The following is a 55,818-nucleotide window of genomic DNA, read 5'->3' as shown; positions in this document are numbered from 1 at the left end:
GCTGGCTCTGCCGGACGACATTGCCGCGCTCAAAGCGATCATTTTGGGCGACCGCGCTCGGCAGTCCGATACTGCGGCCTATATCGCGCATTTGACGCTGCAGATCGAGAAGCTCAAGCGCGCCCTTTACGGCCCCAAGGCGGAACGCACGGCGCGGCTGCTCGACCAGATGGAGATGGAACTCGAGGAACTCGAGACCACTGCGACCGAGGACGAACTACGCGCCGAACGGGAGGCCGCGAAGGCGAAGGCCACGACTGTCACCGGCTTTACCCGCAAGCGTCCATCGCGCCAGCCCTTCCCCGAGCATCTGCCGCGCGAGCGGGTCGTTCTGCCAGGCCCGACCCAGTGCGCCTGCTGCGGGGGATCGCGCCTCGCCAAGCTCGGGGAGAGTGTGACCGAGACGCTGGAATCCACGCCCCGCCAATACAAAGTGATCCAGCATGTGCGGGAGAAATTCACCTGCCGTGACTGTGAGAAGATCAGTCAGGAACCCGCGCCGTTCCACACCATTCCGCGCGCCTTCGCCGGCCCCAGCCTGCTCGCAATGATCGCCTACGACAAGTTTGGCCAGCACCAGCCGCTGAACCGCCAATCCGAACGGTTCGCGCTGGAAGGCATCTCTCTGAGCGTCTCGACCCTGGCCGATCTGATTGGTGCCACCTGCGTGACGCTGGAACCGGCGTACAACTTCATCGAAACGATGGTGTTCACGGGCGGGCGGGTGCATGGCGATGACACAACCGTACCGGTGATGGCGCGGGGGCAGACCGATACGGCGCGCGTGTGGGTTTATGTGCGTGATGATCAGCCGTTCGGCGGATCGGGTCCGCCCTGCGCGGTGTTCTACTATTCGCGCGATCGCGCCGGCATTCATCCGCAAACCCATCTCGCCGGATACAGCGGTATATTCCAGGCCGATGCTTACGGCGGCTACAACAAGCTCTACGAGCCGAACCGATCGCCCGGACCCATCATCGAGGCAGCTTGCTATGCGCACGCGCGGCGAAAATTCTTCGAGCTGGCCGATATTGCGCGCAACGCCAAACGCAAGGCCCACGGCAAAACGCCGGCCTTCGTCGCGCCGATGGCGCTGGCCGCGGTGCAGCGGATCGACGCGCTGTTCGAGATCGAGCGGGGCATCAACGGCCAGTCGCCGGCCGAACGCCTGGCGGTGCGCCAGCAGCTCAGCGCCCCGCGGGTCGCCGAACTCGAGACATGGATGCGCGCCGAGCGCGCCAAACTCTCGCGCCACAATGATGTGGCCAAGGCGATCGACTATATGCTGAACCGCTGGCCGGCCTTCACCCGGTTCCTGATCGACGGACGGATTTGTCTCAGCAATAATGCCGCAGAACGCGCGCTGCGAACCCTGGCTCTGGGCAGAAAGGCTTGGTTATTCGCCGGTTCCGATCGCGGCGGTCAAAGGGCGGCCATGATGTACAGCCTGATTACGACGGCAAAGATGAACAACGTCGATCCGCAGGCATGGCTCGCCGACATCCTCGCGCGCACCGCCAGTCATCCAGCTGCCAAGATCGACGAATTGATGCCGTGGAACTGGACGTCGCAACCCAGAGTCCTGGCCGCCTGATCGTGCAGACCAATAAAGTCCACCACGTCTTCACGATTGACCGTGTCGCCAGGGACCTCGGCGAGAACGCAGAATGGCTCGCGGAAATCGCCGACGAGATGGAACCCGAAGACGGCCTGATCTGGGTCTACGATCTCAGCGACGATGGCCTCATAGCCTTCACCGACTTTGGCATCGAAAATCTGCGCGAGCTAATCGTGATCCACCGAGATAGAGCCGAATAAACTCGTCCGCGGTTCTGACCGGATGGCTACTTTGAAGACAGGGGGATGCGACTCTATTATGAAATATGGTAAAACTGCATGACGAATCTGTGCGACGCCAAATAGCCTTAAGGGAACATGTCTCTTAGCAGAAACAGACCTTGCTTTTGCGGAAGTGGCCAACGGTACAAATGGTGCCATGGGGATTTGCGTTCGCTCACCAACAATCCAGGAAAGTTCCAAGCGATTCTCACCCGACACGAAGCAGCTGAGACGATCCGTCAGAGCCAGCAAGGTTACGGTAAACCAATTATCTCAGGAGAAAGCAACGGCCACCGGATCGTCGCCGTTGGCAAGGATGTCTATTTCTCGCCCAAATGGAAAACTTTTCCTGACTTCTTGCTGGACTACATCAAGCGTACTCTAGGATCTGACTGGGGCAATGCAGAGCTCACCAAGCCTTTCAACGAGAGACACCCCATACTTCAGTGGTATGATGTCATTTGCCGATACCAGCAAGAAACGATCAAGAAGCCAGGAGAAGTTAGTTCGGCCACGATAACTGGAGCTGTTGCCTGCTACCTTGGTCTTGCCTACAATTTGTATCTCATCAAACACAACGTGGAGCTCCAAGAGCGGCTCGTCCGACGTCTTAAGAACCGCTCACAATTTCAAGGTGCCTATTATGAGTTAATTGTCGCCAACGTCCTCATCAGGTCAGGCTTTGAACTGGTACTGGAAGATGAAACAGACGGGTCGGCAAGGCACTGCGAGTTTGCGGCGGTGTCCAAAAAGACAGGCAAGAGGTACTGGATCGAGGCCAAGATGCGAGCCGTAAAAGACTTGCTCGGCAAAACAGCCGACGACGGCACAGCGAATCCAAATCCGGCTTCCGAATTGGGAAAGCACCTGAACGGAGCTCTTGCCAAGCCTGCATCAGACGACCGGCTCATCTTCATTGACTTGAACACACCTCCGGACGATCCATCAGCTGGCCCTCCCTCCTGGATGGAAGCTGCCGTAAAGCGTCTCGAAATATACGAAGCCAAAGAACTTGCAGCAGGGACTACGGCCTACGTCTTCATAACGAACGTCGCACATCACCGCTGCCTTCACAGCGCTCCCTCGGCTACCGCTTTGCCGTTTGGATTGGGTATTTCCGACTTCAGCAAGCCTGGCTACGTGCGCTTGGTGGACGCTTATCGGCAAAAAAAGCGCCACGCCGATCTTCATGACATCGGCCAAGCCTTCAGCACGTACCCACAACTCCCCTCGACATTCGATGGGAAGATGCCGTCCGAAGCGTTCGGCCAAAACCTGGGTCGGATCATCATTGGTGAGATGTACCACTTTGGAGACGATGACGGCGGTTTCATGGGTACAGTTACAACCGCTGCGGTCAATGAAGCGGAGGGATGCATGTACCTTGGGATTACTGATACAAACGACGTCTCGTCCATTCACCGTCGTCCCATGTCTGCCGACGAACTGGCTGATTACCGCGCCGCCCCCGACGCGTACTTTGGTATGATTGTGTCCACAAGCCGCCCAGTTCAAGGACCCCTAGATGCACTTGAATGGTTCATGGGTACCTACAAAGGGGTAGCTCGTGAAGAGCTTCTAAGACGCCTTACCGGCCACCCGGAGTTTGAGGTTATCAAGAGTCTGCCAGAGGACGAAATACTAGCTTACTATTGCGAAGGTATGGTCGCCGCTATGAAACAAGCCGGCCTAAACCATACGAATCCAGAACACCTGGGAGTTGCAGACAACAGGTGAATACGCGGGGATGAAGTCTCCCAGTCAAGTTGGACTAGCGAATGACAGCTTCTAGGTAAGATCATGGTAGCCAAAAAATGACTTCGTTACTCAAGAGGCGATTTAAGTTTTCCGAAGGTGGATATTTGCATGGTAGTCACCCTGGTGGACCTTCGGTGCGCGACCTGGCAGCAAGCTCCTTTTCACCTACGCCGGACGCCACCAGAGACTTAGTCTATGGATGAGGAACTCGCCGCACGGTTGCTTGCGGCTGTATCGCAGGGGCGGCTCATGCAATGGCTGGCCGACCCCGAGCTACCCCAGGAGGAATGGGACCGGGCCATAAAAGGCTTGGCAGAACTGCACGGCAGCCGCCGTATCAACGTCTTCGAGCATATCCGCCAGCCCTCCGGCCAGGACGGATGGCGTATCGATTTCGGTCAATGGTCGCGCATTTATCAGGTCCTCATCCCCCTGCTGGACGATGAGATAGGGCGAGTCGTGCCTGCGATAGCCGCCCTAAGCAAGGGATCTCTGGGACCATTCGCCCAAGAGGCGTTCCTCGGCTGGTGCATGCGCGACAGACGGAGAATCGATGGAATATTGGCGCTTGAACCCATTCCTGAGACGCCGGATTTCAGTCTCATTGCGGCTGTCGTGGCGGGCGTTCGGACAGATTCAGCTGCCTATTTGGACATCGCTATCGCGTACGTACAGGGTGCGTATCGAATGCGTACCCCAGGCATCCAGGCAATCGCTTCAGTACCGGTCGAAAGCGAAGACGCGGTGAAACGCGCCGTGTCGGCCCTCAAAAATGTCCTCGGAGACGGAAGTGTCCCGATCCGTGATCGGGTGCATGCCTTAAACATCGCTCTGGAATTAGCGAAGCGCTGCGGGGAATACCTCGACGAAATTGTGGGTAGCATGACCGAAACAGCCGCGGTGTCTGGGCAACCTGAGTTGCTCACCGCGTGCTGCAATTTTATTACCCTCGCAGGTAACAACGTGCGAAGTGCTCTCTTGCCTCATTTGTTGAAGGCCCTGCAAAGCTTGGATATCGAAGAATCCGGGGCATGCTCAGCGGCTGACACTGCACTCTACAGTTTGCTCACGCACGGCCGACAGGACGAGGCTCTGGCCAGCCTCGAAACCCTGCTTCAAATGAGCAACGTCGAGGATTCATTGGAGCTCCTGGGTTCGACCGCTCACTACCTTTCTCAAGGGGCAGCCAATTCTAAGGATGACGGAAAGCTGCTGCAGACCGTGATTTGCAAATGGCTTCTGACCGGGAATGAGAGATTATGTGCGGGCGCACGCAGCTTGCTAAATTTGACTGGAAATCAGAGATTCGTATTTGACTTTGATCCCGGCAACCTGAACTGGTCGGCGAAACGCACACTTTATTTGGCGCGGAAGGCCATTGGCTGGCTCATGCCCCACGGAACTGCGCCCGCTTCCTTCCTGGTCTGCTTGCTCCACCACTCAAACGCGGATGCCGGCAGAGAACTGGGCGAATTGCTATTTGATCCGCTCCTGATCAATTATCCTCTTGCGACACGGGAATACCTGGAAGCGGTACAACCGAGCCTCCCCGACGCGGCAAAGTCCCAAATGGGTACCGTACTTGCTCGCGAGACTTCCTACAGAGAGGGAATCAACGAGGTAGGGTTTGTTCCGGAGTTGCAGCCGACCGAGCGGCAAAGATGGATTGAACATGAGAAACAGGCGGAGGCGTTTGCAGAAGGACGTAAATGGGCCGAGGGCAAATCCGCGTTGCGGCAGTTATTTAAGCGCCAAACGCTACTCTTTGGAACACGGGCAATCAGCTATGTCAGCGACTTCAAGGGCGGAACCCGACGACTAGATAACACTCTTGGCACTATGCACTACGAAACCGACAATTTGATGGGATGGGCGTACGACCCGTTTGGTCTCGATTATATCTTAAGGGTCTTCCGGAGGGAGCCAAGACCTGAATGAAACCAATTATTCGTGAATATCTCGCGTCACTCAAAGAACGCGGTGAACTCGATGCCATATTGCCAGATCTCCTTTCGGAACTTGGCTACACGGTCTTTTCCAAACCATCGCGTGGGACGCGGCAGTTCGGCGTTGATGTTGCCGCCATAGGGCCAAACGGTGATGACCGCGTCTATCTATTTTCGATCAAGCGTGGCGATCTGACCCGCGGCGAGTGGAATGGGCCCAGCGACCAAGCACTTCGACCATCGCTCGACGAGATTCTCGACGCGTACATACCGAATCACCTGCCCCCTGAACACCGCGGAAAGCGGGTTGTCATTTGTCCGTGTTTTGGAGGCGAAGTACAGGAAGCCGCTGCCGAAGCATTTAATGGCTATATGAACAATAAGGCGACCGACATGGTCGAGTTTTCCGTCTGGAATGGTGACCGTATCGCAGGCTATCTTGAAGATGGCCTGCTGCGCGAAGGCCTATTATCTCCGGAGATGCGATCAAGCCTTCGCAAGGCTATCGCAATGTCGGACGAACCAGAAGCATCCTTCTCACATTTTGCCCGCCTCGTTGAAGCCGTGACGAAACATGCGACGGGCACATCGGATGCGAAGCGACTCACAGCAGCTCGCCAAATTTCGATCAGTCTTTGGATGCTCTTTGTCTGGGCGCGAGAGCAAGGTAATCTCGAAAGCACTTACCAAGCAAGCGAGCATGTACTCCTCAACATCTGGGACCTTGCGAAGGAACAATTGGTCGCGGGAACGAAGTCCTCGGAGGACATGGGTGTTATTCTCTTCGAATTGGTCGAATTGCATCTCCAGATTTGGGACGAGTTTATCGGCAAAAAAATATTGCCGCACGTTGGAAAATTACATGCGGTCTCCGCAGCAATCCGGACAGCTTCACCGCTAGACGTCAACCTCGTATTGTTCACCGTCATGGGGCGCGTTGCCTTGCATGGCCTCTGGCAGATTTGGATCGATAGCAGCTCTGGTGAACTGCCCACGACATATAGCAAACGCCCCCCTACGCCCCGTATCGACATGCTGGCTGAAAAACTCTGTCTGCTGGTTGTTAATAATCCGTCCCTTTTGGCGCCCGTATCCGAAGGCCAAGCCACTGACCTCGCGTTTGGTTTTATGTTCCTAGCTATTCATGGAAAACATTTGGGAGATCTACAAGTCTGGGTATCTGAAGTCGTAAAGCGGGCTAACTTCGCATATCGCTCGGGCGGGCGGTATCCCAGCGTACTTCACGATTACGCCGAACTAGCCGCCCATCCGCGGCGTGACAAAGAGGGCTACTTTGTGGAGGTGACGCAAGGGAGCGTGTTGTTGCCAACATTGGCGTTTTGGGCAGCTGCGCTTGGTGACACGGACACTCTAGAAGTGCTGGCGCGCCTCAAGGGAGAAGTGCTGCCCCACTGTTCGACACAACTTTGGCTTCCCGATGAGTCCTCGGAAACGAACCTCTGGCGTGGCCAAAATAATCATGGCGCAGCCTTCCTCGACATACCATTGGTACCAGAGGGACAATCGATACTGAACTATATCCTACAAGAATGCGGGCCAACGACACCATTTTGGAAGCTATCAGCAGTTGATCAAGGGTTTTGGCCGCTTGTCCTTGTCGCGTGCCGTCACCACCGGCTTCCAATTCCGCCGCACTTTTTTAGCCGCTTAATTCCGATAGCTCATCCCCAATCTTAAGGAGCGCCAACAGTGCGGTTCTCTGAATACGCTGAATTACGGATAAAAAATCATGATAGCTATGGTGAATAATCTTCCGGCGCCCGGCGCCTCCGTACAATGGCCCTGTGGAAAGCATCTAAAAGCGGACGTTGTCAGACACTTTGGCGTCAGGTCAGTTAGTGCAGCTAATCAACCGATCAAAGCGATACGTTATTTATAGGCATGAATACCGTGCCACCGCATGTTTGTTCCATGAAAGCGGTGGGTTATGTTAGGCATGCCTCCATGCTCGCTGCAAAAATACTAAAATTCTAGAGGATTTCTTGCGTGCCCCGATATCAATACGTTGTTAATGAAGCATATTTCCCAGGAGGAACTCCACTAGAAAATGCAAAGCAAAGGCTGCATATTTTGCGTGATGCCATTGGCCTATTGAACGAGAACAATCTTGGGTCTGCACAGCGGCAAATAGTGGCCGTCGGATTTTACAACACGTTCTACGTTGTCTTCGAATTGATTATGCAAGCGAAGAAAAAATCTTTGGAACGAATAGCGTACGAAAAATGGAAGGGAGACCGACCCGAAGACGTAGAAGAGTTTGATAGCTTATACAGATCTTTCCGAAATCTGATGACTCACCAAGGGGTGTTAATACCGCCATCCTATACTGACTGGGGCCACGACGATTACCAAGATACTCTATTTCCAAGCACGGTATTTCCAAAATTTATGTCACAAACAACAGAACTCGGCGTCGTAGTTAGGGAATACAACATGATTGAGTGGGCGATCCATTGTATGGAGAAAGTCGCAAGAGCCCTCAGCGAAATCGAGGCTATTGTGGAGACCATTAAGCTTCAAAGAAAAAATGAGGGGTGACAATGTTCGCTTCTCTCTATTCCAGCTCTAAAGCAGTCAGACAGCAATCGGCCCGACTCTGCCAGAACCGGAACGTCCAGCACTAGCCCCGGCCGAAAGCGGTCTGACCGCTTTATGGCGAGGATCTAGAAAAGCAGATGCCGCCTGCAGCCAGCCTCTACGGCAGTATTCGACCCGTCCAAGACATTCGGCGAGAGATCTTTGAATGACCTATTTGGGCTATAGCTGAGGTTCGGAACTTCCGGTTTATGGCAGTAGGGCAGCGGGTAGGGCACTGCATTCCCTGCAGGCGGATGGCCGAACAATCTGGCTGATTACGTACATTGGAGATGTCCCAAATGGTGTAGGAGTCTAGGCTGGCCAGACTGCAGAGCCCACCAGTTACGCAGTTCTGGCGCGAGTAGCCTTGGGCATCTGGGTGCCGCTTTCGGGGAGGATCAGGAACAAGCGTGTCACTTGGTCCAGCTCGCGCGAGTGCCGCTAGCCGGGTCCAGTTCAGGTTGCAGGGCGCTCGTAGAACGAAAATCCTGCCGGCAGGGATGCTGATTTCCAGTCCATGGCGATCGCCACGCTGTGCCGAGCACGGGTGATTGCGACATAGAATTTGGCGCGGCTTTGCGCCGCCAGGTTGGAGTCCGGATCGGCGAGCCATTTCTGCATCGGGCCCGTCGGGAGGATGACGACGTGGTCGAAGCCTCTGCCCTTGGATTCCCCAAAGTTCATCACCGGCAATAGCGGATCGACCCCAGTGGCGGTGATCTTGTCGCGGAGCTGCATCGGTCTGACGGTCGCCAGATAATGGGCGTAGTCCGACCTCCTGAGGATGAAGGCGCCCGCGTTGGCCGGCACGGATCCGCGGCATGTCGCACACTCGCAGGTCTGGGTGGCGGTGAACCCAGGGAACAGACGGGACGACACCGCGCAGATGACGGCGCTGTTGCGGTGTGAGCGGTTGAGGCTCGCGTCGTCGACCTCGATCCGAAGCTTTTTTGGAAGCGTTCGCAGGAAGTCGGCGATGCCGCCGTTGGCGTACTTGCTATAGCGCCGTTCATTGTGGGTCAGGTAGGTCACCTGCCGGGGATCGCCGACCATAAACAGGCGGGCGGAGCTTCGCGCCAGCGCCTCAACGATGTCGAGATCGTATCCGGCGAGGTCCTGGACTTCGTCGATGAACACGTGAGGAAACACTCGGCTGAGCCTGTCGATGACATCGCCTCCGCTCTGCTCGTTGCAGCGAACCACCAACTTGGAGAGCTTGTCCGAGAAAACCTGGCCGGCGGGGTTGAAGAAGTGGTTGGCGATGTCGTCTTCAGGCCAAGGCACCCCCACGCCTTGGCTGTTGACGTAGCGAATGGCTGACTGGGCCTGGACCAGCAGCATGCCCCTAATCGGAAAGTCGAACACGGCACCCTGAAAGGGCTTCACGCCATGGGTGATCAGCAGGCTGAACCAGGTCATGATCACCACGTTCGTCGGGACGTGGCCGACGACGTCGAAGAATTTCTGGCGGATCTCCGCCTCGTTGGAGTCCGTGTAGGTGGTAATCAGGACCCGCTGATCCCTGATCTTGAGCGCCTGCTCGACGAGGTAGGTCGTCTTGCCCGAACCGGCCGCGGCGATGACGAGCCTGTTCTCGCCGATCACGGCGCGATGGCTTTGGTGATGTAGTCAGGATAGCTGATCGCCGTCGCGCTGTTGAAGATGGCCAAGGCGCTTTCGGTCTTGTTGGCGCGCATGTGGAGGCGGAGCTCGTCGTCAGTCTTCGCCGCCGCCCCGAGCACGTTATTCAGGGTTGCCAGGCTGTTCGCCTTCAGGATCTTCGGCTCCAGCGAGTTGTAGTTGAAGGGTTTGCCGCTGACCGTCAGCGACCCGTTGTCGACGATGGGGTCGAAGCAGATCCGGACGGACGGTTCGCCGTCAAACGCGGCGTATTTTTTCGCGACGGCGGCGATATCGCCGTCATTGTCGGTCACGACGGCCGCTGGGATTTTCAACGCCAAGGCCAGTTCCAGGAAGCGTAGGAACGCGGTGCCGACCGAGATGACGTCGATGCCGTCCTGAATGGGCAGGCGCCCGCCGTTTGCGTCCATGTAGGCGCGTTGGACCACAAGCTCGTCGGAATCGCCTTCGACTAAAATCACCTTTTTGGCGAGAGCCAGGCGTAAGGTGTCGTATCCTGCCAGCTTCTTGAAGAAGTCGCTGGCCTGCAGCTCAGAGATGCGAACCACCTTTTCATCGCGCAGCACGATCAGATGGTCAAGGCCGAGCTTGTTGGCCACGAAGCTGCTGTGTGTGGAAATGATGATCTGCTTCTGACCGTGTTGGTCGGTGAGGTCGGCGATCAATTCATTCAGCCGCGCATGCGACAGGTGGTTCTCCGGCTCCTCCAACAGGATGACCGTGGCCTCGGTGTTCTTCTTGGTGCTGAGCGCCAGCTTGGTTTTGATCACGCATTGCTCGCCCTTGCCGATGTACTGGAAGGGGATGAGGTCGATGTAGGTCATCAGGCTGCTTTCCCAGGCTGTCTGGGACGACAGGTCGACCGAGATGCTGACCGATTTCTGACTGATCTTCGCGGCCTTGGTGATCCGCTCATTGATCAACTTCAGGTTCTTATCCTCGACAAAGGCTTCCTTGAGCTTCCGATGAGCCTGGGAGATCGACGCCCGCTCGGTCTCCTCCAGCACATCGCGGATGATCCGGGAGACATAAAGGTCGGAACCGTTCTGCAGTCGGGTGCTGGATGAATCAATCAGGGCGGACTTGATCGGGATGTTGCGCGAGGTGATGCCCATGCGCGCGAAAGACCGCATCGTCGCCGTGTAGTATTCGACCGGGATGGAGGTCAGCTCCCCGGTCGTCACCAGCGCCTCATAGGGTCCCTTGTAATTCTCCTCGTCGAACTCGATCCGGTAGACCACGCCGCTAGCCTTGATCCTTTCGGAATTTCCGTCGCCCTCCAGCTCGGCCAGTTCGCTTGAGTTCCCTGAGAAGAACAACTCGATGGTGATCGCCGGCGGCGGAAGCGGCGACCCGGTCTTGAGGCTGTCGACGTATTTCCGTTGAGCTGCGAGGTTGAACAGGTAGCTCGTCAGGTCATTTTTGAGCGGTCGTCCATGCAGCATGCCGGTCAAAGCGAGATGGATCGCTTCCAGAATCGTGGTCTTCCCCGACTCGTTGGCACCGACGATCACGTTCAAAGCGTCGTTGAGCGCGAGAGAAAACGTCTCCTCGTAGCACTTGAAGTTGGTGATTTTTACCTTGGCGATCTTCATGCACGTCCCTCTGTGCTCAGTTCGTGAAACGCTGCACCAGCGACGCGCCGTGGCAATGGCGGCTTCCCACCCACCTAGGCCATCCCAAGCCAGTCGGAAGAGTTCAAGGCTGCTGACGCCAGAACTGAGCACTGTAGTTGTTCAGCTCACGGGTGTGAGGATCGACCATCGCCTGAAATATTTCAGGGATCCTGCCTCCATCACCGCCTTCCCTGAAATAGTCCCTGACCGAACAAAGTGCTATTCTCATGAGGTGCTCCCATGCTTGGTACAGCTTGGTCTGCCGGTCCTGCTCCTGCCTAACTGCGCTCGGCTTTCGTTTCGAAATCGGGAACGTATAGTCGGGGCAAAAATTTACGTCATAGACGAACGTTATGCCACCGAATTTCCACTCCTCATCCACGGTCCGGCGCCAACGGTAGCTCAATCTTAAGCGCAGGTGTTCGGTAAAACGATGAGGCGGTATTATCTGGTCATCGATGTAGAAGAGTTGTCCTTCCTTCTGTTCTGTTTCCACCCGACGCTTCATCATCCCGACAGCGAAAGACAAATCACTGGCAACTCGCCGGAGATAGGCTTCGGTTGCCGCACGCTTTCTTGACAACTTAGCTTGGCCGTGTTTCGCCAACGCTTGTTCAAAGTCGCGGAGTTGTCTAGCAATATATGGCCCACACCTTGCTAAAGGAAGATTGTACAGTTCTCCAAACTCTTCCTTCTGGACTGCTTGCTCGATAAGTCTGTCCAGTTCGTGGTGCTCAATTACCTTGAGGGCATCCTGTTGATCGGAAGGGATATTGATTTCGTTCACGCAGTATCTCCGTGCGGTCGCCTTTTTAGATTCGAATGAGCGCTATGTCGCGCTCAATCTCACTCATTCCCATAGCTTATTGGCGTCGAATTGGATTTGTGCAGCTTTCAGTTCACGAACGAGCTTGTGCATCCACCCATCGGCCGCATCTAGCTCCGTGTAAATGACGCCTGCCAAGTCAGAGGGCATCTCGACATCACCCTTTCGCAGTAAGCACGCTCGGCCACGTCCCAGCTTGCCGACGAAGTAACCCAGTTCAAAAACAACGTTTTGTCGTGCTCTTTCTTGTTCATCGGAAGCCAATTTGACGCGCCCCACATCATCCGGGGTAAGGAGAATAACCGCAAATCCAACATCAGCAGCGTACGTTTCAAATTTCTCTATAATGGTTCGTCCTTGATCGGGCTTCTCATCAAGGATAATCGCTTCAAGCCTTAATTTCTCAAGGAATCTCGCTACTCCCTGCTTGGCACCACCATCATGTCCATGCACGACGAACACTTTGTTTTTTGGCGCTATACGGGGCGGGGAAGCCACAGGAATTTCATTTGTGTCGGCAATTTCCTCCTCTAACCCCCGAACGGCTTGACGCAGCAGCAGCAACGATCGGTGTTTTCCCTCTGTGTAGTATTGTTGAACCTCATGCGGAGAATCCGGCCCGCCGCCAAAAACCATTGGCCCCGCGTCCAAATTTTGGGCAGACAAATAACTGTTATATTCGACGGTATTATGGCCAAAAACGGATGCCAGGGTTTCCTCGATTCCCGTCCCGATGACATTAGCCCTGGTGTCAAACCGCTCCCGCACAGTTCTGGGATCAAATGCCTCAACGTCCGCGATCCGCTTATTGATCCGGTCAACGCCTCGACGCATTTGCTCGACGGTAAGATTTGCTGATTGAGGGGAAGGCGAAGAGGCCGGGCGGCGAGCCATCGAACTGAACTCCGAATCGACAATAAATCAATTTTACCCCCGTCCACGGATAAGATGAAAGGGCAACATTGGATGTCCGCTTCCGGGACGCCGGCTTACGGGCCGGAATGGCCGAGATGGTGAAGGGTTTCGGATGCCGCCCTGGCACGGCTGGTGGCGCGCCGAGGGGGCGGCGTTCGAAAGCCGCCCATGTACGAACCCGCGGTGGCTGGCTGGATTATGGGGATTTGACGTAGCGGGTGGGCCTGGTGGCGGCTCCGGGAGGGAGAATTTTACCGCTGGTCGTCATAGTCATGGCATTGCGCCCGGTCTTCGAGGTTTCATTTGAGCTGAATTGACTGTTGCCTGGAACAGCTTTTGGCACGCCGTGTGTTGCCGGCGTGGCCAATTGGGCCAGTGGCACAGCTCCGGCCATTGCCAGGAACCGAACGACTCTGACTTGGGTGGGGCACTGGCTGTGCTGGGTCACGATGCGATCCTCCGGATTAGCGGCGGCAAATACGGCGGCGCGCGGGGCTGCAGTCTGCGCTGGAAGATTTCGATAATGACCATGCGCCCGCCGCAGTACGGGCAAGGCGCTAATGGTGTTGCCGCGGGCGCAACGGGCGGTTCCTCTGGTTCTGCGGCGATGGGTGCTACGGCAAGCAAATCTCTGGCCCGGGCGATATTGGCCTTGCAGCCGGCGCTGGCGAGCAGGCCGCAATGGCGGATGCGGTGAAAGCCTTTCGGCAGCACATGGGTGAGGAAGCGGCGGATGAATTCGTCGGGCGCCAGCGTCATGACGCGCTGCCGCTCGGCATCATCACGGCGATAGTCTTTGTAGCGAAAGGTGATGCCGGCCTCGTCCATGGCAATCAGGCGGCGGTTCGAGATGGCGACGCGATGGGTGTAGCGCGACAGATAGGCGAGCACGGCCGCGGGCCCTGAGAAAGGCGGCTTGGCATAGACCACCCAACGCTGTTTGCGCAGCGGTGCAATGTGCCGAAGAAAAGCGCGTCGTTCATTCAGCGCTGCCTGCGCACTGAAAAACTGCAGCCGGCCGGCATCGAACAGCGCCAGCAGCCTGGTCAGGAACAGGCGCCGGAACAGCTTGCCCAACACCCGCACGGGCAGCAGAAAGGCCGGACGGGAGGAGACCCAGCGCTGCCCGTCGAGCGAGATACCGCCACCCGGCACGACCATGTGGATATGCGGATGGTGGGTGAGCGCCGAGCCCCAGCTGTGGAGCACGGCGGTGATGCCGATGCGCGCGCCGAGATGCCGCGGGTCAGCGGCGATGGTCAGCATCGTCTCGGCGGCCGTGTGGAACAGCAGTTCATAGAGTTCGGCTTTGTTGTGGAGCGCGAGCCCGGCAATCTCGGCAGGCACGGTGAAGACGACATGGAAATAGCCAACGGGCAGCAGATCTGCCTCACGTGCGGCCAGCCAGTCACGCGCGGCAGCGCCCTGGCACTTGGGGCAGTGCCTATTGCGGCAGCTGTTGTAGGCGATGCGGCGATGACCGCACGCCGTACAGCTTTCAACATGACCACCGAGTGTGGCGGTGCGGCAGGTCTCGATCGCCGACATCACCTTCAATTGGGTGAGGCTGATACGGCCGGCATGGCGGGCGCGATAGGCTGCACCATGACGTTGAAGAATGTCGGCGACCTCCAAATGAGGTCGCACCACCGGTCAGCCGCCGGGGCTGCCACCTTCCATCAACAGCTGGAGCCTCTCGAGCGGACTGGTGACAGCCCGGATGGTCTTGGTGGCAACGCGGGCATAGAGCGCGGTGGTGTCGAGCTTGGAATGGCCAAGCAGCACCTGGATGACGCGGATATCGACATCCTGTTCGAGCAGATGGGTGGCAAAGCTGTGCCGCAGCGTGTGCGGCGACACATGCTTGCGAATTCCCGCGACTTCGGCCGCCTCATGCACCGCGCGGTTGATCTGGCGCGTCGAGACCGGCTCGGTGCAGCTGCGGCCGGGAAACAGCCAGCCATGCGGCAGCATGACGTTGCGGCGCTTGCCCTCGCGCCACCACAGCCGCAGCAAGGCCAGCAGTTGCGGCGACAGCATGGCGTTGCGATCCTTGCGGCCCTTGCCTTGTTCGATGCGGATCAGCATGCGGGTGCTGTCGATGTCGTCGATCTTGAGCGCGGCAACCTCGGAGACGCGCAAGCCGGCGCCATAGGCGGTGCCAAGTGCTGCCTTGTATTTGAGGCTGGGTGCGGCTTCGAGCAACCGCCCGACCTCCTCGACGCTGAGCACGTCCGGCAATTTGCGCGGGAAGCGAACCAGGACGAGCCGCAGCGACAGATCGGGCCGGTTGAGCGCCACGGTGAAAAAGAACCGCAGGCCCGACACCGAATTGTTGATCGATTGCGGCTGCATGCCGCTCTCACGCTGATACACCTGAAAGCGCCGGACATCCTCGACGGTTGCCGTATCGGGGGAGCGCCCGAGAAACGTGGCAAAGCTTTTGACGATGCGGATATAATCGTGCTGCGTATGACTGCGCAGGCCGCGCATGGCCATGTCTTCGAGCATGCGCTGACGCAGCGGGCTGATGGGAGCAGATTCAGGCTGGGTGGTGGAAATGGACATCGGAAACTCCTCTCAAGCTGAAGGGGGACCCTCCATGCTCAAGCGCAGTTCCATCTCAATTCAAGCAATTATATCGGCGCGGATGCTACGCACGCACCACAAGCACCATTCCCGCGGAGCGGGTTCGTACATGGGCGCATACTGTCTGGTTGTGGGACATGCGCGTGCCGCCATTGCAGCCATGAGCGGAATGGGCTGTTGGGGCTCCAAACTCGAGCAAAGCTATAGTCCAAATATGCCGGAAGGCAGGCGTTCAAATCATTCACCAATGCTTAGGGTCTCCGCCCCTCGGCGCGTGTCCATCGCCTTCCCCCAAAACGACAGACGAAATTTCCGCGTGCATCAATTTCGTTGCGTTTCGGTTCCACTCGAAGCCGATTGACACTTGCACACCCCGGCCTCGCCGGCGGGCAAGGGTGCAGCGCGCTGCACCTCAAACCCAAAGGAGACCGGCAAATGACCTCCCCCTTTCAAAACACCATCCTGAACGGCGATTGCATCGAGATGATGCGGAAGCTGGACCGTGCTTCTGTCGATTTCATCCTGACCGACCCGCCCTATATCACCCGCTATCGTGGCCGGGATGGTCGCACCGTTATCAACGATGATAACCCCCGCTGGCTAAAGCCCGCCTTCAACCAGATGCACCGTGTTCTCAAATATGGCAGTTTCTGTCTGAGCTTCTATGGATGGAACAAGGTTGATTTGTTCATGGATGCCTGGCGCTCCGCCGGTTTCGACATTGTGGGGCACATCATTTTCCGTAAGCAGTATGCGTCATCTTCTCGCTTTCTGCGTTACTCCCATGAACAAGCCTATCTACTTGCAAAGGGAGATGCCAGGCCGCCGGCACAGCCGATTAGTGACGTAATAGATTTCAATTACACAGGCAACCGTCTGCATCCGACACAAAAGCCGGTGCAGGCCCTACGGCCATTGATTGAGAGTTTCTGCAAGCCCGGCGGGTTGGTTCTGGATCCGTTTTGCGGGTCAGGCTCGACACTCGCAGCGGCCCGCGACACCGGGCGCAACTGGCTGGGCATTGAGCTTAGCCAAGAGCATTTCGAGACAGCCACCAAGCGCCTGAACAACGAAAGGATGGCGGCCGCCTAGGCCGCCACGTCCCCTTCATTCAATGCCCGCCACTGCGGCGGGCACCCCATTTTCACGAAAGGATTTCACCATGCGTTGGATCGTAACCACCGATCACTGGGGCGGCTGTGTTGGCTTGGGGGAGGACATGAACGGCGCCCCCACGCGCGGAACACCGGAACAGGGAGACACCCTCCCCATGGAATTCAGGCTTTACGACGCAAGCGGCACTCTCCTGTTCGAGGGGCGGTGCGGCGACATCGAAGCCGATTGGTGGCATGGCTTTGAGCCGCTCATGTTCACCTGGAACACATTCCGTTGCCGCCGCCTGTCTTATCGCCGGGCAGGAACGGCCGCACCCTGGCAATGGCTGCGCCCATAAGGCCTCTCATGCCAAAATATCGCCGCCGATCCGCAACGCGGATCGGCGGTTATCCGCATGCCAAAATGAAGGCGGCTCGCCGGGCTGAGTCCGGCTCGCCAACACGGACATAAAATCAATGTGTTCCTTTATAAATCTATATCTTTCTGAATGTTATGTTCCAATTCCATCGGAACCCGCATACTCTGCGCATGCAGGCTTGATGCTTGCATCACACCTGATCATTCGCATCGAGGACGCCCTCATGCTGCTCGGCCTTGGCATTGGACTTAGTTTTTTCGGCATCGGCGCACTATGCTGGTTGCTGTTTTCGGTCGCGATTTATGCGCTCCCCTGTGCCGCGGGATTTTGGACCTTTCTGACAGTCTATCACATGGTGGTGGGGCCTTTCGGTGCCATCATTGCCGGCCTGGCTGTCGGGGCCCTGACCTTCGCCGCCGGCCAATATGCATTCACCTCCTCCCTCAGCATCATGTTTCGGCCCCTGATCGCCCTTATTTTCGCTGTGCCGGCCGCCGTCGCCGGATATAGCGTCTCAGCAGGTCTCGCCGGAATTGGCATCTCCTCCCATGCCTGGGTGGTTGCGTTCGGCATCATTGGTGGTCTCATGGCGAGCGCCACGACCTGGGTACGGCTGGCCGCCGGGATTCCGCTCATGCCCGGAGAGAACAGTGGCGCCAGGCACAGGCCGCTGCCCGCTCTCCCCTCGCCGGTTGCAAGGCGACGCCGGCCTCGTCGCGCCTATTGAGCGCAGATCGGGCGGATCTACCCGCCATCAGACATGATCACGGCATTGCAGCGCCAGCTGTTCGATTGACACAGGCAGCGCCGATTTCTCAGCTCTTCAAACGCCCGTGTGTTCCATGGCAAGTCACCCATCGCCCTGGTGGCCCCTATGCTGTCCTCTCGCCTTTGGCGCGTACATAAGCATTCCCGCAGCTCTCGGTTTTCAACAGCGGGCACCGTTCATCCCCATTTACCTCTCCTGAACCGCCGATAGTCGGGCAACCCGGGCCGCCCCTTATGGCTTGATCCGACCGAATCCCGCTCGCCTTCCTGCAACGGCGTCGCCCGGCTTTTTTCCGCCAGCGCCAAGGCGCCTTTGCATCGCGAAACAAAAAAGCCAGTCCCCGCCGTCCTTCGCGATGCTCCGGCCGCAAGCGGTGCAGGCCGACCGGCCCCCGGTCAATGGACCGCCATCGAGGCGGCGATGGTCGCAGCCCGATCCAGCAAAGGAGTGGTTCAAATGGCCAATATCGGTTCCTTCAAAAAATCCGGCGATGAGCTTCACGGCAACATCACCACCCTCACCTGCCAGGCAAAAGGCATCCGCATTATCCCCGTCACCAAGCCCACGGGTCACAAGGCCCCGTCCCACAGGGTCTATCTGAACGCCTCAGAAATCGGCGCAGCCTGGACCAATCAGACTAATGACGGGCGCGATTTCCTCTCGATCACGCTGGATGACCCGGGCTTTGCCGCCCCGGTCCACGCCAACCTCTTCCGCGACGAGGACGGGCAAGGCTTTACCCTCACCTGGACCCGGGACCGCCGGAACAGCCGCGGCTGACCAGCGTCACCGCCCCGCCCGGCAACGGGCGGGGATTTCCACGGAAGATCAGCATACCCAGGCCCTCGCCCCCGTCCGTAAGCCCGCCTTCTATGGCGCTTGACGCCATATGCCTCTATGGCGTAAAAAGCCATAGATGAGGGCCACCCTGATCATCCGCGACCGGCGCATCCTCGCGGATGGCGCTATCATCGAGGTGGTGATCTGGCAGGTTCCAACACCCGTGCCGCCCACGACCCACGGCCTGAAATACCGGTTGTTCTATGGCAGGGACGGCGAGCGGGTCGTGGGCTTCGACAATGAGCGCGGCAAGGGTGACCATAAACATGTGCTTGGCATCGAAAGCCCCTATGGCTTCACGACGCTGGCGCAGCTGTTGGATGATTTTGAAGCGGAGATCGTGGCGATCAGAGGAGAAGCGATATGAGCAAGCTGGAAGTGCATGTCGGCGGCAGCTTTGCCGATACGAAGCGGCGCGTGCTGGACGCCGTGGCGGCGGCCCAGCTCGGGCCTGTGGAAAGCCAGACACATATCACCTTCGAGAGCTGGGCGGCTTTGGCGAATGTCATGACGCCCAAGCGGTTTGAGATTCTGCGCCGCGTCCACCAGCAGCCCGCCGCGTCAGTGGCGGCCCTCGCCCGCGATCTGGAACGCGATTACAAGCGGGTGCATGAGGATGTGGAAGCCCTCGTCACCGCTGGCTTGCTGGACCGCGAGCAAGGGGAAGTCCGCGCCAATTATGATGAGATCCGGGCCGTCATCGCGCTCTGATTGTCGGAGCAGCAGAAGCTCAGCCCCCTCCCCGCGCCTCGTCTATTTCTGATCCACCAAGCCCGCTCGGCTTTGAGCGTTGCAATAAATCCGCCGCCTCGACGTCCAAAGCAACCGCCAGCTTATCCAGGAGATCAATGGTGACGCCATAGACGCTACGCTCGAGGGCGCTGACATAGGTACGATCAACCCCCGCCCTGTGCGCAAGCTCCTCCTGCGACAAGCCGCGCAATTGGCGGTACAGGCGCAGATTGCGCGCGAGGATGTCCCGGATCTCCATACCGGCTGATGCCGCCGCAATGTCGAGTATTCATCCACGGAGTATCCTCTACAATCGACATTGCCGACGGGTGTTCTGTTCACGGAAGCCAGCCCGCTTCCCTGCGCCAGCATGCCACGCGATGCGCCGGGCGCATCACCGGATGTGATGTAACAGGCACCCATCTTGCGGTATGGAAGGGCGACCCCGGACGCCCCAGCAAAATGACGGGAGCATCGTATGACCAGGCCCGCCTTTCAGGACCGCCCACCACTCACCGAACGGGTGAGCGCCTATGACGAGCGCCATCTCGTAACCTATATCCGGCTCCTCGACGCCGATGAGGACGGTGCTGACTGGCGGGAGGTCGTGCAGATCATCTTCGGCCTCGATGCCGACCAAGAGCCCGAGCGTGCCAGGATCGTCCATGATAGCCACCTTGCCCGCGCCCGCTGGATGACAGAGACCGGCTACCGGCATCTGCTCGAACCGCGCTTGCAATAGCAGCCGCCGAGCGGATTACCCCTGGTTTTGATGGCACAACCCCGAGTACGTTTGCCGAAGCATCAACGCACGTAATGCAACCTTAGCGTCTATCGGTGCCGCTGCATTTCTGGATCTTGGCGTTCCTTCACTGCGCATCACGCAAAGGAAAATGCCATGCCAAACGCATACTGGCATGCACCGGGGACGATCGAGCAGTTGAACCATCTTGAACGCCCGGGCTTCGCCATTGAATTTCTGCGCCGCAATCCCGCTTATCGCCGCGACTATGCGCGGGTTCGCCGGCAGATTACCCACGACCGGGTAGAGGCCGAGACTGCCCTGGCGAGCCTGGCTCGCCGTTGGGGGTTGCGTTTTCGCGCATGACCCGGATCAACCCGCCCAGGCCGGCAAAAGCCTCTGGCTGCCGGAAGTCTCCCCCGCCACGCTGATCCTGGAGCCAGCGCCGCCCGGCTTCAAGGTCACTTCCGCCGGTTCCCCGGATCGGCTTGGCGCGCTCCTGACCGACCACCAGGATGTAGACGGGCAGGAATGGGTGATCAGCGATGGGTCCGGCGAACTCCATCTGCGGATGCGCGCCACCGGAATTGCCATCCACCCAGCTATTCTGCTGCCCGCTGACGGGGCTTATGCGCTGCGGCTGGAAGTAGCGCTGCGCTTCATGAAGAGGCTCCATGGCCGCTCGACCCAGCTGCTGCCGCCCGTCTTGCGCATCCGCCCTCCACAGAGGCGGTTGCTGATCCAACTCCTCCACGCCGCCGATGTCGCGCGAGCCGGTGGCGGCCCGCGGGAGGTCGCCAGCCTCGTCCTCAAGGATAAACGCGCATCACTTCCATCGATTGAGTGGAAAGATGCCGCCATCCGCAAGCAGGCCGAGAGGCTGATCCGACGCGCCACGACGCTCGTCGATCGCGACTATCTGAAAATTCTTCATGGAAACTGAGCTGCGCTGAAGCGTTTTGCGCCAGCAGGCAACGCCCCGCGCTACGCCTCTTCAGACTACGCTTGCCTGCATGCCTCTCACCTGCGCCAGAACATCCTCAAAGGTGGACATCTCCCCGCTCGAATCTTTGTCCACCCCCAACGCCTGCGTTCTCCGCCAACGTCATCCGCAGACGCCGCGCCTTTGCTGCGGCCCTCGCAACAAAGACGGAGATCCCTCATGCGCGACAAAGCCGCTGAACTCGCCACCCATTACGTCAGAACCCACGACGCCGCTGATATTCTCGGCATCTCGCCACGGACCCTGGAGAAATATCGCTGCCACGGCGGCGGGCCGGTCTTTCGCAAGCTCGGCGGGCGCGTCGTCTATGCCATCGACGACATCGAAGCCTGGGCCAATCAATCCGCCTGCCGCTCGACCTCTGACCCGCAATATCTCGCGGCGCGGGGCGCGGGACAGATCCGCCCTTCCGCCAATGCAAACAGTGCCATCCCCGGCAGCACCCGGCGTTGAGGTCGCTACACACCATGGCTGCGCCGTCCCCCGGCACCGAGCGCAACCGGCTCGACGCCTTCATCATCACCGAAGAGGGGATCAATCCGCGTGATCAGCGTGATCTGATGGAACGCCCCTTCTTCTCATTGTCCAAATCCCGGCGGACAACCCCCATCCTGTACAAAGCCAGCGATGTCGAAGTGCAGGTCTTCGGCATGCCCGAACACGGCATGGCGACAATCTGGGATGCCGATGTCCTCATCTGGGCCGCAAGCCAAATTGTCGCCGCGGAAAATCGCGGTCTGAAAACCTCACGCCTTCTCCGCTTTACGCCCTACCAGCTTCTGACCGCGATCGGGCGCGCCACGGGAGCAACCGAATATCGCCTGCTCAAAGGCGCACTGTCCCGCCTGCAATCAACCGTGATTGCGACAACCATCCGCAATAATGAGCATTGGCGCCGTCAGCAATTCTCCTGGATCAATGAATGGGCCGAGATGAAGACCTGCTCGGGCCGCAATGAAGGCATCGAGTGCGTGCTGCCGGAATGGTTCTATCGCGGCGTCATTGACCGTTCATTGGTCCTGACCATTGACCCGGCTTATTTCCAATTGAAGGGCGGGATCGAGCGCTGGCTCTATCGTATTGCCCGCAAACATGCCGGCCGTCAGGCACGAGGTTGGAGCTTTGAGATCCGCCATCTGCATGCCAAGTCCGGCAGCCTTGCGCGCCTCTCGGATTTTGCCCTCGATATTCGCCGGATCGCGCTGCGGCAGCCGCTGCCCGGCTATCGCCTGACCATTCAGCGCAGAGATGGGCACGAGCTGCTGCATGCCGAGCCCGTCAATTTATCCACATCCTTTGTGGATAATGCTGTGACTCCCGTCGTGACATCAGGCGCAAAATCTGTGGATCCGCCCGTGAGATCAGGCGCAGCCAACACGGGAGATCAGGCGCACGGATTCGAGAAACTCTCTGCACATCACAACGAATTTTCCTCCCTTAACTTATATAACTTAAAAGACTCTAACTGTTGTAGTGCCACCGGTGAGCGCGACCACCCTCTCCAACACGCACAGCCGCATCGGCCTGAAACCCACTTTGCCAACCAGACAACGTGCAGCTCATTCCCAGCCGTAATGAGCAGGAGTGCCAGAGCGCACGCCCCCAACAGCGAGAATCAACCTCTCCCGAAGGCTCCGGAGGACATGCCATGAACATCGGCAGTGCAAATCCTCAGTCACCTCAAATGGACGCGGATCGCCTCACCCGCGTTGAACTGACCTGGATCGAGAACCAAGTCGAATTCTGGATCCGCTTCGGACATGAGGCCGAGGAAACCATCCTCGACCGACGCCGCCGTGTTCTCGGCTTTGCTCCAGGAAGCGTCTTTGCGTTTGTCCGCTGGGCGGCGAATGAGCACGGCACAATCCTGTCACGCATCGACATCTTACGCGCCGTCACCCCGGGACAGCCGTTCACGACCGTGCCCTTTGTGGCACCGGGTGGCGAGCTGCTGCTGCATATCACCGGCTGGCCGAGAGTTGAGCGCGTGTTGCAGGCGATCGATGCCGTGGAGGCCATCGGCATTGACGCTGCCGACGCTGCGCCGGATCACTGGCAGCATATTCACAACCGGCTGGCAGCTGGTGAAGCCCCGCGTCTCTATAGCCGCAGCCGGCACGTGGCATGGTTGATGCGGCGGCGGATCCTGTCGTGACCCGCCGCGCGGCATGGACGGGTCTATCCGCGGCGGCGGTGGCGCTGATGGTGCTCTCGGCGGCAAAACCTTGGCAGCCTGCGCTGCTATGGAATGCGACCGCCAGCACACCGATCGGTCTCTACCGTCTGCACGCACCTGGCATCCTGCATGATGGTGAATTGGTCGCCGCCATGCCGCCGCCGCGCATCGCGTCCTTCCTCGCGCGAGGCGGGTTTTTGCCGCGCGGCGTGCCGTTGCTGAAGCATATCGCAGCGCTTCCCGGACAGATAATCTGCCGCATGGGCGATATTGTCACCATCGACGGCAAAGCCGTTGGCCTTTCTCTCAATCGCGATCATCTTGGCCGACCGCTACCGCAGTGGCATGGCTGCCAACGGCTCATCCCCGGCCAGGTTTTCCTGATGAACACGCGCGTCTGGGACAGCCTGGATGGACGCTATTTTGGGCCGTTCCCCATGCATTCGATCATCGGCCAGGCCGTGCCGATCTGGATTGAACATGCCCCTGCTCCGGCGGCCAGGAATCCCCGCGGGAGCGCCCCCACAACCTCACCATCAACGACGAAAGGAAGATCATCATGACACAGATCGGCGTTTTCACGCGCGAGGCCGATAGCTATACGGGCCGTATTCGCACAGCCATGCTCGATGTCGCGCTGGCGATTATTCCCGCGGATCATTCCGAGGCGCTGAACGCACCGGATTATCGCATTCATCTCGGGGCGGAGGATGGTCCTGAGATCGGCGCTGGCTGGAAACAGACCGGCGAAAAGGCTGGCGACTATCTCTCGCTGCTGCTCGATGATCCCGCCTTTGCGCAACCAATCCGTGCCAATCTGTTCAAGTCCGGGCGCAACGGAAACGCCTATCACCTCGTCTGGAACCGTCCGCCGAGGCGCGGCGAGCGGGAATGATCCATGCGTTGCGGGCCAGTACGCTGTGGTTTCGAAGCCGCGACCGTCGCACGCGAACGCGGCAGCCTTCTGCCAGCCGCCGCGCGGAATGCCGGTCAAGGGCGGTCCCTAGGCCGGCGCTCCGGCGCCTTGCCCTTGAACGGCATAAGCACGGTGGCTCGCTGGACGCGTGCCGGACGAACGATGATTTTCGGCACGGCTCTGCTGTGCGCCGCGCTGCTTTCAATCAACAGCGCCGCCGCGCAAAATGTCGAGCCCAGTACCGCCGCTCAGCATGTGATCGACACCATATCAGTCGGGAATGACGTCTTGGAAGCCTCACGTCGCTTCAGCATTCCCGTGGCCTGGATCCGCGCTGTTATACGAGTGGAAAGCGGCGGCCATGCCAATGCGGTATCGCCGAAAGGTGCCCTCGGGCTCATGCAGCTCATGCCCTCAACATATGCAGCCATGCGGACGCGCTACGGGCTGGGTGCGGATCCGTTGCAGCCGCACGATAACATCATCGCGGGCACCGCCTATCTGCGCGAAATGCTCGATTGCTACGGCAGGGCAGGTTTCTTGGCGGCCTATAATGCCGGGCCAGCGCAATATGACGCATATCTCGCAACAAGCACGCCGCTTCCGGCCGAAACCCGTGCCTATGTCGCGCGATTGTTGCCAGTGATCGAAGGCAAGCGGAATGCAGTGCTGGCAAGCAACGCTATGCCGCCGCGCGTGGCGATGAACTGGGTGCAAGCTCCGCTGTTCATCACGCCATCTGTCGGACGAACTACGAGCATGCCTGGAAGCAGCGAGACTGCAAATTCGGCAGCATCTCATGCGCGGCCAGCCGCTCACTCTGAGAGCAATGCCATCGCCAATCTGACGCCGTCGCATCACGTTCTCATCAGCATGTTCGTACCAGTATCCGGCAAGGCGGCCCCCTGATGAGCACCTTAGCATTGCGGGGTATCGCAGCGCGTCGCAGCAAATTTCCTGTGGAAGCGTGGTGGAAGGCTGGGAACAAAGACAGGGGATGGCGAGATAAAAGCGCCTGCCACGCCGTCATCCAAGCCGCTGTTGCGGCTTGTCTTTTGGCGTGCAGCGCGGTCGGTCGGTGGCAGGTTCTGCGATTTTACCCAGGAAGTTCAAGGCTTCGATCTGCACAGTGGCAATTTAGAGCGGCGGCTATCCCTCGAAGGATGGCGCCATGAGCCGGGGCGAGAACGACTTCCGCGTTCGGCCCGGCACGACCCGACATAGCCGGGGCGGCGGGCAGGACAAGAGCTTCGTCTCCCAGGTGTTGAAAGCGGCCCGCAAGGCTGGGCCGGCGATCCAGCGATCACCTGGTAAGGGGCGGTCTTTCACGCCCGGCCGCTCCAGCTTCGGCCGCGGCCACGCCGCCTTCAGCCGGAGCCGCCTCTTCAGCTCGGCGCGGCGCGTGGTAGTGAAGGCCCGCGTGGTGCGTCACCAGGGCCAGCGCTTCCGCTCCGCGCCTCTCTCGGCCCATCTGTCTTACCTGAAGCGCGAGGGGGTAAGCCGGGAGGGGGAACGGGGCGTGATGTTCGACGCCGAGACCGACCATGCCGACGACCGCGCCTTCGCCGAGCGCTGCGAGGATGACCGGCATCATTTCCGATTTATCGTCTCGCCCGAAGATGCCGGCGAGATGACCGACCTCAAGGCGTTCACGCGCGATCTCGCGCGGCAGATGGAGGCCGATCTCGGTACGAAGCTGGACTGGGTGGCGGTGGACCACTGGAACACTGACAACCCGCATGTCCATCTGCTCATGCGGGGCGTCGATGAGACCGGCGCCGATCTCGTCATCTCGCGGGATTATATTAGCCGGGGCCTGCGCTCGCGCGGCGAGGATCTGGTCTCCATCGAGCTGGGGCCGAAGCCCGAGCACGCCATCCGGTCGGTGCTGGAGCAGGAGGTGGACGCCGACCGCTGGACGCGCCTCGATGTGGAGATCCGCTTCGCGGCCGACGAGACGGGCCTGGTCGATCTCCGTCCGGCCCAGCCTGGCCCCGACGATCCTGAGATGCGGCGGTTGATGGTCGGACGGCTTCAGAAGCTGGAGCGGATGGGGCTCGCCGCCGAGGCCGGCCCCGGCCAGTGGATGGTCGGTCTCGACGCTGAGAGGACGCTGCGAGACCTCGGCATGCGCGGTGATATCATCAAGACCATGCATCGGGCCTTTACTGAGCAAGGCCGAGATCGCGGCGGCGCGGATTACGCCATCGACGGTGCGGCTCCGGACTCATCGATCATCGGGCGGCTGGTGGACAAGGGGCTGCATGACGAGCTGACCGGGGAAGCTTATGCCGTCATCGACGGCACAGACGGCCGTGCCCACCATGTCCGCTTCCGGGGGATTGAGGCGTTCGAGCACGCGCCGCCCCTCGGCGGCATCGTCGAAGTGCGGCGCTTCGGCGGCCAGGATGACAAGCAGCCGACGCTGGTGCTGGCGACGCGGTCCGACTTCGATCTCGACCGGCAGGTCGGGGCGCCGGGCGCCACCTGGCTCGATCATCGCCTGGTCGAGCGCCAGTCGATGCCGCTCGCCATGGGCGGGTTCGGCGGCGAGGTCCGGGAGGCCATGAAGGCGCGAACCGAGCATCTGATCCAGGAGGGAATGGCGCGGCAGCAGGGGGACCAGGTGACGTTCCAACGCAACTTGCTGGCAACCTTACGCCAGCGCGAGTTGGACGAGGTGGCGGGAAAGCTGTCTGCGACGACAGAGCTACCACGCGTGGAGGCCGTCGTAGGAGAACATGTCATAGGGGTCTATCGCCAGCGGCTCACGCTTTCGTCCGGGCGCTTCGCCATGATCGATAATGGTCTGGGCTTTCAGCTCGTGCCTTGGTTACCGGCGCTGGGGAGCAAACTTGGACAGAGCGTTTGCGGGGCAATTCGCAATGACGGTGGGATCGATTGGACTATCGACCGCAAGCGCGGACTTGGGCTCTAGATGCCGCTGGCCCGCCATCTCAAGAATGCGACCGGGTAAACTCCCAACCCGCCATCGCGGCAAGGATAAATTCCCGCCCAAGAGACGGAGTGTGGTTAAGATTGAGAAACCTTATCCATCGGGCCAGACCCTGACGTTTGGATTGGACGACAACTATGGACACAACAACATTGGCTACGAGTCACGGTGACCACCAACCCTTTTACGGATTCACTCGGGAAGAGGACCGATGGGCAGCGCTTCGCGCGCGTGATCAGGCTGCCGATGGCGCCTTCTTCTACGCGGTTCGTACAACGTCGGTGTATTGCTATCCGTCCTGTGCGGCGCGTCCTGCCCTCAGGGAAAACGTCGCCTTCTTTGCGATCCGGGATGAGGCAGAGAGGGCCGGCTTTCGCCCGTGCAACGATGCCGGCCAGACCTTTCACCCCGAGCACAGCGGGAAGCGGCCTTGGTGGCCAGAGCCTGCAAGCTGATCGAGACGGCTGAGGAAGCGCTATCTCTTTCCGAGCTCGCGTGTGCAGTCGGATGCAGTCCGCACCATTTTCATCGCCTGTTCCGGCGCATCACGGGAGTGACGCCCAAAGGCTACGCCGATGCACACCTGCAAAACCGTGTACAGGCGGCCCTTACCAAAGGCGTGAGCGTGGCCGAAACGCTCTATGACGCCGGCTTCAATTCGTCGAGGCGTTTCTACGATACAACTGACGCAATCTTGGGCATGACACCGCCAGCCTACCGCGCGGGGGGCGCGGGCGAGATCATCCACCATGCGACAGGTCAGAGCAGCCTTGGCTGTGTTTTGGCGCGACACGCGGCCAGCACACGCGGCATCTGTGCAATTCTGTTGGGTGACGAGCCTGATGCGCTCATAAAGGATCTCGCAGCCCGCTTCCCGCGCGCCGAGCACAGGCCGGGCGATGCCGGGTTCGCCCAGATTGTGGCCGATGTCGTTCGGCTCGTGGACGATCCCGCGGATGAAACTGTGCCAGTGCTACAGCCTGCCTGGTTCACGATCAGCTGGCTCTCAACACAGCACAAACCTCCCAGTTCTCGGCACGTTCATCTACTCGCGTACAGGTCTCTTAGCTCGCGAAATAGCCCGGCTGGCCGATATTCGCGATGAGGCCGATCTGCGTCGGCTTCCAGTCCAGCCATTTCTGCGTCAAAGCGCTGGATGCGGGCATGTCGAGGCCCGCGAACATCGCGAGTGGCCCGTAATAATCGTCAGCCTCCTCCGGCTTTATAGAGACGACGGGCACGTTCAGAGCGCGGCCAATCACCTCGATGATTTGAAGCAATGGCACGCCTTCTTCACCAACGGCATGATAGATGCTGTCCGCTGCGCCTTTCTCCAATGCGAGCCGGTAGAGGCGGGCGACGTCCAGCCTATGCCCTGCGGCCCAGCGAGCGCTGCCGTCACCGACATAAGCGGCGGCACCTTTCCGGCGTGCGCCTTCGAGCAGATACGTGATCAAGCCTGCCTTGCCGTCACCGCCATGCACTTGCGGCAGGCGTATCGCCATCGCGCGTACGCCGCGCGACGCATAGGCCAGACCGGCTTGTTCCGACACGCGCGGAACATGCGCGCTGGCGTCACGCCGCATCTCTTCGGTGATCACCACGCCCGGTGCGATGAGACCGGTTCCTGAGGTGACGATGAAGGGCTTGTCGGTGCCTTCCAGCACATCGCCCATCGCTTCGATGGCACGCTTGTCGATCTGCCCGTTTTCCGCGAATTTCGAGAAATCGTGGATGAAGGCGAGATGGATCACGCCATCGGCGTCCGCCGCGCCCGCGCGCAAGCTGTCGAGATCTTCGAGCGAACCGCGATGCACCTCCGCGCCGGCTGCTTTCAGCGCCACGGCGTTGGCATCGGAGCGGGCGAGACCCACCACCTGGTGGCCATTCGCGATCAATTCCCGGGTTGTGGCGGCGCCGATGAATCCGGCCGCGCCGGTTATGAAGACACGCATGTGAACTCTCCTTGTTGTTGTCGAGCGAAGCGATCAGCCGGCGAGCGCAATTCCGCCTTCGATCTTGATGGTCTGCCCCGTCAGGAAGCCGTTGCGCATGCAGGTCAGATAGGCCTCCGCGGCTTCGGCGGGCTGCCCGGGACGTGGCACCAGTTGTTTCTGCGCCATGGCCGCCAGCCCTTCGCGATAGCCTTCGGGGAAGGCGTCCCACAGCTCGGTGTCGATAAGGCCGGGGCACACGCAGTTCACGCGCACTGGTGCCAGATCGACGGCAAGGCCGAGCGCCAATCCTTCCACGGCGCAGGCGCCGGCCGTCACCATAGGCCGGCCCTTCATCGGTCTGTACGCGAGCATGCCGTTGGTGATGGTGTAGGAGCCGTCGGGCGGCAGCTTGGTAGCGCCATGCTTGGCCACGGCAACCGCGCCCCAGAACCGCGTCGTCAGTCTTGCCGCCGCCTTCGGCAGATCGAGATCGGCGAGTGCGCCGGGCATAACACCGTCCCAATCGCCCGCCGTGAAGGCGATGTGATCGAACGCGCCATTATCCTTGAAGAACTGCGCGACGTTGCCTTCATGGCGCACATCAATGACCGCTGATGACGCGCCGATGGTTTGCGCGGCTTCGGCTATCTTCTTCGCATCGCGCGAGGCGATCAAGACTTGCGCGCCTTCTTTCGCGGCGCCCTGAGCTATGCCAAATCCGATGCCGGAACCGCCGCCGATCACCATCACGCGTTTGTCTTTTAGCATCATCACAGAGCTCCTTGCTGAACTCGACTTGGAATTTCGGCCGATGTGCTATGATGGTAAAGTAGTGACTTCATACCGGTATAATTGCTAACAGGATGACGATGCCGCCCGCGAATGAAAACTTGCTGGGGATCTATCTGAAGGATCGCCGTGCGAAACTCGATCCCACCGCGTTCGGCTTGCCCCTAGCGCGCCGCCGTACGCCGGGTCTCCGCCGCGAGGAGGTGGCCCAACGCGCCAATGTCAGTGCCACGTGGTACACATGGCTGGAGCAGGGACGAGGCGGTGCACCATCCGCCGATGTGCTCGACCGCATCTCGCAGGCGATGATGCTGACGGACGCCGAGCGCGAGCACCTGTTTCTGCTCGGATTGGGCCGCCCGCCCGAAGTTCGCTATCGCGCGCCCGAAGGCATCACGCCGCGTTTGCAACGCGTGCTCGACACGCTGGACCATAGTCCCGCGTTTATTCGAACCGCCACGTGGGATGTGATCGCATGGAATAAAGTTGCGGCGGCGGTTTTGACCGATTACAGCACGCTGCCGGAGGGCCAACGCAACGTGTTGCGCATGATATTTCACGATTCACGTATCCGCGCGGCGCAGTCCAATTGGCAAAGCGTTGCACGGTATGTTGTAGCATCGTTCCGCGCCGACGTGGCGCGCGCCGGCGCGGCGCGGAACGTGCAATCGCTTGTCGATGAACTCTGCGCGACCAGTGCGGAATTCGCGTCAATGTGGCGCGACAACGATGTGCAGGCCCATGGCGAAGGCGTGAAAGTCTTGCAGCATCGCACCGTTGGGCCGCTTTCGTTGGAGTTTTCGGCTTTTGCCGTCGATGGCCGACCCGATCTCACTATGGTGATCTACAATCCCGCAACGCCCGAAGATGCGGACAAGATCAGGGCATTACTCAAATAAAAATCTTCACATCCACAGTTTGATCTGTATGACTGATCGTGATCGCCTCCAGAAGAAAGCAAACGCGCTTTTCGAAGCAAGGCGCCCACCGGCCACACCGCGCCACAAACCATCCAATCAAACATTATCCTTCTCGACCATGCCGCATGATCGCGCTATCTCCATTACGCTGGCACAAACTTTCCGGCTGGCCACTTTAGGTGCAATCGGCTTTCTGTTTCGAGGATGCGGTTATCATCGGTCCTGTGCAGCGAGTCCAGCACACAGATTACGTCCGAACCAACAAACAGGACCATTAACAGCTTCCAATGGTGGGAAACACCAAGCGATAGCGCCCGGATCATGGCACTATGGGAAATTTACGCCGAAGTCACGACGGGTCGATATCCACAGATTCCGCTTCGGCCTATCCACCCAAAATCGGCCGAAAGAGTCTACATTACAAGCCGTCCAGCTGTGTGCAGCCCAGTTAAAGGATAGTTGCCCGTCAGTTTTTGTTGGCGAACTAAGAGTCCCTTTCAAAACCCTCCGACCAATGCCCGTAGGCATATGAATGAGCAGGCGATAGTGGTGAGAGCATGATGAATGTCGATGCGGCGTTCGTATCGGATGGTAAGCCTTCGGAAGCGGTTGATCCAGGCGAAGCTGCGTTCGATGACCCATCGGTGTCGACCGAGTTTTTGCGAGGTTTCCTGCCCCCGCCGGGCGATGCGGGGTTGAATGTTGCGGTGCTTGCAAGCGTCGCGACAGCGCTTGTGGTCATAGGCTTTGTCGGCGTGCAGCTTGTCTGGCCGGCGGCGCGGCCTGCCGCGCTTTCCGGTGACGGCAGGGATGGTGTCGATCAGTTCCTCGAACGGCATGCTGTCATGGACGTTCGCGCCGGTCAGCAGAAAGGCGAGCGGAATGCCCTGACGGTCCGTCGCGAGATGGCGTTTCGTGCCGGGCCTGCCTCGATCTGTTGGATTAGGCCCCGTCGCAGCGCCCCCTTTTTGGCCGCGATGGAGGAAGAATCCACGCAAGCCCGACTCCAGTCGATGCGGTCGGCATCACGCAACCGCCGTAGCAATTCATGGTGCAGCCGGGTCCATACACCGGCCGCCTGCCAGTCGCGCAGCCGCCGCCAGCAGGTGATGCCGGAGCCACAGCCCATCTCCAATGGCAACATCTCCCAGGGAATGCCTGAGCGCAGCACGAACAGGACCCCTGTTAACGCCGCGCGCGACGATACCCGAGGCCGCCCGCCCCTGGGCTTCGGTGGCTCAGGTGGCAGTAACGGTTCAATGATCGACCATAGCAAGTCGGGGAGATGAGGTGAGGCCATCCCTCCCCATGAATCACCCTATCCGAGCCGGGCAAGAGGTTTTGAAAGGGACTCTAAGTGTCACCCGAGGTTTTTCTCACGCCATGACAGATAATTTTTCCGCAATTTGCTTTTCCTCAACCCGATGGGTTCGGGCAGCATGACGGTTTCCTTCATACGACTTAAACAAAAATGGCGAAAATCTCCCCGCAATTCGCACCAAGCGATGAGGATACAATTGGCATCAGAATAGCCCAGAAGCACAGGCCACACTGTTCGTTTCGAATGCTGGCCATCTTCCCTTCGATACCGAAATTGAAGCTTATGTCCGGTTCTTATTGCGGATCGGATGAGCGAAGTGTCGAGGAGTTCGATCTCTTCTCCAATAGGTGGCTTAGATCCCACGCTCGGCTCGGAGATGAAGCAACGTAAATGCTCTGGGATAGCGGCTGATATTTTGGCTATGACATCATGGGCAGCGTTGGAAAGGGCTTTGTCGGCGAGGCCAGTCACCCATCGTGCCCCAAGAAACACCGCCTCAATCTCGTCGGCGGTCAGCATCAACGGGGGCAGATCATAGCCTTCTGATAAAACGTAACCAAAGCCTGCCTCGCCTTCGATCGGAACTCTTTGGCTCATCAGTTCAGCGATATCCCGATATATCGTGCGCTTCGACACCTCGAGTTCATCTGCCAAGTCAGCAGCAGTCACCGGGCGGGAAGAACGGCGCAGAATTTGGATAATTTGGAATAACCGGTTTGTGGGGCGCATGCATGGACTCCTGCTGCCATAATGCTGTCAGCAGGGGTATGCGACAAGATCACGCCGCCCCCGCTAAGCGGTCAGTTGGAAGGATTCAAATGAAGTTTGCATCGACACGCCTTATCGCCAGTGATATCAAAAACATGGTCTCATTCTATGAGATGGTGACCGGATTGTCAGCTGAATGGCTTGCCCCCGTATTCGCAGAGATCATAATGCCAGGAGCGACACTTGCCATCGGCGCGGTTGAAACCGTCGCACTTTGGAAAGAAGGAAGCGCCGAACCGGGTTCCAATCGCAGCGCCTATATCGAATTTCAAGTAGAGAATATCGATTCTGAATATCGGCGTCTGAAAGATAAGGTAGTCCTGGTACATGAACTGAAAACTATGCCCTGGGGCAATAAGACTTTCCAATTTCGAGACCCCGAGGGAACGGCTGTATCTTTATATATGCCTGTTACAGAAGAAGCTAAAAAGCGGTTTGAATCTAGACAACGTCAGTGAACACCCATGTCTTGCACAAGGGTCAAACGTTCATCACCCGGCATCAAGTCATTGATCGGCACGCTCACTGAGATCAAAATACAACTGTAATACTAGATGGCCGGGATGGTTTTGATCAGGTTGGCCGCATCCAAATGCCTGGCGCCGTGGTGATGCGCCGGGCCTATCCCGCGCGTTGCATCGACGGCGATGGAGTAAATAGAATGATCGAGTCCCTTGCTCGGGCGCTCAAGCAGTATACTGAGCGGCAGATAGGCGTCGGCCCCTATCTGACGGAGATCGAAGGGGTCGGGATCCTTCGCTCCGATCATCCCAAACCGCCCCTGCACATGATTTCGCGACCCTCGCTATGCATAGTTGCGCAGGGCGCCAAACGAGCGAGCTTCGGCGATACGCAACTGGAATACCGTGCCGGACAAGCGCTTCTTGTCGGCGTCGAAACACCATCGGTCGGCCGGGTGTTCACGGCCAGCCCGGATGCACCCTGCCTTGTCCTGGCCATGGAACTAGATCTAGCACTTCTTCGGAGCGTGCTAGAGCGTATGCCTGCCCCACCCCCCCCCGACGGCAATTGCGGGAGTGGCGTCCTAATCGCCGATGTCGAGGGGCCGGTGACGGAGTGCGCGCTGCGCCTTATGCGTCTTCTAGACACGCCCGAGGCCATTCCGACGCTCTATCCGCTGATCGTTCAGGAAATTTGTTATTGGCTACTGGCCGGGCCGCAGGGCGGAGAAGTCGTTCGGCTGGCCCTGGCCAATCCGTCGCAGGGTGTGATTGCGGCGCTGCATGCCTTGCGCCAGAACTACCGCCAGCCGATGCGGGTGGGGGAACTGGCGGAGATCGCGCAGATGAGCGCATCGGCTTTCCATCGCCAGTTTAGGGCGCTGACCTCCTATTCACCGCTCCAGTATCTGAAACGCATGCGGCTGCTGGAGGCTCGACGGATGATGACTGCAAACGCACTGAAGGTCGAGACCGTAGCCTTCGACGTGGGCTACGAGAGCGCCTCCCAGTTCAGCCGCGAATATACCCGCATGTTCGGCGCGTCGCCGAAGCGAAATGTACAGAACGTGCTCGCAAGCCAGGCGCTCGCCTGACGTGGCGTGAAGACCGCTGCTGGCGAAAAGGCGTCCCCCGGCGGGCCTTGTGACTTCTCACGCCAGATTACAGGATCAGGCAAGAAATCGGCAGGTTCCGATATTCCGATGCAGGGCTTCCGGCAGCAGATTGTGGCAACGCGGCTCTCCGGCTGAATCGAACCCGACGAGGGGCGACTGGCGCGCGGGGCGCGATTGACCACAAATCCGGAGAGACAACATGGAGATGACCCGGAACACGGTCCTCGTGACCGGCGGCACCAGCGGTATCGGGAAGGCACTGGCTGCGCAATTACTGGCGCGTGGCAACATCGTCCTGATTACCGGGCGTTCGCAGGAGCGGCTCGACGCAGCCCAGTCGGACTTGCCCGGCGTTCACTGCTTCATTTGCGATCAGGCTGACCCTGCCGCCATAGTGCGCCTTCATGATGAAGCGACACACGCCTTTCCCAATCTCAACATCCTGATAAACAACGCCGGCATCGGACTGAAGAGGAACCTCAACGATACTACCGTGCCGGTCTCGGATCTCGAGCGCGAGGTCCGCACGAACCTGATCGGACCAATCCAGATGAACCACCAGTTCCTACCGACGCTCAAGCGTCAGAAGACGGCGGCGATCGTCAATGTCACCTCGGGCCTTGCCTTCGTCCCGTTGGCGCCCAAGCCGCTCTATTCCGCTACCAAGGCGGCGATGCACAGCTACACTATGACCCTTCGGGCACAGCTGACGCACAGCAGCGTCAAGGTGATCGAACTGGCGCCGCCAGCAACCGATACCGACTTCAACAAGGGCCAGGAAGACATGAACACCCCGGGGCGGATGAGCCCGGAAAAAGTGGCGGAGGCCGCGATCAAGGGGATGGAGCAGGACCGAGACGAGATCCTACCGGGGCAGGCACGCGCCTTGCGGCTGATGGGGCGACTGCGCCACCAAATGGTTCTTGCTAGGGCGGTCGCCGAGAAAATGAGCAAAGCCGGCTGACCAATGGAACTAGGTAGCAAGGCTGAGAAACTCAATGCAAAGTCACGAAGCTGCGGCCAGTCCGCCTTCTGACGGGGGAGTGCCGGGGCAAGCGGAGGGAGTCGTGGATCACGTTTCAAACCGCACCTGAATCTCTGGAGTCCACAGAACCTAGCCTTGGATTAGCCCCCCAAGTCACGATCAACGGGAAAGGCCGAATACCGTGACAAGCGAAAGAAAGGCTCCGTGCGATAGGTGGGGTCCAGAGCGAGTCTGGCGAGACGCTCGCCGATTGCGGGGGCAAATTTGGCTCCGTGACCCGAGCAGGATGAGGCCACAATCAGATTTGAATTTGGCCACCGATCGATGATGAATTCATTTCCCTTATCGGGTCGCCGATCAGCTGGCTTAGTATTCGTATAGAGGCAGATGTCACGCTCCGTGATTGGACCCGCCGCGCCCGGCACGAAATCGGCCAGCGCCTTGGAAACCGGACGCAACTCATCGTTGTTCGGGGGCAGCGCCCAGGCATCCGAATCGGTGACCGGGCCGAGGTTATGAGGTGCCGCTTTGACGCCGCGCCCCTCAAAATCTGGAAAGCCATAGATGAGATTATCCTCGCTGATTGCCAGAAGAAAGATAGGGAATACGTTCAACTTCGTCGTGTCAGACCATGCCGGCTTGAACCAACCCACGGTCTGTCTGGTCACTTCGAGAATCTGAGACAGCTCGGGAAGAAACTTGGCTGTCCAGGGTCCCAAAGCGAGGATTGCGCGGTTGGCGCGGATCGTCTCGGTCGGCGTTTGGATAAGGACATGGTCACCACCGTCCTCAAGGCGAGTGATTGCACAGCCTACAACGCGACCAACCGCCTTAGCTCTGGATCGAAGCGCTGTGAGAGCCAACTGCGCGAGTAGAATAGCGCCACCGTCCTGGACTACCGCATCCCAACCGTGCGGCAACTGGAATGCAGGAAACATAGCGTTAACTTCTCGGCCATTCAGCAGCGGTGGAGGTTTAAGCCCAAACGCACCCACAGCCTCTCGTGAAGCCCGGATCACGTCCGACCCCTGCGGTCCGGCTTCCAGCACAGGGCTTGGAATAAGCAGCTGTTGCCTGGACTCATTCGCCAACCGCTCCCAACCGGAAAAAGCTTCGTCGCTAAGTTCCGTATAGTTCTTGTTCTCAAAGTTAAAGCGACGAAAGACGCGACTTGAGCCGTGCGAAGAGCCTGTCTCAGCACCAGGCCCGAGCGGGTCGAACCCGATCGCGTCTGCGCCATAACGTAATAAGGCGTCGAGGGCAGCGCTACCAATCAAACCTTGACCAACGACGGCAATATCATAGCGCCGCATCCAAGCCTTCCTTCCACTCTATCAACGTTGATTCGTGCCTCACGCCTACTAAGAATGATAGGCATAATTTTGGATGCCTCAGCTTGCATCCTTATAAAAGCCAAGCTCCTAGACACTGAAAAGCCCCGTCAGTCAAATTCCACCTCGACCCAAAACTTCTTACACGACAACTCAAAATTTCTCAAAAATGTCAAAACAAAAGCCAACCCTTCAGGTAGTGCCACCCGCCGGAGGGTTTGGTTCGCCAAGCTTCTGCGTAATGTATACTCGAAACATTATCTCCAACTCTTGCACAGCGCCCGGACTCGAAGGGGCCGTTTCATCGACTGTCATAGCAGTCATCAACTTCATACCGTTCAATAACAGTATTGCTACATCTTGAAGAGACTGACCCGCGTCTCCTCTTGGCCAATGCAATCTCAAGACCGACACAATTCGCTCTACGGCCCACAGGCCAGCTCTGGTGACACTCATGTCCGACTGCGCATCATCCGCCATCAACGTGCAAAAGGCGCGCGCTTCGTGATGCTGAGTGTTCATCATGTAAAGAATACGTCTGACAAGACTCTCTGTTGTGATCCCAGGCGCCTCTCTTTCAAGTACGTCAAACTCATTACCAAAAATTTTCATACCTCGTTGGATAACAGACTCTGCGAGCGCCGCCTTATTTGGGAAAAAACGATAAAGAGAAGCTATATTAGCGCCTGCCCTCGAAGCAACTTCAGTTAAAGTGGCGCCGTCATAACCCTTCTCTGAAAACACAAGCTCGGCGGCCTCTAATATGCTTTCGACCCGGCGACGCCCAGAACTGCGCTGAGGAATCACTGCGCGTCCTGTTTTTGAACGACTTGACATATTTGAGGACATCCTTAACTATGGCCTTGTTTGAGGGCATCCTCAAGTAGCTGAACCAATCTGAACCGGGGGTCAAGGGCTCTCCGGGGAACCTGCGACCGAGCAAAAGGAGCGTCATCGAATGAACGACTTATCAATTGTTTCCTTATTTTTCGGGGGATCTTGTTTGATCAACGCGGTGCCACATCTCGTCTCCGGTGTAACCGGGAGACCTTTTCCAACTATATTCGCGAAACCGATTGGTGTCGGCCTCTCCTCTCCGGTAATCAATCTGATCTGGGGATCGGCGAATCTCTTCTTCGCATACATGTTGCTGTGTCGGTTTGCAGAATTCGAAATTCAAAACCCGATTGATGCTACTTCCGTGGGAATAGGAGCACTCGTGATGGGTCTAGGTTTAGCCCGACATTTTGGGCACCTTGAAACGTCACAGGAGGTATCGCGAATAGATCGTGCGTAGACCTGTAGAAGAGAGGTCTTCAACCCGCCAATCTAGGCACGTAGCCTTGAGGCGTTCTGAAGATTGATAAGGCTCGCGGTCCTTCGATCGATCTTAAAGCACCGACGGATTGATTGCCTGTATCAACGAGATAGACAACGAGGTCGGCCATTCTGGTGCTGTATACATCCCTCAACGTCGGGTCGCCCCCTTGGGCAAATTGAGATTCCCGGACCTGATCGTTCTGCCTGAAGCAAGCGCCATCTGATGGATGTCGAACTCCGCGATCTGAAATGGGCGATTATCGCTTCTCAGCATCGCAGCCTACGACGTGCGGCACAAGTGCTCAACATCCGGCAGTCTACTCTGAGTCGCCGCATCCGAGACCTCGAACTTCGTATCGGGGCAGAACTGTTTGAGCGCACGAATGGCGGCACTCATCCCACGCTCATAGGCCGTGAATTTCTGGACATTGCTCAACGTGTTATCGAGGAAACCGCCGCCGCCTTTACTCGGTTCAAGGCGATGTCGAACGGTCAGGCGGGTCGGCTTACAATTGGGATCTATGTCTCGCTTGCGACGGGTAATCTAAAAGCAACTCTGGTGGAATATCATCGCCGATTTCCGAATGTTGACGTCCACACCGTCGACGGCACTCATGATCGATTGCTCTGCAATATGATATCGAGCACCGTGGATGTGGCGATCATGACCACTTATTATCCGGGTTGGGATGATCACAAACTGCCATTGTGGAGCGAGCGAGTGATTGCCGCGTTACCCGAGAGGCATCGGTTAGCGGAAAAATCTATGCTTCAATGGACCGACCTAGCAGGCGAGTCCATCCTGGTGCAGCAACGCGGCGCGGGACAGGAGATGCAGAGACTACTCGCCATCAAACTTGATCCCATCGGTGTGCAGCGGCTCCTGAACCAGGACGTCGGCATTGATCGACTGATGAGTTTAGTTAGTGCAGGATTTGGTATCTGCTTGATACTCGAAGGTGCGATAGGAGCACGGTATGATGGCGTGGTTTATCGAGAGATTCACGATCAAGACGGCCCCGCGCGGTTTAATTTTGCTGCTTACTGGCGCGAGACCAATAATAACCCAACACTCCGGCCGTTTCTCGACATTTTGCGCGAACGCTACCCAGACCTCTCGGCCACGGCAGAGATAAGGTGAGCCGCTGCCCCTCGACGCGCCTTTATGAACGCTCGATCCGTCGCCATGAACCGCTGGATCATCGGCACGATCAGTTTTCCCGGATTTGAAACTGGCTGCCCGGTATTTCGGCTTAGCAGTTCAGCATAAGCGACCAGATCGCGATGCACAGCGGCGGGTAGCTCGATCGTCAACTTGATGGGCTTATCGTCTTCCAATGGACCAAGCTTAAGTTTCGTCATGGTGTATTTTTCATTTCATAAGGGGCCAGCACGAGATCACGCGTGACCATCACGTCAACCGGAAATCCCGGCCTGATGGTGAGCGTGGGCTGCACGTCGAGTTCGCGCTGGACGATTTGCTGCCCGGTCTGGCTGATGCTGTTGGAGGCGCCCATGCGCAGGGCCTGGGCGAGATTGTTTCCGCTATTGCTGGTACCTGCCTCGGCGCCGACGCTGAGGATGGTGGACAAGATCGCTCCGTCGAACAGCATCCCCCAGTGATTATTCACCCGGTCATAGAGGCCGGCATAGCCCTGCGTGTCAGCGCCCGGCAGGCGATCCAGCACGATGGATTCTCCATCCGGCATGATCAGCCGCGTCCAGACGAGCAGTACCCGGCTCTGCCCGAAGGTGACCGAGCTATCGTATTGCCCGATCAGTTTCGCGCCCTGAGGAATGAGCAGATAGCGCCCGGTTGGACTGTCATAGACGTCTTGGGTGACCTGGGCGATGATTTGCCCGGGCAGGTCGGAGCGGATGCCGGTGATCAGCGCCGCCGGGATTACAGTGCCCGCCTGCACGACATAGGGCGAGGCGGGTTTTTGTAGCCGGTCCGGGCTGACCGTGCGCCGGTTCACAGGCTCGCTCATGAAGGCCGTCTTGCTGTTTGTCGCACTGGCCGTCCTAGACAATGACATGTCCGCTGCCTGCACTGCGGTTTTTCCATCGGCAGCTTTGGAGCCCTGATTCTTTGGCTGCCGATCCTCCTGCACGAAGAGCTTGCTGGCGAGCGCCGCCTGCTGTTGCTGGGCCAGCCGCCGCGCGTCGGAATTCGTGCCGCTTGTCATCAGGGCAGTACCCGTTGTGGCATGGGCATGGGCATTGACGATGGCCGGCCCGAGATCCCCCGGTAAAGGTGGCCCGAGCTTGGGTGCATGGTTCGCTGCCAGCCCGGCATAACTCTTCGGCAGGCTGGAGAGGCCATCGGCCTCGGCATGTGTCTGCGTATCGTAGAGGTTGCTGGCCGTGCCGGATGGCTTATGCGATTGCAGCCCATAGCCAAGTGCGCCGGCCACTGCGAGCGCGCCCATGCCGCCGAGACCAATCAGCACCTTGCGGGACAGGCGCGTGACGCGCGGTATGTCGCCCCGGAGCCGGAAGCCCTCGGCGGCCGTGGGCTGGGTGCTGGGTGGCAGGACGGTGCCTGCCCCTTCCTCGCCCTCGGTTGCGGTCATGAACGGGGCACCCCGTCGGTGCGGACAATCCGCACTACTTGCTGCCCTCCTTTGCCGCCCAGGCGCAATTCCGCCGCCGCGAAGAGCTGGTCCACGATGTAATAATTGCCCTGCACCCGGTAGTTCACCAGTTCCGAGCCGCCGGTCGGCCCCACCACGAAGAGCGGTGGCATGCTGCCTTGCGCGATCCCGGACGGGAATTCGATATAGACTTTTTTGCCGTCATCGAAGGCGCGTAACGGCCGCCAGGGCGGATTGTCGCCCTCGATCGCGTAGCGGAAATTCAACGCCGAGATATTGATTCCCGCCGCGATCGGGGCGGCCGCGTCGGCCTCCGCGTTCTGCTGTTTCAAGGCAAAAATCTGATCTTCGGGATATTGCCAGGAAACCGAGGCCATGTAGGTCTTCGGCGTAGAATGCAGCTCAAGCAGATAGGTTCGCTTGTCGGTGTTGATTACCAGATTGGTCTGCAGGTCCGGCATGATCGGCTTGACCAGGATATGCACGCGCTCGCTGGGGCCCGTGCCGCTGTCGGTATTGCCGATGATCCAGCGCACGGTATCGCCGGCGGCGATCGGCCCGGAGCCAGCAAGCTTCTCACCGGGCTGGAGTTCGATATCGGTGATTTCGCCGGGCGAGGTGTAGACTTGGTAGAGTGCGCCCGCCGCATAGGGGTAAACTTGCACGGCGTTGATGAAACCATCCCGTACCGGCTGCACCCGGGCTGCCGCATCGGCTCGTTCGATCCGCACCAGCGGGTTGGACGATTGCGCGGACGTCGCTCCGCCTGCCCCGCCGTCGGGTAGCTTCTTCAACTGCCCAGGCAGCGGTAAGGGCTCCGGCACCTGAACGATCCGGACCGGCTTTGGCGGAGGAGGCAGCAAGGTGGCCTTCACCGCGTTGTCGTAGTTGATCTTGGGCGGGATGAATTTTTGCGCGCAACCGCTGAGCGCGGTGGCCATCAGCAACAGCGCCGTAAAGCCGTATCTGCGGCGGCGTGTATCTGCGCCTTTCTGGCGGCTCCAGCTGCTCCGGCTGCGTGCCGCGATAGGTGTTCCGGGATGGCTGGGCACAGGATTGGGTATGGACTGGCCCTGGATCGGGCCAATTGATGGGCTCATTGTGCCAGCTCCTTCGACCAGTTGATGGCGGTGACGTAGATGCCAAGCGGGTTTTCCCGCAGCGCTTCGGCGCTGTGGGGCGGTTGCAGCGTCACGGTGAGGATGGCGCTCCAGTTCTGGACTGAAGACAGCGCGCCGTCCTTGTAGTGATGCTCAACCCAGTCGATCTGGAAACTGTCCGGCGAGGCCCGGATAACGCTGGAGATGTCGACAGAGACCTGCTCGTGTCCGAGCGCCGCGAAAGGATCGTCGACGCGCGCATACTCATTCAGTGCCTGGGCACCGGAGGTGGTGGTAAAGTCATAGGCCTGGAGCCAATGCTGCCGCAGGACGATGGGATCATCGGGGAGTGAGCGGACATCCTGGATGAAATTCGCCAGATACCAGGCGATCTGCGGATCGCTGGGCCGGTAGTCGGCGGTGGCAGGCGCTACGGCCTGGGCCTGACCGAGCTTATCGACCTGCACCACCCAGGGCACGACGCTGCCGCGTGCGGCCTGCCAGAGCAGCCCACCCGCCAGCCCGATGGACAGGGCCAAAGACCCGAAAGCCATCAACCGCCAGTTCTTCGCCTGCACGCGGGCAGACCCGATGCGTTCATCCCAGGCCTGCGCGGCGCGCTGATAAGGCGTCTCGGGTTCAGGTGTGCGGCCATAACGAACCGAGGCGCGACGAAACAGCGCCATGCCTATTCTCCTTCCCTGAGATTGACGGAGTGGCCACCGCCAAAGCGGTCACCGGATTTGACCGCCTGAGCCGCGGTCTGCGCTCCGCGTTTCAACGCCTGGCCATGCTTCATGCGTTCAGCCCAGCGCGGAGCGGCTGCCGAACCGGCGTCAGGAGCGGTCTCCTTGCCTGCTACGCTGTTGGCGGAAGCGCTCTCGACCGGGGCTGAGCTGGAGGCTTTCCCGGCGGCAAAACCTTGTCTCATGGCCCCGGTTGCCTGACTGGCGGCACGCCTTACACCAGCTGTGGCCGAATTCCCGGCGGAACGACCGATACCGCCCAGCCCGCCCATGACGCCGGCGGCACCAGGTTGTCCGGCCGCACCGCGGCCATAGGCGCCGGCAACGGCACCTGCTGCGGCGGCACCACTGCGCGCGGCAGCTGCAGAGCCGGACATAGCCGCCATGGCGCCCCTTCCGGCCAAGCCAACCGCGCCTGCGCCGGCCATGGCGGTGCCCGCGACCGCAAGACCGGTGCCCACAGCGGCTCCCGCACCAAGCTGCGGCGCGCCGGAGACCAGGCCGGTGGCAATGCCCGGCCCATAGATCCCGAGGCCGAGCAGCGACAAAGCCGCCAGCACCGTGGCAAGGGCCTGGCTGATGTTGGGCTCGGCCGAACCGTAGCTGGTGGTGAACTGGGCAAAGAGCCCGGTACCGATACCGACAATGACGGCAAGCACCATCACCTTGATCCCGGTGGCGACGATATTGCCGAGCACCTTCTCGGCCAGGAAGGCGGTTTTGCCGAAGAGTGCGAACGGCACCAACACGAAGCCGGCCAATGTCGTCAGCTTGAATTCGATCAGCGTCACGAAGAGCTGCACCGCCAGGATGAAGAAGGCGATCAACACCAGCAGCCAGGAAACCATCAGCACGGCGATCTGCACCGCATTGGTGAAAATCGCGACCGGTCCCACCAGCTGCTCGGCTGCGTTCAGCAGCGGCTGCCCGGCAGTGATACCGACTTCGGCGAGGCGACCCGGTTCGAGGAACTGAGTCTGGGAGATGGAGGAGCCGCCTGCTGCGAGACCCAGCCCGGCGAAGCTGTCGAAAACCACCTTCGTCAGGTCATCGAAATTGCCGATGAGATAAGCAAAGAAGCCGATATAGAGGGTCTTCTTCACCAGACGCTGGATTATGTCCTCATCCGCACCCCAGGCCCAGAATAGCCCGGCCAGCGTGATATCGATGATGATCAGGGTGGAGGAGAGTGAGAGAACGTCGCCCTTCACCAGCCCAAAGCCGGAATCGATATAGCTGGTGAAAATATTCAGGAAGGTGTCGATGACGCCGACATTGTTCATGCGGGCGTCTCCTATCGCCCGTTGAACATCGTGACGTTGCCGGGCGTGTAGGCGTTCAGCGTCGCGAAATTCTTGTAGAGCGCTTTGCTCTCTGCTTCGGTTGTGGCGGTGTTCGCTTGTGCCAACGCATCCGCTCGTGCCTTCGCCGACGTCACCCCGACAAGGTCGGCGAGTTGCTGGGATTGCAGGGCCAATAGCTGGTTGCCTGCCTGGGCGGCCTGCAGGGCGCCAGTGGCATTCTGGCTGGCGGAGACCAGTGACTGCATGGCACTGGCATCGGAGGAGATATTCCCGACAACACCAGCCTGGACTTTCAGGGAGTCTTCGAAGGCGCCGACCGAATTTTGCCAGCGCGTCTGTGCCCCGGCGATCAGCGTGGCGTCGGATGCCGTGCTGGAGACCGAACCATAGGTGCTGGTGAAGGCCTGCTCAATCTGTTGGACATTGAAGGCGATGTTCTGTGCCTGGGAGATCAGGCCTTCGGTTTGCTGCACTGAGGATTCGAGCTGGGTCAGGGTGGAGAGCGGCAGGCTGGTCAGGTTCTTCGCCTGATTGACCAGCATCTGCGCCTGGTTGGTGAGGCCCTGGATCTCATTGTCGACCTGCTGCAACTCGCGCGCCGCGGTCAGTACGTTCTGCGCATAATTGGTGGGGTCGAAGACGATCCATTGCGCCAATGCACGTGGCGCCGTCAGGGCGAGAAAAGCGACGCCCAACGGAAAAGCGGTAACAATGGCAAGGGCAACAGCAGCGACGCGGTGCTCGCGACGCACCAGACGCAGGCTCGTCATGGCGAAGCCTCCAGGTTGGGTAGGTCAGGAATGAGATCGGCCGCCCAGTCGAAACCGTGCTGCCTCAACCAGGATTCGGTGAATGATGCGCGGCCATGTTCGGCCAGGATGCGCTCAATAGCGGCATGATCGGCCTTGGAGGAGGCGGCGCAGAAGGCAAGCGCCACCGGGCCGAGGCCCAATTCGAACAGCCGGTTGCCGCGTCGCGACTGGCAGTAATAATCGCGCTTCGGCGTGGCACGCGCGATGATCTCGATCTGCCGGTCATTGAGCCCGAAGCGGCGATAGATGGCAGTGATCTGCGGCTCGATGGCGCGCTCATTCGGCAGAAAGACGCGCGTCGGACAGCTTTCCACGATGGCGGGCGCGATTGGGCTGTTATCGATGTCGGAGAGGGATTGGGTGGCGAAGATGACCGAGGCATTCTTTTTGCGCAGGGTTTTGAGCCACTCGCGGAGCTGCTGGGCGAAGGCCGGATCGTCGAGGACCAGCCAGCCTTCATCGATGATCAGCAGCGTCGGCCGTCCGTCCAGCCGTTGCTCGATACGGTGGAAGAGATAGGTCAGCACGGCGGGCGCCGCGCCGGCGCCAATCAGCCCTTCGGTCTCGAAGGCTTGGACCGGGGCGCCGCCAAGATGTTCAGTCTCGGCATCGAGTAACCGCCCGGAGGCGCCGCCGACGCAATAGGGCTGGAGCGCCTGCTTCAGCGTGGTGGATTGCAGCAACACCGCGAGGCCGGTGATGGTGCGCTCATTGACCGGCGAGCTGGCCAGCGAGGTCAGGGCTGACCAGACATGTTCCTTCACGGCCGGGTCGATGGCGACGCCCTCTTTGGCGAGGATGGCCGCGATCCATTCCGCCGCCCAGGCGCGCTCGGCCGGATCATCGATCCCGGCTAGAGGCTGCAACGAGACCGTGGTCTCCGCCCCAACTCCCGTGGACAGGCTTCCCCCAAGATCGTGCCAGTCTCCGCCCATGGCGAGTACGGCGGTGCGGATCGACCCGCCGAAATCGAAGGCAAAGATCTGGCTGTTCGGATAGCGCCGGAACTGCATCGCCATTAGGGCCAGCAGTACGGATTTGCCGGCCCCCGTCGGTCCGGCGATTAGCGTGTGACCGACATCTCCGACATGCAGCGAGAACCGGAACGGCGTGCTGCCTTCGGTCTTGCCGAAGAAGAGCGGCGGTGCCTTGAAATGCTCGTCGCGTTCGGGTCCGGCCCAGACCGCCGAGAGTGGGATCATATGGGCGAGGTTCAGCGTGGAGACTGGTGGTTGTCGAATATTGGCGTAGGCATGGCCAGACAGCGAGCCAAGCCAAGCTTCAATGGCATTCACCCCTTCTGCCATGCAGGTGAAGTCCCGGCCCTGAATCACCTTCTCGACCAAGCGCAGTTTCTCAGCGGCGAGCCCGGCATCCTGGTCCCAGACAGTGATCGTGGCGGTGACATAGGCCTGGCCGACATCATCGGCGCCCAATTCCTGCAGCGCCATGTCGGCGTCCATAGCCTTGTTGGCCGCATCGGAGTCGACCAGCACCGATTGCTCATTGGTCATCACCTCCTTGACGATGGCGGTGATGGATTTGCGTTTGGCGAACCATTGCCGCCGGATTTTGGTGAGGAGGCGGACTGCTTCGGTTTTGTCGAGCAGGATGGCGCGGGTGGACCAGCGATAGGGGAAGGCGAGCCGGTTCAACTCATCGAGGATGCCGGGAAAGGTAACGGTCGGGAAGCCGACGACGGTCAGCGTGCGCAGATGATGACTGCCCAGACGCGGCTCCAGCCCGCCCGCCAGCGGTTCGTCTGCCAGCAGTACGTCGAGATGCATCGGCGTCTCGGGCACGCGAACACGCTGCGTCCGGGTCGAGATGGTGGAATGCAGGTAGGTCAGCGTCTCGTTATCATCGAGCCAGAAGGCCTCGGGCATAAAGCCTTCAACCAGATGCAGTACCCGGTTGGTACGGTCGATAAAGCCGCGCAACAACTCCCAGGGATCGACACCGGTCTGGGGGCGGCCTTCATAGAGCCAGCTTTCGATACGGGAGGCGTCTTCGACGGGTGGGAGCCACACAAACGTCAGGAAATACCGGCTCTCGAAATGCGCCCCGGCTTCCTCGAAGGCATCCTGGCGTTCCAGATCGACCAGTGCCGAGGCTGGGTCGGGAAAGGTGCTGTGAGGATAGCTCTGGGCGGCGATCCTCTGTGCCTCGACGAAAATCGCCCAGCCGGAGCCGAGACGCCGGAGTGCGTTATTGAGCCTTGCCGTGACACCGACCAGCTCGGCGGGCGTGGCGCTGTCAAGGTCTGGTCCTCGAAAGCGCGCCGTGCGCTGGAAAGAGCCATCTTTGTTCAGCACCACGCCTGACGCCACCAGCGCAGCCCAAGGCAGAAAATCTGCGAGACCGGCGGGACGGTTGCGGTATTCGGTGAGGTTGAACATAGGAGCCCGCCCTCACACGCCGAGATGAGCCGGGTAGCGCAGATGCCGACGCACCACGTCCACGAATTGCGGATCACGTTTGGCCGCCCAGACGGCGGCGGTATGGCCTGCCATCCAGAGCAGCGCGCCGGGGAGCCAGAGCCGCAGCCCCAAAGCGATGGCGGCGGCGAGCGTGCCGTTGGCGATGGCCACCGTGCGCGGCGCACCCGCCATTAGGATCGGGTCGGTGAGGGCGCGATGCACCGGCGCGAAGAAGCCGGGCTCATTCGGGTCGGTAATCCCGGCCATTAGATCAGCGCCCCGCCGGAGAAGGAAAAGAAGGACAGGAAGAAGGAGCTGGCCGCGAAGGCGATGCTGAGCCCAAAGACGATCTGTATCAGCCGGCGGAATCCGCCGGAGGTATCGCCGAAAGCGAGCGACAAGCCGGTCACGGTGATGATGATCACCGAGATGATCTTGGCCACCGGCCCCTGCACGGATTCCAGGATCGCGTTCAGCGGGGTTTCCCAGGGCATGTCTGAACCTGAGGCATAAGCCGGCGGGGCCAGCAGCACGAATAAGGCGATGGCTGGCGCGAGATTCGTCGCATGGCGACGCATGGACCAGGCTGCTGACGACACGCGGCGGACAAGGAAGCGGTTGCGGATCATGATGTGGCATCTCCAACGGATGAACCAAAGCTGGCGCCATCACCTCCAGCGGCGCGGATGCGGTAATCGCCCGTGGCGGGATCAAGGCCGGTGACGAAAGCGAGTTCGGCGAGGCGGCGTTCGCTGCCCCGGCCCTGCAGCACGGCGATGAGATTGACTGTCTCGGCGATCAGCGCCCGGGGTACGGTGATGACGGCTTCCTGGATGAGCTGTTCCAGGCGGCGCAGCGCGCCAAGCGCCGTGCCGGAATGAATGGTGCCGATACCCCCCGGATGACCGGTGCCCCAGGCCTTGAGCAGATCGAGCGCTTCCGGCCCGCGGACCTCGCCGATGGGGATGCGGTCGGGCCGCAGGCGTAGAGCGGAACGGACCAGATCGGAGAGCGAGGCGACGCCATCCTTGGTGCGTAGCGCCACCAGATTCGGCGCCTTGCATTGCAGCTCGCGCGTATCCTCGATCAGCACTACCCGGTCGGTGCTTTGCGCCACTTCCAGGAGCAGGGCGTTGGTGAGCGTCGTCTTGCCGGTCGAAGTGCCGCCCGCGACGAGGATGTTGTGCCGCTCCCGCACCGCGATGCGGAGGATCGCTGCCTGTTGGGCGGTCATGATCCCGTGCTCGACATAGTCGATCAGGGTGAACACGGCGGTGGCGGGCTTGCGGATGGCGAAGGCGGGTGCCGCGACTACCGGTGGCAATAGGCCCTCAAAACGTTCTCCCGTCCCGGGCAATTCGGCGGAGACGCGCGGGCTGCCGGGATGGACTTCGGCGCCGACATGGTGGGCGACGAGGCGCACGATGCGTTCGCCATCGGCGGCGCCAAGCGAGTGGCCGGTATCTTCCAGCCCACCGGTCAACCGGTCGATCCAGAGCCGTCCGTCAGGGTTCAACATCACTTCGACGATCGACGGGTCTTCGAGGAAGTCAGCGATCGCGGGACCGAGTGCTGTGCGCAGCATGCGTGCGCTTCGCGTGAATGATTCGAATTGCAGATTGAGCACCATTGCATGCATCCCCAGCAGAGGCCGATCGCAGGGCGCGATCGGCGGCGGGGATGATTAGAAGGGACAAAAATCAGGGCGCTTCAACAAGGTTTTTGTCTCGGGACAAGAAGAGCGCAGCATGGAGCAAAAAGATTTGCGGCAGCGTAGATCAGTCTTCTTCGCCGGTTGCGCCCTCAGGGTTCGAGTGGGCTGACTGAGTTTCTGTCTCGCTGGTGCGGAGGAAATCTCGTGGAATTTCGTCGAGCAAAGTGCGGCCGTGATTCAGCCGGCGGCCCAGCGCCTCGATGAACCCCTCATAGCGTTCCCGTCCTTTGGCCTGGGCGCTGGTCTGGGCTTCTGAAGGCAAAGGTGGTGTGACGGTCAGCCAGAACCGGACGAACAGCGCCAAAGCTTCGATGGAAATGCCGCTATTGCGTTCGAGGCGTTGCACCTGCCGGGTTAGCCGGTCGAGGCGACGCGCGAAGGCGGCCTCCTTCCGGTCAGCGCCATCGGGCGAGAGGAATGAGGCAATGGCGGCTTCGACGATGGCGGACCGTGTCAGCCGCTTGCGGATGGCGAGTTCGCTGATCTGGGAGATCATCTCGACGGGGAGAGACAGGTTGAGGCGGTCGCGCATTGTCTCTCCTACAGCCCAAGCCCGTCGGACGGATCCATGGAGCCTTGCCGCGCAAGGCCTTGCATGCGTTGGCGTTGAAGCGTGCGCTGGCGGGTGGCCTCGTCGGGCGTGTCGTCCAGCATATCGAATTCATCCCGTTCAAGATGGGCTGAGGACGGTTCCTTCATCAGGGCGATGTGATCAGGCTGTTCCGGCAACTCCGGTTCGCGCCGGATGCCGCCATTGGCGTCATCGCCTTCGGTCTTCAGTGGTTTGGTGAGATCGCCTGAAGGGGGCAGAGGCGGGAGCTGTGACCAGTCATCCGGCCGTGGGGCACGCTGTGCGTCCCGGGGTGGCGACAGGATACGCTCCTGGAAACGCCGGTCCTCGTAATAGCGGGCCTTCTTTGCGCGGATCGGGTGGATGCCGGAGACCATGACGATCTCGTCGGTAGGGGGCAATTGCATGATCTCGCCTGGGGTCAGGAGCGGACGGGCGGTCTCCGAGCGCGAGACCATCAGATGGCCGAGCCAGGGTGATAGACGGTGTCCGGCATAATTCTTCTGATCCTTCATCTCGGTGGCGGTGCCGAGAGCGTCCGAGACACGCTTCGCGGTGCGCTCGTCATTGGTCGCGAAGCTGACGCGGACATGGCAGTTATCGAGGATGGCGTTATTGGGGCCGTAGGCTTTTTCGATCTGGTTCAGGGACTGGGCGATCAGGAAACTCTTCAACCCGTAACCGGCCATAAAGGCGAGCGCGCTTTCGAAGAAATCCAGGCGCCCCAAGGCGGGGAACTCATCCAACATCAGCAGCATGCGCTGTTGTTTGGTCCTGGGCTTCAGCTCCTCCGTCAGGCGGCGGCCGATCTGGTTGAGCACCAGGCGGATGAGCGGCTTGGTGCGGCTAATATCCGAGGGCGGCACCACGAGGTAGAGCGTGGTGGGCCGAGTGCCGGAGACGAGATCGGCGATCCGCCAATCGCATTGGCGCGTGACCTTGGCCACGACCGGATCCCGGTAAAGCCCCAGGAACGACATCGCCGTCGACAGCACGCCGGATCGTTCATTGTCTGACTTGTTCAGCAGTTCGCGCGCGGCGCTGGCGATCACCGAGTGAACTCCGGCCTCACCCAGATGGCGGGTGGTCATCATGACCCGCAGGGTTGCTTCGATCGGGCGCCTGGGATCGGAGAGGAAGCTGGCAACGCCTGCCAGGGTTTTGTCGGCCTCGGCATAGAGGACGTGCAGGATGGCGCCGACCAGCAAAGCGTGGCTAGTCTTCTCCCAATGATTGCGCTTCTCCAGGCTGCCTTCCGGGTCGACCAGGATATCGGCGATATTCTGGACATCGCGCACCTCCCATTCGCCACGCCTGACTTCGAGCAGGGGATTGTAAGCGGCCGAGGCGCTATTGGTCGGGTCGAATAGCAGGATCTTGCCGTGTTTGCCTCGAAAGCCCGCGGTCAGCTGCCAGTTCTCACCCTTGATGTCGTGGACGATGGCGGATCCGGCCCAGGTCAGCAGCGTTGGCACCACCAGCCCGACGCCTTTCCCCGATCGGGTTGGGGCGAAGCACAGCACATGCTCCGGCCCGTCATGGCGGAGATAGGTTGTCTCATGCCGGCCGAGCATAACGCCGTCTGGCCCCAGCAGGCCCGCGGCCTTTATTTCTTCCCGGCTGGCCCAGCGGGCGGAGCCATAGGTTTCTGCCTTCCTGGCCTCCCTGGCGCGCCAGACCGACATGAAGATGGCGGTGGCAGCGGCGATGAGGCCGCCCGAAGCCGCAATATAGGCGCCCTGGATGAACAGTGACGGGGCGTATGCATCGTAAGCGTACCACCACCAGAAGAAAGCCGGCGGCAGATAGACTGGCAGGCCAATCAGGTTGAACCAGGGCGCGCCCAGTCCCGCCTGGAAGCCAAGATGCCATGCCACCCATTCGGTGGCGGCCCACATCGTCGCCAGTACGATGGCGAAGACGATGGTGATTTGTCCCCAGAGAATCTTGGTGCCTGACATGACACGCTCCTTTCAGGAGCGAAGTCGGCGGCGGAATTCCTCGATTGCAAGGGGAATATTGGCGGCATCGCGGGCTGGAGAAACGGGGCGCAAAACTATTGGCTGGGGCGTAGGGCCGCAGCAGTGAGTATGGCTGGTGCCGGTCCTTAATGCAGGATCGGTGCCTTTGGTTCCTCATCCGGGCTCAGGGTCAGAGCAGCATGCCAGAGCGGCGTCTTGGTGAAGAATTCGCGCCGCTCCATGCCTTTGCCGACCCGGTGCTCCTCGAGCAGACCCATCCAGCATAAAGGGCGGAGAACATGGATATAGAATGTCGCCGTCAGATGATAATCATAGCGTCGGATCTCGGCTTCGCTGCCGCCGAACAGGACCGAGCAAAGTCGTTCCTCGGTAACAGCAGTCTCGGCTTCGACATTGACGATGCCGAGGAAAATGTCCCAGTCACCGACGAGGCGGTCACCATGCCGCGTGTAGCGGCTGTGATCCGTCTCTATGAGGAAGTGCCGTGCCAGATGCGCCCAGAGCGCGGCAGGTCTGGCCCTCAGCTCCTTGGCCAGCTTGGTGAGAGGCATCGTCCCTTTATAATACCGGGCTGGTGCTGAGCAGGAGGGAATGCAGGATCGCCAGCGGCAGCCGGACATGGCGGATCACCTTCGGTCGAGCGAGGTTTTCTCCACCACCTCGGCCATATCCGCGTCGAGCTTAAACAGGTGCGTGCTGCCGGAGTTCGGGCAGACCCCGGCGACCATATACCAATTCTCCCCGCACCAAATAGATTAGCAATGTCTTGCGCACCGCCGGTGACCGGGACAGGGCGTAAACGCGGCATTACTGCCGCGTTCGCAGTCCAGTCTACTACTCTTCATTTGAAACAAAAGTATGCCAAAATACGGCGCATTTCCCAAAGATTATGTTGATGTCTGTCGGGTAGAACGTCTCGGACCGAACATCAGGCGACCGCCTTCTCAACCGCCTGCTCCAGCAGGAGGTCAGCGATCTGTTTTCTGAGCCAAGATGAAGCAGGGTCCTGGTCCAGCTGCGCCGACCAGATCATCGTGGCCGCGGGCAGCGGCAGTTTCAGCGGCGTGGGGCTGAGCGTCAGGCCAAAACGGGGGCCATAACGCTGAGCCATGCGGGTCGGCACCGTAGCAATAACGGGCGCGTTCGCTGCGGTGGCGAGCACGCTCATGAATTCCGAGGATGCAGAGACTACGTTCAACTCGGCACCGATCTCGTCCAATGCGGCCTCCAGGCAGCCCTGCAGACTGTCCGTGAGCGTCACCACCACGTGCGGCAGAGCTAGATAGTCTGCTAGTTCGATCGGGGGGCTGAGGGGCAAGTGTTGGGGATTGAAGATGCAGCTCAAGGACGGCTCGAACAGTACCTTCGACCGGTAGCGCCGGGCTGTGGATGGCTCGAAGCAGCCCACCGCAATATCCAGCGATCCCTCGTCGAGCAGCCGATGAACCTCCTCGCGTCCCGCGCGCTGGCTGAGCAGGCGTAGCCCCGGCGCCGCCCGACGCATTGTCTCTGTGAGGTCGGGGATCAGCAGCAGTTCCAGCTCGCCAGAGAAACCGATACGTATGGTACGCTCCTCAGTCCTGGGGTCGAACATAGCGGGTGCGTGCAGTGCAGCCTGCATCTGCGCCAGTGCCGCCCGGATCGGACCGGCCAGGGAAACGGCGCGCGCTGTCGGCTGAATGGCGCTACCGACCCGAACGAACAACTCGTCCTGCAGGAGAACGCGGAGGGTTGACAGGTTGTGGCTCATCGCTGGCTGCCCGACCTTAAGCCGGGCAGCCGCACGCGTGACACTGCGCTCGTGCATCAACGCGTCGAAGGCAACGAGGAGGTTAAGGTCGAACGAACGAAGATCGAAGTGGTTGATGGAGGCCATGAGTCAGATCGATTTGAATAATAACTCATGTGGTCTCACATGTCGGTCCGAGCAAGATCAGCCTTTGAACGGAATGAGAGCATGCCACATAATGTCACTTCGTACCGAGTTGGCGACGCCACTATCTTCAAAATTCCTGAGTTGGCGCTCGATGGGGGTGATGCCGAAATATTGTTTCCCGACAGCGATCCTGCGGCGGTTGCGGAAGCGGTGCGAGGCCTTGGGCCAGGGTCGTTGGACCCGCGCACCCGCCTGCTACGCCAAAGCATCCATGTTTGGCTGGTGCGGACGCCAACACAGGTGATTCTGATCGACACTGCGACCGGCAACGACAAGAATCGCCCCACCATGCCGGTGCTGCACCGGCTTAATGAACCGTTTCTCGACCGGCTGACTGCGGTCGACGTGCGTCCGGAGGACGTGGACCTGGTTCTTCTGACCCACCTGCATGCAGACCATGTCGGTTGGAATACACGCTATGAAGACGGCCGCTGGGTCTCGGCATTCCCGAACGCGCGCTATCTCTTCTCGGCGCGCGAACGCGCCTATGTTGCGGCCGTTGCCAGGGGAGACGGCTCGGATGCTGCAATTCGCGCCGAAGCCGGGCTGGGCACGGCAACCAAAACGCCGCTACACGCGATCTATGAGGACAGTGTGCTGCCCATCATCGAGGCCGGGCTGGCGCATGAGGTTACCGTGGATGGGAGCGAAGTAGCGGCGGGTTTTGCCTTCCTGCCCAGCCCCGGCCACAGTATCGACCACGCATCTATCCGTTTCATCTCGCGCGGTGAGCAGGCGCTTTTCTGGGGCGATGTGCTGCACCATCCGCTGCAGGTAGCGCGGCCCGATTGGAATTCTATCTTTTGCGAGTTTCCGGAGGCGGCGCAGAAGTCTCGCCAGTGGGCGATGAACTATGCCGCGGAAACCGGCGCGCTCGTCTTCACTACGCATTTTGCGGAATCCTCCGTTGGTCGCCTCTCCCGTGAAGGCGACCGCCTCACCTGGCATTTCATCTAAGGATGGCAAACATGCTCCAAACAGCATCAACGACCGCCGGCCTCATCTCTGAACGACGGACGATCCCAAGCGATACCGCCGGTGTCGAGCTCCAGCTCATCAACCGGCGGCCAGACAGCGTCAAGGAATTCACTACCGAACGCACGCTGGTAATGATGCATGGCGCGACCTTTCCGTCGGCCAGCCTGTTCGACGTGCCGGTCGAAGGCGAATCGTTCATGGATGCGCTCGCGCACGCCGGCTACGACGTGTGGGCCGTGGACGCACGCGGCTATGGTGGATCGACACGGCCGCCTGAGATGTCATTACCGCCCAAAGAGGGTGCCCCCCTGACATCGGCGCGAACCGCTGTTCGGGATCTTCGTGCAGCGATCGACTTCGTCCTGCGGCATCGCGACATTACGCGTGTCAATTTGCTGGGCATGTCCTGGGGTGGCTCGGTTGCCGGCGCCTTCACAGCTGAGTTGGGCGAGAAAATTGCGAAGCTCATCCTGGTGGCACCGCTCTGGCTGTCGCGTACAAAGCTGCGCATCGATCCCGGTGGCGCTCTGAACACCTATCGGGTGGTCAGCCCCAAGACCTTCGAGACCGGCTGGCGCGTCGCCGCGCCGGAGCAGAAGCGCCAAGCTCTGATCCCAGAGGGCTGGTTCGAGGCCTGGGAGCAGGTGACGTTGGCAACCGATCCAGGGGCACCGACGGCTGGTACAATTCGGGCGCCGGCCGGCGCGGTACAGGATGTGCGCAACCATTGGACCGCCGATAACCCGCTCTACGATCCAGCGGTCATCCGCAATCCTGTACTTTTGATCGCGGCGGAATGGGATATCGACGTGCCGCTCGAAATGGCACAAGACCTGTTCGTCCGCCTAACCAGCGCCGATTATAAGCGGCTCATCGAGATCGGCGAGGGAACTCACATGGTACTGATGGAGAGGAACCGGCGCCAAGCATTCGACGCCGTTATTCGTTTCCTGGATGAAAGGTTCGAACCGTCGAGCTAGAGAGGAGCCTACCGCCGCTCACGCCCGGATCCTGCCCAAATACTCGCATCAAAACTCCATCCGGAACCAAATGCCCGTATCGATGATCTATGCCCTGGGCCCAAGCCCACGAATAGCCGATTGACAGTCAAGCACGCCGCACCAGAGCCTCAACGCCGCGCTTACGCTGCAGTCACCGGCCATTCAGGGAATAATACGACTGATCCCTGGCCTACGCCTGGGTTTTCTCCCGATTGATTCCGATATGATTCCGGAAAGATGTTTCAGATACGCAAAAAGCCGCCTTGCGGCGGCTTCAATGCATTGATTTGGTTTGATAAACTTGGTTGCGGGGGCACGATTTGAACGTGCGACCTTCAGGTTATGAGCCTGACGAGCTACCGGGCTGCTCCACC

Annotated in this window: 58 protein-coding genes and 1 pseudogene (1 of these 59 only partly in view); 32 read left to right on the top strand and 27 right to left on the bottom strand. The window is 59.8% G+C overall.

Annotation, left to right across the window (positions count from 1 at the left end):
• The 6 genes from tnpC to L2A60_RS11745 all read left to right on the top strand — a co-directional run.
• Positions 1-1,594, top strand: partial view of an IS66 family transposase gene (tnpC, locus tag L2A60_RS11770; RefSeq protein WP_235704573.1) — the 3' portion only. It extends 14 nt beyond the left edge of the window; only the last 1,594 of its 1,608 coding nucleotides appear in the window; its start codon lies off the left edge, out of view; the stop codon is at positions 1,592-1,594.
• Positions 1,555-1,818: a hypothetical protein gene (locus L2A60_RS11765; protein ID WP_235704572.1), complete on the top strand. Its 264-nt coding sequence runs from the start codon at positions 1,555-1,557 to the stop codon at positions 1,816-1,818. Before tnpC ends, L2A60_RS11765 begins: the two co-directional genes overlap by 40 nt.
• A gap of 186 nt (positions 1,819-2,004) precedes the next feature.
• Positions 2,005-3,576, top strand: coding sequence for a hypothetical protein (locus L2A60_RS11760; protein ID WP_235704571.1), 1,572 nt, complete (start codon positions 2,005-2,007; stop codon positions 3,574-3,576).
• Positions 3,577-3,792: 216 nt separating this feature from the next.
• A complete protein-coding gene (locus L2A60_RS11755) occupies positions 3,793-5,535 on the top strand; it encodes a hypothetical protein (RefSeq protein WP_235704570.1) in 1,743 nt (580 codons plus the stop codon).
• Positions 5,532-7,241 carry a hypothetical protein gene (locus L2A60_RS11750; RefSeq protein WP_235704569.1) on the top strand — a complete coding sequence of 570 codons (1,710 nt, stop codon included), beginning with the start codon at positions 5,532-5,534 and terminating at the stop codon, positions 7,239-7,241. The genes L2A60_RS11755 and L2A60_RS11750 overlap by 4 nt, the downstream gene beginning before the upstream one ends.
• 309 nt (positions 7,242-7,550) lie before the next feature.
• Positions 7,551-8,102: a hypothetical protein gene (locus L2A60_RS11745; protein WP_235704568.1), complete on the top strand. Its 552-nt coding sequence runs from the start codon at positions 7,551-7,553 to the stop codon at positions 8,100-8,102.
• 495 nt (positions 8,103-8,597) lie between these two features.
• On the opposite strand, the gene L2A60_RS11740 is transcribed toward L2A60_RS11745, so the two are convergent.
• The 6 genes from L2A60_RS11740 to L2A60_RS11715 form a co-directional block, all read right to left on the bottom strand.
• Positions 8,598-9,746 carry a UvrD-helicase domain-containing protein gene (locus L2A60_RS11740; RefSeq protein ID WP_235704567.1) on the bottom strand — a complete coding sequence of 383 codons (1,149 nt, stop codon included), beginning with the start codon at positions 9,744-9,746 and terminating at the stop codon, positions 8,598-8,600.
• Complete coding sequence (locus L2A60_RS11735) at positions 9,743-11,377, bottom strand: ATP-dependent nuclease (protein ID WP_235704566.1); 1,635 nt, start codon at positions 11,375-11,377, stop codon at positions 9,743-9,745. The genes L2A60_RS11740 and L2A60_RS11735 overlap by 4 nt, the downstream gene beginning before the upstream one ends.
• A 103-nt stretch (positions 11,378-11,480) precedes the next feature.
• Positions 11,481-12,185: a hypothetical protein gene (locus tag L2A60_RS11730; RefSeq protein WP_235704565.1), complete on the bottom strand. Its 705-nt coding sequence runs from the start codon at positions 12,183-12,185 to the stop codon at positions 11,481-11,483.
• Between the two features lie 63 nt (positions 12,186-12,248).
• On the bottom strand, positions 12,249-13,118 hold the full coding sequence (locus tag L2A60_RS11725; protein ID WP_235704564.1) for a TIR domain-containing protein: 870 nt from the start codon (positions 13,116-13,118) through the stop codon (positions 12,249-12,251).
• A gap of 465 nt (positions 13,119-13,583) precedes the next feature.
• The gene (locus L2A60_RS11720; protein ID WP_235704563.1) at positions 13,584-14,789 is read right to left on the bottom strand and encodes an IS91 family transposase; all 1,206 of its coding nucleotides are present in this window, start codon (positions 14,787-14,789) and stop codon (positions 13,584-13,586) included.
• Between the two features lie 3 nt (positions 14,790-14,792).
• Complete coding sequence (locus L2A60_RS11715) at positions 14,793-15,707, bottom strand: tyrosine-type recombinase/integrase (RefSeq protein WP_235704562.1); 915 nt, start codon at positions 15,705-15,707, stop codon at positions 14,793-14,795.
• A 456-nt stretch (positions 15,708-16,163) separates the two neighbouring features.
• On the opposite strand from L2A60_RS11715, the gene L2A60_RS11710 reads away from it, so the two are divergent.
• The 6 genes from L2A60_RS11710 to L2A60_RS11685 all read left to right on the top strand — a co-directional run bounded on the left by L2A60_RS11710 (position 16,164) and on the right by L2A60_RS11685 (position 19,522).
• The gene (locus tag L2A60_RS11710; protein WP_235704561.1) at positions 16,164-16,820 is read left to right on the top strand and encodes a DNA methyltransferase; all 657 of its coding nucleotides are present in this window, start codon (positions 16,164-16,166) and stop codon (positions 16,818-16,820) included.
• A gap of 70 nt (positions 16,821-16,890) precedes the next feature.
• The gene (locus L2A60_RS11705; protein ID WP_235704560.1) at positions 16,891-17,181 is read left to right on the top strand and encodes a hypothetical protein; all 291 of its coding nucleotides are present in this window, start codon (positions 16,891-16,893) and stop codon (positions 17,179-17,181) included.
• Between the two features lie 202 nt (positions 17,182-17,383).
• Positions 17,384-17,929, top strand: a complete 546-nt coding sequence (locus L2A60_RS11700; protein ID WP_235704559.1) for a hypothetical protein — start codon at positions 17,384-17,386, stop codon at positions 17,927-17,929.
• Positions 17,930-18,427: 498 nt separating this feature from the next.
• Positions 18,428-18,751 carry a DUF736 domain-containing protein gene (locus tag L2A60_RS11695; RefSeq protein ID WP_235704558.1) on the top strand — a complete coding sequence of 108 codons (324 nt, stop codon included), beginning with the start codon at positions 18,428-18,430 and terminating at the stop codon, positions 18,749-18,751.
• Positions 18,752-18,887: 136 nt separating this feature from the next.
• A complete protein-coding gene (locus L2A60_RS11690) occupies positions 18,888-19,178 on the top strand; it encodes a toxin-antitoxin system TumE family protein (RefSeq protein ID WP_235704557.1) in 291 nt (96 codons plus the stop codon).
• Positions 19,175-19,522, top strand: a complete 348-nt coding sequence (locus tag L2A60_RS11685; RefSeq protein WP_235704556.1) for an HVO_A0114 family putative DNA-binding protein — start codon at positions 19,175-19,177, stop codon at positions 19,520-19,522. The genes L2A60_RS11690 and L2A60_RS11685 overlap by 4 nt, the downstream gene beginning before the upstream one ends.
• 19 nt (positions 19,523-19,541) lie before the next feature.
• Here L2A60_RS11685 and L2A60_RS11680 read toward each other — a convergent pair whose 3' ends face one another.
• The gene (locus L2A60_RS11680) at positions 19,542-19,802 is read right to left on the bottom strand and encodes a helix-turn-helix domain-containing protein (protein WP_235704555.1); all 261 of its coding nucleotides are present in this window, start codon (positions 19,800-19,802) and stop codon (positions 19,542-19,544) included.
• Between the two features lie 219 nt (positions 19,803-20,021).
• On the opposite strand from L2A60_RS11680, the gene L2A60_RS11675 reads away from it, so the two are divergent.
• The 13 genes and pseudogenes from L2A60_RS11675 (at position 20,022) to L2A60_RS11625 (ending at position 28,441) form a co-directional block, all read left to right on the top strand.
• Positions 20,022-20,285 carry a DNA -binding domain-containing protein gene (locus L2A60_RS11675; RefSeq protein WP_235704554.1) on the top strand — a complete coding sequence of 88 codons (264 nt, stop codon included), beginning with the start codon at positions 20,022-20,024 and terminating at the stop codon, positions 20,283-20,285.
• A 156-nt stretch (positions 20,286-20,441) separates the two neighbouring features.
• Positions 20,442-20,651: a transcriptional regulator domain-containing protein gene (locus L2A60_RS11670; RefSeq protein ID WP_235704553.1), complete on the top strand. Its 210-nt coding sequence runs from the start codon at positions 20,442-20,444 to the stop codon at positions 20,649-20,651.
• Positions 20,602-20,850 (top strand): annotated as a pseudogene (locus L2A60_RS20890) (DUF7012 domain-containing protein); the annotation flags it as partial. The gene L2A60_RS11670 and the pseudogene L2A60_RS20890, both read left to right, overlap by 50 nt.
• 6 nt (positions 20,851-20,856) lie before the next feature.
• On the top strand, positions 20,857-21,228 hold the full coding sequence (locus L2A60_RS11665; protein WP_235704552.1) for a DUF2285 domain-containing protein: 372 nt from the start codon (positions 20,857-20,859) through the stop codon (positions 21,226-21,228).
• 219 nt (positions 21,229-21,447) lie between these two features.
• On the top strand, positions 21,448-21,741 hold the full coding sequence (locus tag L2A60_RS11660) for a helix-turn-helix transcriptional regulator (protein WP_235704551.1): 294 nt from the start codon (positions 21,448-21,450) through the stop codon (positions 21,739-21,741).
• Between the two features lie 14 nt (positions 21,742-21,755).
• Positions 21,756-22,940 carry a replication initiator protein A gene (locus L2A60_RS11655; RefSeq protein ID WP_235704550.1) on the top strand — a complete coding sequence of 395 codons (1,185 nt, stop codon included), beginning with the start codon at positions 21,756-21,758 and terminating at the stop codon, positions 22,938-22,940.
• Complete coding sequence (locus tag L2A60_RS11650; protein ID WP_235704549.1) at positions 22,937-23,443, top strand: DUF2840 domain-containing protein; 507 nt, start codon at positions 22,937-22,939, stop codon at positions 23,441-23,443. Before L2A60_RS11655 ends, L2A60_RS11650 begins: the two co-directional genes overlap by 4 nt.
• Positions 23,413-24,027: a S26 family signal peptidase gene (locus tag L2A60_RS11645; protein WP_235704548.1), complete on the top strand. Its 615-nt coding sequence runs from the start codon at positions 23,413-23,415 to the stop codon at positions 24,025-24,027. The genes L2A60_RS11650 and L2A60_RS11645 overlap by 31 nt, the downstream gene beginning before the upstream one ends.
• Positions 24,024-24,359 carry a DUF736 domain-containing protein gene (locus tag L2A60_RS11640; RefSeq protein WP_235704547.1) on the top strand — a complete coding sequence of 112 codons (336 nt, stop codon included), beginning with the start codon at positions 24,024-24,026 and terminating at the stop codon, positions 24,357-24,359. Before L2A60_RS11645 ends, L2A60_RS11640 begins: the two co-directional genes overlap by 4 nt.
• Before the next feature lie 183 nt (positions 24,360-24,542).
• Positions 24,543-25,289: a lytic transglycosylase domain-containing protein gene (locus tag L2A60_RS11635; RefSeq protein WP_235704546.1), complete on the top strand. Its 747-nt coding sequence runs from the start codon at positions 24,543-24,545 to the stop codon at positions 25,287-25,289.
• Positions 25,290-25,551: 262 nt separating this feature from the next.
• A complete protein-coding gene (locus tag L2A60_RS11630) occupies positions 25,552-27,318 on the top strand; it encodes a relaxase/mobilization nuclease domain-containing protein (RefSeq protein WP_235704545.1) in 1,767 nt (588 codons plus the stop codon).
• Between the two features lie 155 nt (positions 27,319-27,473).
• On the top strand, positions 27,474-27,791 hold the full coding sequence (locus L2A60_RS20885; protein WP_407932543.1) for an Ada metal-binding domain-containing protein: 318 nt from the start codon (positions 27,474-27,476) through the stop codon (positions 27,789-27,791).
• Positions 27,770-28,441, top strand: coding sequence for a helix-turn-helix domain-containing protein (locus tag L2A60_RS11625; RefSeq protein WP_235704579.1), 672 nt, complete (start codon positions 27,770-27,772; stop codon positions 28,439-28,441). Before L2A60_RS20885 ends, L2A60_RS11625 begins: the two co-directional genes overlap by 22 nt.
• Here the strand turns inward: L2A60_RS11625 and L2A60_RS11620 are convergent.
• Together L2A60_RS11620 and L2A60_RS11615 are read right to left on the bottom strand one after the other, a co-directional pair.
• Positions 28,401-29,291: an SDR family oxidoreductase gene (locus L2A60_RS11620; protein ID WP_235704544.1), complete on the bottom strand. Its 891-nt coding sequence runs from the start codon at positions 29,289-29,291 to the stop codon at positions 28,401-28,403. The two genes, L2A60_RS11625 and L2A60_RS11620, sit on opposite strands and share 41 nt — an antisense overlap.
• 33 nt (positions 29,292-29,324) lie before the next feature.
• Positions 29,325-30,044: an SDR family oxidoreductase gene (locus L2A60_RS11615; protein ID WP_235704543.1), complete on the bottom strand. Its 720-nt coding sequence runs from the start codon at positions 30,042-30,044 to the stop codon at positions 29,325-29,327.
• A 92-nt stretch (positions 30,045-30,136) separates the two neighbouring features.
• On the opposite strand from L2A60_RS11615, the gene L2A60_RS11610 reads away from it, so the two are divergent.
• Positions 30,137-30,961, top strand: coding sequence for a helix-turn-helix transcriptional regulator (locus tag L2A60_RS11610; protein ID WP_235704542.1), 825 nt, complete (start codon positions 30,137-30,139; stop codon positions 30,959-30,961).
• Positions 30,962-31,479: 518 nt separating this feature from the next.
• Here the strand turns inward: L2A60_RS11610 and L2A60_RS11605 are convergent.
• Together L2A60_RS11605 and L2A60_RS11600 are read right to left on the bottom strand one after the other, a co-directional pair.
• A protein-coding gene (locus L2A60_RS11605; protein ID WP_235704541.1) for an IS5 family transposase occupies positions 31,480-32,282 on the bottom strand; the annotation gives its coding sequence in 2 pieces (ribosomal slippage) (positions 31,480-31,952 and positions 31,952-32,282; 804 coding nt in all).
• Positions 32,283-32,342: 60 nt separating this feature from the next.
• Positions 32,343-33,032 (bottom strand): helix-turn-helix transcriptional regulator, encoded by a 690-nt coding sequence (locus tag L2A60_RS11600; RefSeq protein ID WP_235704540.1) that lies wholly within the window; start codon positions 33,030-33,032, stop codon positions 32,343-32,345.
• An 89-nt stretch (positions 33,033-33,121) separates the two neighbouring features.
• On the opposite strand from L2A60_RS11600, the gene L2A60_RS11595 reads away from it, so the two are divergent.
• The 3 genes from L2A60_RS11595 to L2A60_RS11585 all read left to right on the top strand — a co-directional run bounded on the left by L2A60_RS11595 (position 33,122) and on the right by L2A60_RS11585 (position 35,611).
• A complete protein-coding gene (locus L2A60_RS11595; protein WP_235704539.1) occupies positions 33,122-33,529 on the top strand; it encodes a VOC family protein in 408 nt (135 codons plus the stop codon).
• A gap of 203 nt (positions 33,530-33,732) precedes the next feature.
• Positions 33,733-34,626: an AraC family transcriptional regulator gene (locus L2A60_RS11590; RefSeq protein WP_235704538.1), complete on the top strand. Its 894-nt coding sequence runs from the start codon at positions 33,733-33,735 to the stop codon at positions 34,624-34,626.
• A 220-nt stretch (positions 34,627-34,846) separates the two neighbouring features.
• Entirely contained in the window at positions 34,847-35,611 is a 765-nt protein-coding gene (locus L2A60_RS11585) for an SDR family oxidoreductase (protein WP_235704537.1), read from the top strand.
• A gap of 161 nt (positions 35,612-35,772) precedes the next feature.
• Here the strand turns inward: L2A60_RS11585 and L2A60_RS11580 are convergent, their stop codons facing one another.
• Positions 35,773-36,945: an FAD-dependent oxidoreductase gene (locus tag L2A60_RS11580; protein ID WP_235704536.1), complete on the bottom strand. Its 1,173-nt coding sequence runs from the start codon at positions 36,943-36,945 to the stop codon at positions 35,773-35,775.
• 210 nt (positions 36,946-37,155) lie between these two features.
• Positions 37,156-37,800 (bottom strand): TetR/AcrR family transcriptional regulator, encoded by a 645-nt coding sequence (locus L2A60_RS11575; RefSeq protein WP_235704535.1) that lies wholly within the window; start codon positions 37,798-37,800, stop codon positions 37,156-37,158.
• A gap of 706 nt (positions 37,801-38,506) precedes the next feature.
• On the opposite strand from L2A60_RS11575, the gene L2A60_RS11570 reads away from it, so the two are divergent.
• The gene (locus L2A60_RS11570; protein ID WP_235704534.1) at positions 38,507-39,424 is read left to right on the top strand and encodes a LysR family transcriptional regulator; all 918 of its coding nucleotides are present in this window, start codon (positions 38,507-38,509) and stop codon (positions 39,422-39,424) included.
• Here the strand turns inward: L2A60_RS11570 and L2A60_RS11565 are convergent.
• The 14 genes from L2A60_RS11565 to L2A60_RS11500 all read right to left on the bottom strand — a co-directional run bounded on the left by L2A60_RS11565 (position 39,388) and on the right by L2A60_RS11500 (position 53,405).
• On the bottom strand, positions 39,388-39,645 hold the full coding sequence (locus L2A60_RS11565; RefSeq protein ID WP_235704533.1) for a DUF2274 domain-containing protein: 258 nt from the start codon (positions 39,643-39,645) through the stop codon (positions 39,388-39,390). The two genes, L2A60_RS11570 and L2A60_RS11565, sit on opposite strands and share 37 nt — an antisense overlap.
• A complete protein-coding gene (locus L2A60_RS11560) occupies positions 39,642-40,859 on the bottom strand; it encodes a TrbI/VirB10 family protein (protein WP_235704532.1) in 1,218 nt (405 codons plus the stop codon). Before L2A60_RS11560 ends, L2A60_RS11565 begins: the two co-directional genes overlap by 4 nt.
• Entirely contained in the window at positions 40,856-41,821 is a 966-nt protein-coding gene (trbG, locus tag L2A60_RS11555; RefSeq protein ID WP_235704578.1) for a P-type conjugative transfer protein TrbG, read from the bottom strand. The genes L2A60_RS11560 and trbG overlap by 4 nt, the downstream gene beginning before the upstream one ends.
• 155 nt (positions 41,822-41,976) lie before the next feature.
• The gene (gene trbF, locus L2A60_RS11550) at positions 41,977-42,660 is read right to left on the bottom strand and encodes a conjugal transfer protein TrbF (protein WP_456237170.1); all 684 of its coding nucleotides are present in this window, start codon (positions 42,658-42,660) and stop codon (positions 41,977-41,979) included.
• Positions 42,661-42,668: 8 nt separating this feature from the next.
• Positions 42,669-44,009 (bottom strand): P-type conjugative transfer protein TrbL, encoded by a 1,341-nt coding sequence (gene trbL / locus L2A60_RS11545; RefSeq protein ID WP_235704530.1) that lies wholly within the window; start codon positions 44,007-44,009, stop codon positions 42,669-42,671.
• Between the two features lie 11 nt (positions 44,010-44,020).
• Positions 44,021-44,800 (bottom strand): P-type conjugative transfer protein TrbJ, encoded by a 780-nt coding sequence (gene trbJ / locus L2A60_RS11540; RefSeq protein WP_235704529.1) that lies wholly within the window; start codon positions 44,798-44,800, stop codon positions 44,021-44,023.
• Positions 44,797-47,241: a conjugal transfer protein TrbE gene (gene trbE, locus L2A60_RS11535; RefSeq protein WP_235704528.1), complete on the bottom strand. Its 2,445-nt coding sequence runs from the start codon at positions 47,239-47,241 to the stop codon at positions 44,797-44,799. The genes trbJ and trbE overlap by 4 nt, the downstream gene beginning before the upstream one ends.
• A 12-nt stretch (positions 47,242-47,253) precedes the next feature.
• Complete coding sequence (locus L2A60_RS11530; protein WP_235704527.1) at positions 47,254-47,529, bottom strand: VirB3 family type IV secretion system protein; 276 nt, start codon at positions 47,527-47,529, stop codon at positions 47,254-47,256.
• On the bottom strand, positions 47,529-47,840 hold the full coding sequence (locus L2A60_RS11525; protein ID WP_235704577.1) for a TrbC/VirB2 family protein: 312 nt from the start codon (positions 47,838-47,840) through the stop codon (positions 47,529-47,531). The genes L2A60_RS11530 and L2A60_RS11525 overlap by 1 nt, the downstream gene beginning before the upstream one ends.
• A gap of 47 nt (positions 47,841-47,887) precedes the next feature.
• Entirely contained in the window at positions 47,888-48,847 is a 960-nt protein-coding gene (trbB, locus tag L2A60_RS11520; protein ID WP_456237169.1) for a P-type conjugative transfer ATPase TrbB, read from the bottom strand.
• 193 nt (positions 48,848-49,040) lie between these two features.
• A complete protein-coding gene (locus L2A60_RS11515; RefSeq protein WP_235704525.1) occupies positions 49,041-49,508 on the bottom strand; it encodes a ribbon-helix-helix protein, CopG family in 468 nt (155 codons plus the stop codon).
• 8 nt (positions 49,509-49,516) lie between these two features.
• Positions 49,517-51,508 carry a conjugal transfer protein TraG gene (locus L2A60_RS11510; RefSeq protein ID WP_235704524.1) on the bottom strand — a complete coding sequence of 664 codons (1,992 nt, stop codon included), beginning with the start codon at positions 51,506-51,508 and terminating at the stop codon, positions 49,517-49,519.
• A 146-nt stretch (positions 51,509-51,654) separates the two neighbouring features.
• Positions 51,655-52,080, bottom strand: a complete 426-nt coding sequence (locus L2A60_RS11505) for a hypothetical protein (RefSeq protein ID WP_235704523.1) — start codon at positions 52,078-52,080, stop codon at positions 51,655-51,657.
• A gap of 377 nt (positions 52,081-52,457) precedes the next feature.
• Entirely contained in the window at positions 52,458-53,405 is a 948-nt protein-coding gene (locus L2A60_RS11500; protein WP_235704522.1) for a LysR family transcriptional regulator, read from the bottom strand.
• Positions 53,406-53,486: 81 nt separating this feature from the next.
• Here L2A60_RS11500 and L2A60_RS11495 point away from each other — a divergent pair, with 81 nt between their 5' ends.
• Positions 53,487-54,422, top strand: a complete 936-nt coding sequence (locus tag L2A60_RS11495) for an MBL fold metallo-hydrolase (RefSeq protein ID WP_235704521.1) — start codon at positions 53,487-53,489, stop codon at positions 54,420-54,422.
• A gap of 11 nt (positions 54,423-54,433) precedes the next feature.
• Entirely contained in the window at positions 54,434-55,423 is a 990-nt protein-coding gene (locus L2A60_RS11490; protein WP_235704520.1) for an alpha/beta hydrolase, read from the top strand.
• Positions 55,424-55,818: the final 395 nt, after the last annotated feature.

It is taken from the genome of Acidiphilium iwatense, from assembly GCF_021556475.1.
In the GTDB taxonomy this organism is placed as follows: domain Bacteria; phylum Pseudomonadota; class Alphaproteobacteria; order Acetobacterales; family Acetobacteraceae; genus Acidiphilium; species Acidiphilium iwatense.
Note: the sequence above shows the minus strand (reverse complement) of the source record. Positions and strands in the feature narration are given on the sequence as shown.

Excerpts from the sequence above, each read along its gene's own strand:
- L2A60_RS11725 (WP_235704564.1), bottom strand. The coding sequence starts at position 13,118 with ATGGCTCGCCGCCCGGCCTCTTCGCCTTCCCCTCAATCAGCAAATCTT.
- L2A60_RS11515 (WP_235704525.1), bottom strand. The coding sequence starts at position 49,508 with ATGCGCGACCGCCTCAACCTGTCTCTCCCCGTCGAGATGATCTCCCAG.
- L2A60_RS11665 (WP_235704552.1), top strand. The coding sequence starts at position 20,857 with ATGCGCGCCACCGGAATTGCCATCCACCCAGCTATTCTGCTGCCCGCT.
- L2A60_RS11710 (WP_235704561.1), top strand. The coding sequence starts at position 16,164 with ATGACCTCCCCCTTTCAAAACACCATCCTGAACGGCGATTGCATCGAG.
- L2A60_RS11685 (WP_235704556.1), top strand. The coding sequence starts at position 19,175 with ATGAGCAAGCTGGAAGTGCATGTCGGCGGCAGCTTTGCCGATACGAAG.
- trbE (WP_235704528.1), bottom strand. The coding sequence starts at position 47,241 with ATGTTCAACCTCACCGAATACCGCAACCGTCCCGCCGGTCTCGCAGAT.
- L2A60_RS11755 (WP_235704570.1), top strand. The coding sequence starts at position 3,793 with ATGGATGAGGAACTCGCCGCACGGTTGCTTGCGGCTGTATCGCAGGGG.
- L2A60_RS11620 (WP_235704544.1), bottom strand. The coding sequence starts at position 29,291 with ATGCGTGTCTTCATAACCGGCGCGGCCGGATTCATCGGCGCCGCCACA.
- L2A60_RS11530 (WP_235704527.1), bottom strand. The coding sequence starts at position 47,529 with ATGGCCGGGATTACCGACCCGAATGAGCCCGGCTTCTTCGCGCCGGTG.
- L2A60_RS11650 (WP_235704549.1), top strand. The coding sequence starts at position 22,937 with ATGAACATCGGCAGTGCAAATCCTCAGTCACCTCAAATGGACGCGGAT.
- L2A60_RS11595 (WP_235704539.1), top strand. The coding sequence starts at position 33,122 with ATGAAGTTTGCATCGACACGCCTTATCGCCAGTGATATCAAAAACATG.
- L2A60_RS11670 (WP_235704553.1), top strand. The coding sequence starts at position 20,442 with ATGCCAAACGCATACTGGCATGCACCGGGGACGATCGAGCAGTTGAAC.
- L2A60_RS11500 (WP_235704522.1), bottom strand. The coding sequence starts at position 53,405 with ATGGCCTCCATCAACCACTTCGATCTTCGTTCGTTCGACCTTAACCTC.
- L2A60_RS11635 (WP_235704546.1), top strand. The coding sequence starts at position 24,543 with ATGATTTTCGGCACGGCTCTGCTGTGCGCCGCGCTGCTTTCAATCAAC.
- L2A60_RS11510 (WP_235704524.1), bottom strand. The coding sequence starts at position 51,508 with ATGTCAGGCACCAAGATTCTCTGGGGACAAATCACCATCGTCTTCGCC.
- L2A60_RS11715 (WP_235704562.1), bottom strand. The coding sequence starts at position 15,707 with ATGTCCATTTCCACCACCCAGCCTGAATCTGCTCCCATCAGCCCGCTG.
- L2A60_RS11615 (WP_235704543.1), bottom strand. The coding sequence starts at position 30,044 with ATGATGCTAAAAGACAAACGCGTGATGGTGATCGGCGGCGGTTCCGGC.
- L2A60_RS11645 (WP_235704548.1), top strand. The coding sequence starts at position 23,413 with ATGGTTGATGCGGCGGCGGATCCTGTCGTGACCCGCCGCGCGGCATGG.
- L2A60_RS11560 (WP_235704532.1), bottom strand. The coding sequence starts at position 40,859 with ATGACCGCAACCGAGGGCGAGGAAGGGGCAGGCACCGTCCTGCCACCC.
- L2A60_RS11695 (WP_235704558.1), top strand. The coding sequence starts at position 18,428 with ATGGCCAATATCGGTTCCTTCAAAAAATCCGGCGATGAGCTTCACGGC.
- L2A60_RS11565 (WP_235704533.1), bottom strand. The coding sequence starts at position 39,645 with ATGACGAAACTTAAGCTTGGTCCATTGGAAGACGATAAGCCCATCAAG.
- L2A60_RS11660 (WP_235704551.1), top strand. The coding sequence starts at position 21,448 with ATGCGCGACAAAGCCGCTGAACTCGCCACCCATTACGTCAGAACCCAC.
- L2A60_RS11690 (WP_235704557.1), top strand. The coding sequence starts at position 18,888 with ATGAGGGCCACCCTGATCATCCGCGACCGGCGCATCCTCGCGGATGGC.
- L2A60_RS11640 (WP_235704547.1), top strand. The coding sequence starts at position 24,024 with ATGACACAGATCGGCGTTTTCACGCGCGAGGCCGATAGCTATACGGGC.
- trbJ (WP_235704529.1), bottom strand. The coding sequence starts at position 44,800 with ATGACGAGCCTGCGTCTGGTGCGTCGCGAGCACCGCGTCGCTGCTGTT.
- L2A60_RS11750 (WP_235704569.1), top strand. The coding sequence starts at position 5,532 with ATGAAACCAATTATTCGTGAATATCTCGCGTCACTCAAAGAACGCGGT.
- L2A60_RS11655 (WP_235704550.1), top strand. The coding sequence starts at position 21,756 with ATGGCTGCGCCGTCCCCCGGCACCGAGCGCAACCGGCTCGACGCCTTC.
- L2A60_RS11705 (WP_235704560.1), top strand. The coding sequence starts at position 16,891 with ATGCGTTGGATCGTAACCACCGATCACTGGGGCGGCTGTGTTGGCTTG.
- L2A60_RS11585 (WP_235704537.1), top strand. The coding sequence starts at position 34,847 with ATGGAGATGACCCGGAACACGGTCCTCGTGACCGGCGGCACCAGCGGT.
- L2A60_RS11575 (WP_235704535.1), bottom strand. The coding sequence starts at position 37,800 with ATGTCAAGTCGTTCAAAAACAGGACGCGCAGTGATTCCTCAGCGCAGT.
- L2A60_RS11680 (WP_235704555.1), bottom strand. The coding sequence starts at position 19,802 with ATGGAGATCCGGGACATCCTCGCGCGCAATCTGCGCCTGTACCGCCAA.
- L2A60_RS11630 (WP_235704545.1), top strand. The coding sequence starts at position 25,552 with ATGAGCCGGGGCGAGAACGACTTCCGCGTTCGGCCCGGCACGACCCGA.
- L2A60_RS11495 (WP_235704521.1), top strand. The coding sequence starts at position 53,487 with ATGCCACATAATGTCACTTCGTACCGAGTTGGCGACGCCACTATCTTC.
- L2A60_RS11570 (WP_235704534.1), top strand. The coding sequence starts at position 38,507 with ATGGATGTCGAACTCCGCGATCTGAAATGGGCGATTATCGCTTCTCAG.
- trbB (WP_456237169.1), bottom strand. The coding sequence starts at position 48,847 with ATGCTGCGCACAGCACTCGGTCCCGCGATCGCTGACTTCCTCGAAGAC.
- trbL (WP_235704530.1), bottom strand. The coding sequence starts at position 44,009 with ATGAACAATGTCGGCGTCATCGACACCTTCCTGAATATTTTCACCAGC.
- L2A60_RS11490 (WP_235704520.1), top strand. The coding sequence starts at position 54,434 with ATGCTCCAAACAGCATCAACGACCGCCGGCCTCATCTCTGAACGACGG.
- L2A60_RS11675 (WP_235704554.1), top strand. The coding sequence starts at position 20,022 with ATGACCAGGCCCGCCTTTCAGGACCGCCCACCACTCACCGAACGGGTG.
- L2A60_RS11505 (WP_235704523.1), bottom strand. The coding sequence starts at position 52,080 with ATGCCTCTCACCAAGCTGGCCAAGGAGCTGAGGGCCAGACCTGCCGCG.
- L2A60_RS20885 (WP_407932543.1), top strand. The coding sequence starts at position 27,474 with ATGGACACAACAACATTGGCTACGAGTCACGGTGACCACCAACCCTTT.
- L2A60_RS11590 (WP_235704538.1), top strand. The coding sequence starts at position 33,733 with ATGATCGAGTCCCTTGCTCGGGCGCTCAAGCAGTATACTGAGCGGCAG.
- L2A60_RS11735 (WP_235704566.1), bottom strand. The coding sequence starts at position 11,377 with ATGAAGATCGCCAAGGTAAAAATCACCAACTTCAAGTGCTACGAGGAG.
- trbG (WP_235704578.1), bottom strand. The coding sequence starts at position 41,821 with ATGGCCACCGCGCTCAGCGGTTGCGCGCAAAAATTCATCCCGCCCAAG.
- L2A60_RS11580 (WP_235704536.1), bottom strand. The coding sequence starts at position 36,945 with ATGCGGCGCTATGATATTGCCGTCGTTGGTCAAGGTTTGATTGGTAGC.
- L2A60_RS11610 (WP_235704542.1), top strand. The coding sequence starts at position 30,137 with ATGACGATGCCGCCCGCGAATGAAAACTTGCTGGGGATCTATCTGAAG.
- L2A60_RS11700 (WP_235704559.1), top strand. The coding sequence starts at position 17,384 with ATGCTTGCATCACACCTGATCATTCGCATCGAGGACGCCCTCATGCTG.
- L2A60_RS11525 (WP_235704577.1), bottom strand. The coding sequence starts at position 47,840 with ATGCGTCGCCATGCGACGAATCTCGCGCCAGCCATCGCCTTATTCGTG.
- L2A60_RS11600 (WP_235704540.1), bottom strand. The coding sequence starts at position 33,032 with ATGCGCCCCACAAACCGGTTATTCCAAATTATCCAAATTCTGCGCCGT.